The organism is Pseudomonas baetica (genome assembly GCF_051216495.1).
GTDB lineage: Bacteria > Pseudomonadota > Gammaproteobacteria > Pseudomonadales > Pseudomonadaceae > Aquipseudomonas > Aquipseudomonas baetica_B.
This window is the reverse complement of the sequence record NZ_JBPKAM010000026.1, coordinates 1-57671: the sequence shown is the minus strand read 5'-3', so window position 1 is coordinate 57671 and position 57671 is coordinate 1. Positions and strand designations below refer to the sequence as shown.

The following is a 57671-nucleotide window of genomic DNA, read 5'->3' as shown; positions in this document are numbered from 1 at the left end:
ACTACCACTTCTCGCACACCGCGATTCCATTCCTGCTGGATCCTGAAACCAGCAAGCCGCTGCCACGCCACGGTCGCCAGACGGGGCGCGCGGCGTTCTTCGACCTGGGGGCCGACATCCACTGGGGCGGTTTCATCACCGGTGACGAGGTCACCATCGAGTGGGATCAACCCTGTAGCTGTGGTCGGCCCAGCCGCTATGTGGTCGGCACGATCCAGCGCTACAGCGAGAAGAACGGCGGGGACGACAAGATTACCTGCGCCGCCTCCGAGCAATCCCATCGCGAGGCGATGGACTTCCTCAATACCCTGGAGGGCTGAGCCATGACCCATCCCATTGCACCGATGATCATTCGTGGTCAGGTGATCACCGACAACCTGATTGAAGTGGGTGGCCGCGGTGGCGATCTGAGCTTCCTGACCCCCGACGCGAACAAGTACATCGACCAGCTTCCGCTAGGCAATCCGGCCAGACTCGCCGATCTGTATACCTTGCGTTTCGACGATATTCTCGATTACGCCGTCGAACTCGGCGAGCGCCTGGACCTGTACAAGAACCCGTACCTGCAGGAAGCCTGTGAACTATCGTTCCTGACGGCGCCGACCACTCCGACCATCGTCAAGGGCTCCTACATGGGCCTCAAACACCTGCTGTCCCGAGAGTTCATCGCCGAAATGGCGGAAAGCACGGTGGGTATCAAGTATCTGGAAGGGTGGGTGCCGCAGACGCTGCTCGACGGCACCGAACTGCAAGTGCGTTGCTTCGGCGCGCGGACCTTGCACATCGTCGCCGGCAACGCAGTGTCCCTTTCGTTGTGGACCATCATCCGCAACATGGTGCTGCGTAGCGACGCAATCATCAAGGCGCCATCCAACGACCCGTTCACTGCGCTGGCCATCGCCCGCACCATGGTCGACATGGCGCCGGATCATCCGCTGACCAAACACCTTTCGGTGGCTTACTGGAAGGGCGGCGATGAGGCGTTCGAACAGCGCCTGTATCAACCGCAGAATCTGGAAAAAATTGTCGCTTGGGGAGGCTTCGCCTCGATGAAACACGTGACCAAGTATGTGCAGCCAGGGCTTGAGCTGATTTCCCTGGACCCCAAACGCAGCGCCAGCATCATCGGTCAGCAGACGTTCGACAGCGAAGCGAACATGCGCGAAGCGGCGGTGCGTCTGGCCGTGGATATCGGCGCAATCAACCAGAAAGGCTGTGTCTGCGCGCGGGTGGTTTACGTGCAGAGCGGCACGGATGAGCAAGGATTGGAACGGCTCAACACCTTTGGCCAATACGTTTATGAGGCCATGCTCGGTTTACCCAATACCGTCAGCACCACACCCAAACGCTATGACCCGGGCCTGAAGGCGCACGTCGACGCATTGCGCCTGGATGACGAGTGGTACAGGGTCATCGGCGGCAAGGCAGGCGAGGGCGCGATCATCTGCTCGCAACTGCCCGAGCCGGTGTCTTTTGCCGCCAGCCTGGACGACCGTACCGCCAACCTGGTGCCGGTCGATGACCTGAGCGAGATGATGGCGGCGGTCGATGCCTACACCCAGACCGTCGGCGTCTACCCCGAAAACATCAAGGATCAGCTCAAGGACGTGCTGCCGCTGTATGGCGCGCAACGGATCGTCTCGCTGGGCTACGCCGCATCGATGAAGTTTGCCGCGCCCCAGGATTCCATCGAACCGATGCGGCGCATGGGCAAGTGGATTTCCAACCAGGTCGCATCCCCCGAAACCAGCGCCGCACCGTGGCTGCGCCCGTCGATCTGACACCGTTCCCTGGACCAACACATCCCCTGTAGGAGCGAGCTTGCTCGCGATGGATTCGAAAACACCGCGTTGAACCCGCCTTTACGCGTCTTCGTTAACGACCATCGCGAGCAAGCTCGCTCCTACAAGGTGCTGTGTTGTCTGCCCAACTTTGGAGAAACCAGCATGACCACCTGCATCGGCTACGGCGTTCATGAAGCCAACGCCCCCCTCGAACCCCTGCGCTTCGAACGCCGAGCCCTGCGCGACGATGATGTCGCCATCGATATCGACTACTGCGGCGTCTGCCATTCGGACATGCATTACGTGCGCAACGACTGGAAAAGCACGCGTTTTCCTTGCGTACCGGGCCATGAAATCGTGGGACGGGTGACCGCAACGGGAGCGGCCGTCAGCCGTTACCGCGTAGGCGACCGGGTCGCCGTCGGTTGCCTGGTCGACAGTTGCCAGCAGTGCGAGGCCTGCGAACATCACCAGGAGCCGCATTGCACCCAGGGCATGACCCCGACCTACAACGGCCTGGACCGCCTCAGTGGCGAAGTGACCCGTGGTGGTTACGCCCAGCACATCGTGGTGCGCGAACGCTTCGTGCTGCGTGTTCCGCCCGCACTGGACCCGCGTTTCACGGGCCCCTTGCTGTGTGCGGGGATCACTGTCTGGACGCCAATGCGCGAGTACAACGTCAAGGCCGGCACCCGGTTGGCGGTCATCGGCCTTGGCGGCCTGGGCCACATGGCGGTGAAGCTGGGCGTGGCGTTGGGCGCCCAGGTCACCGTGATCACCACTTCACCGGGCAAGGCTGACGATGCCATGGCACTCGGTGCACATCATGTGCTGTTGTCCAGCGACCTTGCGGCCATGAACAGCGCCGCCAGCGGTTTTGATCTGATCCTCGATACCATCCCGCGCACTCATAACGTCAATCCTTACCTGATGCTGCTGGCGCGTAACGGTACGCTGGTGCTGGTTGGCGCACTGGAGCCCCTGGAGCCGATCCACGGCGCTTTGCTGGCCGTCAACAACCGTTCGATTGCCGGGACGTTGATCGGCGGGCTTGAACAGACCCAGGAACTGCTGGACTTCTGCGCCGAATACGAAGTACTGCCGAGTTGCGAAATGATCGATATCCAGCACATCAACGAAGCCTTTACGCGCATGCACAACAATGACGTGAAGTACCGCTTCGTGATCGACATGGCGTCGCTCAAGGAGGTCGACATCGCCTGACGGCGCGTGCGCGCGCCCCATACCCCCCAAAGCGGGAGGGGCGGTATGGGGCAGGCCAAGGCATAACGGTCCTTTATTTAAAAGGACGCCTACATGAACGAGTTGAAAGTACTGCTGGCCTCGTGCGCGCTGTTTGCTGCCTGCCTTTCCCCCGTGCATAGCCAGGCATTGCCGGGCTCGCCGGTTGTCGTGAACGTCGACAACTTTGTCCGTGCCGAGACTGACCGCTATTTCACCCTGACCGTCAAGCGGGCAGGGCTGGGCAACTTCTTTCATTGGCGCGAGCTGATTCCCGCCGGCGCCCAGACCGTCGTGCGACCCAACCGCGATACCTTGTATTCCAGTGTGGTGTTCGATCTGGATGCCGGGCCCGTCAACGTGAGCTTGCCCAACGCCGGCGATCGCTTCATGTCGCTGGCGCTGATCAATGAAGATCACAATGTGATCGATGTGCGCTACGCCCCCGGCACGTATACCGTCAGCAAGGCACAGGTGGGAACGCGCTACGTGATGCTTGGGGTGCGGATCCTGGTCGACCCCGCCGACCCGCAGGATCTGGACAAGGTCCACGGGATACAGGATGCCATTTCCGCTGTCCAGGCCAACGGGCCGGGAAGCTTCGATGTACCTGACTGGGACGAAGCGAGTCGGGCCAGGATGAGAAGCGCGCTGTCTGTCCTGGGACAATCACTCAGCGACTCCCGGGATATGTTCGGCAAGGCCGCTGACGTCAACCCGGTTCGCCATCTGATCGGCAGCGCGACGGCCTGGGGTGGCAATCCGCAAAAGGATGCGTTTTACCAGATTGTCACCCCCGAACGTAATGACGGGCAGACAACCTATCGGCTGGAGGTGGGCCAGGTGCCGGTTCGCGCCTTCTGGTCCATCAGTGTCTACGATGCCGAAGGCCACGTCCGACCCAATCCCCTTGGCGCCTATGCCATCAACAACCTGACCGCGAAGAAGGGCGAGGGCGGTCAGGTGTCCGTGCAGTTTGGCGACTGCTCGGCCAGCACGGTCAATTGTTTGCCGATCATGCCCGGCTGGAATTACATGGTGCGCTTCTACCTGCCTCAGCCATCGATCCTCGACGGGACCTGGAAGCTGCCCGAGGCGCGGCCGGCGTCCTGAAACGGATAGGCCCGTCAACACGCCGATGCGTTAGGATGCTGTCTAACGCATTGGAGCAGGCATGATGCACAAAGTCGTAATCGCCGGCGTCGGGATGATCCCGTTCGTCAAGCCGGGGCAGGGTGAGACCTATGTGGTCATGGGCGAGCAGGCCGTGCGGCTTGCATTGACCGACGCCGGTGTCGGCTACGCGTCGATCCAGCAGGCCTACGCCAGCTACATCTATGGCGACTCCTGTTGCGGTCAGCGCGTGCTCTACAACATCGGTATGTCCGGCATTCCGGTGATTAACGTCAACAACAATTGCTCCAGCGGTTCCACCGCGCTGTTCCTGGCCAACCAGGCCATCGCCGGTGGCATGGCCGAGGTTGTGTTGGCAGTCGGTTTCGAACAGATGAAGCCCGGCGCACTGGGCGACACTTTTCCCGACCGGCCATCGCCCGCGGAGTTGTTCCTTAGCCAGTGCGAGAGCAGTGAGCCCGGCAATACGCCGATGCCTGCCGCGCTGCGCCTGTTTGGCAGCGCCGGCCTTGAACACATGAACCGCTACGGCACGCCACTGGAGACCTTCGCCAAGATCCGCGCCAAGGCCAGCCGGCACGCGGCCAACAACCCGCAAGCGGTGTTTCGCAAAGTGGTCACCACCGAAGAAGTCATGACCGATCAAGGGCTTTGGCCTGGTGTCATGACCCGCTTGATGGCCTGCCCACCGACCTGCGGCGCGGCCGCGGTGGTGTTGTGCAGTGAGGCCTATGCCAAAACGCATGGCCTGGATCGCAGCGTGGCGATTGTCGGCCAGGCAATGACGACCGATGGCCCGCAAACCTTCCTGTCAGGCGACAGACGCGACGTTGCCGGTTATTCGATGTCCCGGGCGGCGGCGCAGAAGGCTTATGAAATGGCCGGTATCGGTGTCGAGGACGTGGACGTGGTGGAGCTGCATGACTGCTTCGCCCAGAACGAGCTGCTGAGCTACGAATCCCTGGGGCTGTGCCCGGAAGGTGGGGCGCAAAAGTTTGTCGATGATGGCGACAACACCTATGGCGGCCGGTATGTGGTCAACCCGTCAGGCGGGCTGCTGTCCAAGGGGCACCCCATCGGCGCGACGGGGCTGGCGCAATGCACCGAGCTGGTCCAGCAATTGCGAGGTCGCGCCGAGCGCCGCCAGGTGGAAGGCGCACGCATCGCCCTGCAGCACAACGTCGGTATCGGTGGCGCCTGCGTGGTGACCCTGTACCGCAAGGACTGAGGAAACGCCCCATGGATTTTCATTCCGACGCCGGGCTCGAGGCCTTCCGCGAGCAAGTTCGTCAGTTCCTCCGCGCACATGTACCTGGCGAACTCACTGGCCTGGCGCGTTGCACGCGTTCTCCGCGTGAGCAAGTGATGAGCTGGCAGAAGCTACTCAATGACCAGCGCTGGGGCGCGCCGTACTGGACCCGGGAACATGGCGGCAACGGCTGGACGGTCCAGCAGCAGCTCGTATTCGACGAGGAATGCGCCGCCCTCGGTACGCCGACCCAGGATGGTTTTGCGCACAAGCTACTGGGGCCGGTGCTCAACGCCTTCGCCACCGATGAACAAAAAGCCGAGCACCTGCCGCCGATCCTCAGCGGCGAGCGCCTGTGGTGCCAGGGGTTCTCCGAGCCGGGTGCCGGTTCGGACCTGGCCTCGCTGAAGACCCGCGCCGAACGCCACAGCGATCACTATGTCATCAACGGCCAGAAAACCTGGACCAGCTACGCCCATGAGTCCGACTGGATCTTCCTGCTGGTACGCACTGACACCGAAGTGCAGAAGCAGGCCGGCATCAGCTTCCTGCTGGTGGACATGAAGACACCTGGCATCACAGTGCGGCCGATCCGTACCATCGACGACGCGCACCATCTCAACGAGATTTTCTTCGACGACGTCCGGGTACCGGTGACGAATCGGGTGGGCGGTGAAGGGCAGGGGTGGACCATTACCAAGTTCCTGCTCAACAACGAGCACGCCACCACAGCCGAACTGCCAGCCCTCAAGCGCTACCTTCACGAGTTACGCCAGTTCGCGGTGACGGTCGAGGTTGAAGGTTCCGCGCTCATCGAGCGCCCTGAGTTCGCCCTGAAGCTGGCACGCCTGGAGGCCGAGCTGCAAGCCGTCGCCATGCTGGTACAGCGAGTCGCGCAGCTGGAACAGGCTCACGACCCCAAGGCAATGACACTGGGGTCGATGCTGAAAATCCGTGGTACGGAACTGCAGCAACGCATCACCGAAGCCCAGGTTGAGGCATTGGGCACCTACGGCGCGGTGACCTATGCACACCCGCACAATGCGCCGCCGGAAGCGGCGTATCCGTTACAGCAGCAAGCCCGAGGCATCGCCAACGATATGTTCTTCCGTCGCGCCTCGACCCTTTATGGCGGAACCAGCGAAGTGCAGCGCGGCATCATCGCCAAGCTGTTGTTCCAATTTTAAGGGCAGGGTTATGGATTTCGCATTGAGTTCGGAACAACGACTACTGCAGGACAGCGTTCGTCGTTACGTCGACAAGGCATACAGTTTTGAGGACCGCGCAGCGCTGCTGAAGGCGGGCGTGAACGGCAGCACCGCGAATTGGGATGTCTTTGCTGACAATGGCTGGCTGATGGCCGCGTTACCGCAAGCGTACGGCGGTTTGGGTGGTGCTCTGTTGGACAGTGTAATCATTGCCCAGGAACTGGGCCGTGGCCTGGTGCTGGAGCCGTTTATGGCCTGTGCCGTGCTGGCCGCCCAGACGCTGTTGGCGGCGGGCTCGGAGACGCAAAAGTCGTGGCTGCTGCCGCAGATTGCGAACGGTACATACCGGATCGCACTGGCTTACAGCGAGGCGGGTTCAAGAGGCATGCCGTTGCCGGTCACCCTGCAGGCCGAACGCCAAGAGAATGGTTTTCGCCTGACCGGACGCAAAAGTCTGGTGCTCGGTGCTGTCGGTGCGAACGCCTTCATTGTCTCCGCGCAGATACCGCAAACACCCGGCATCAGTCTGCTGCTGGTCGATGCCGATAGCCCGGGCCTGCAACGCCAGACACTGCCTTTGCACGACGGCACCTGGGCTCAGGACTTGCACTTTGACGCCGTGGAAGTCGGCGCCGAGGCGTTGCTGGGCAAAGCGGGGCAGGGTCTGCATGGTTTGCGCGAGGGCCTGGCCAACGGCATCGCCACCCTGTGCGCCGAGCTGATCGGCGTCATGGAAAAAACCATTGAGGTCACGGCCGACTACCTCAAGGTCCGCCAGCAATTCGGAGTGCCCATCGGTTCCTTCCAGGCCTTGCAGCACCGCCTGGCTGACATGGCGACGGAGATGGAACTGGCACGTTCCAGCCTGCATGTTGCCCTGGCGTCGATGGCCAATGATGACGAAGCCACCCGTTCCAAAGTACTGTCGGGCTGCAAAATGCTCATCTGCCGCGCGGCGAAGTACGTCTGTGGACAGGGCATCCAGTTGCATGGCGGTGTCGGCATGACCGAGCAATACCTGATCGGCCATTACTACAAGCGCGCTATTGTCGCTGACCTGCAATTGGGCAGCAGCGACTGCCACGAAGCCGCATATGCGGCCGCCCTGCAGGCAGAATTACGAGGGTAGGGGGCTGATCGAATTCAGTCGATGAAACTACTTCGGGTACATCCGGTTAATGGCCACTTCGGGAGTTTCATTGTTGATCCCCACGCGTATTGCCATTGGAAGTTTTCCCGTCAGCCCCTGAAAACGTGAGTCGTAGGCCAACGTCCAATCGAGGAGAGCCTTTCGTTCCAGTGGACTCAAATTGAAAGCGCTGCCGTCCGACAATTGATAACCCTCGTAAGCTATGCAGGCAGCAGACTTGCTCAGGCTTTTTTCGATAAGCCTTATTCCAAGGTTGTGTAGTTGTTCCTCAAGAACTGTGATCATCACGCTTTGCACTTCGGCATCATTGGTATCGGTGTCTGTATATTTTTCGGTAGCGATGAAGGCCCGCGCTGTAGTTTCCTTGGGAACAGCATCGGCAAGAATCTTGCCTACTTGCTCCACGACCTTATAAAGATTATTGGCTCGATGAATATGAGCCAACAATGCCGTGCTTCCTTTCTGAACGCCTAAAATGATGCAGGGCGACGCCCCGACCGTCCACAGCGCCGTCACGATCCCTCTGTTCTGGGGGTGCATCACGCCTATTTCACCCATGCCTACCATCATGCGTGCCATATCAATGTCGTCCTTTGCTTCGATTGATATCAGTTCACAACGTTCATACACCGTAGCCAATGTTTGTCAGAGCGTAGCTATTGATGAAAAGACAGCAAATCATGCTGAAGGAAAGGGCAAGCTAGCTAAATACAATTATAACTAAACTAAAGAGTCATTTAGATTAGTTATAATTTATGGTTATCAAAAATGAAAGAAGGGCTATTGGGTTAACCGAGGAATCTTAACGCTCAACGTTATTTCGCTAAGCGGCAAGAAATGATCCAAGCCAATGAAATGACGACTCGGACTTTATATGGTCAACCCATTGTGGCAAGGGGATTTATCCCCGTTGGGTCGTGAGCGGCCCCAAAAAATGGTTCATCACGGATTACCGGGAAACACAAAGACAAAAATCCACGCTGTTGTAGGAGCCGGCTTGCTGGCGATAGCGGTCGGACAAACAACATTAACGTCGACTGTTACACCGTTATCGCCAGCGAGCCGGCGCCTACAGGGATTGTTGGTAAACCATCACACAAAGAGACAACTCTGGATTGCCAATAGACGGTCGCCATACAGGCCCAGCCAAGCGAAGAAGTGAGTCCCGTTGTTGATCATGTGATGAGTGCCGAAACGAATGCGGATCAACAGGTGTATTCATTGTGAGCCGGACCGATGGCCAGCGAACAGGTGATCCTGAATAGACGGTGCCAGGTGCAAAATCTGACCACTCAGCGCCCCCAATGCATTATATGAGACTACACATAATGTATATTATGTTAAATGATGTGTCAGAACATCGCAGAACCGATCCTCACACATCGGGCTTTTGCTCCACCCGCAATTCGCGGCCTTGATTGAATCAAACCAGTAAATCCACAGTCTGCAACATCCGCCGATACGGCGAATGCGACTGCCCCATCTCCCGCTGAATGGTTTCGATCAAGCATTCCAGAAATCTCTCCGCAGCTGGCCTCAAGGGCTGCCCGCTACGACTGATGGCGCCTACCGACGCGCTGCCCACCGATTCGCGTAATGGCAAGGCGCACAAACCTTCGCGTTGAGCGCAAATTTCCACCAGCGGCCAGGGAAAGATGCTCAACATGTCTGTTTCACGCAGCAAACTCATGATGATCGAGATCGAATGGGCGAAATGCACATGGCCCCGAGTCGAAATCGCGCCATCTTGCTGTGAGGCCAGTATCCAGTCGGCTGATTCCAGCTCCTCCATGCTGTGGCAGTCGGACAACGGGTGTTGCTGGCGAGCAACTACCGCACAATCAGCCGTGAACAGCGGCTGATAGGTCAAGTCGGTGCTGGAAAAACGAGTATCGAGACGACCTATGAACAGATCGACTCTCGCCTCACGCAGCATTGGGCACGCCACAGATGAAAGCCCCTCGTACAATTCAAGTTGCACCTGCGGGAACAGTTGGCGAAAACGTACAACCGCCTTGGGCATAAGGGTCATCGCCAACCAAGGTGTGACGGCAACCGACAAACTTCCTGTCAGCTCTCCATTCTCTTCAGCCAATACCTGTTGCGCATTGCTCATTTGCGCGACCACCAGGCGTGCCTGAATCAACAGCTTCTTGCCAAGTTCAGTAAACACAATCCCTGTGGCGTTACGGATCAGCAGTTGCGTCGCGCTGTCTTGCTCCAGCTTCTGGATGGCCTTTGTGACCGCGGCCGGAGACGTGTCGAGGCTTTTGGCAGCACCGCGGATGCTGCCGGCGTCCGCCACCGCAACCAGTGCGTTGAGTTGATAAAACTTCATGGTATCCGCCACTGTTAACCTTGGGTTGTCGCGTTCACTTTCGATTGTCTGTCAGCCGTTGCCCTGGCCCTCTACTCTCGGACCCATACCGCCCAGGCTTCGGTTCTCAACAAAGGACCGTACCAGAGGTACCTCCAACTGGTCATCAAGGAAAACGCTGCCAATGACAGACTCCATCGCGCTGTTAAAGGAAATTGAGCAGGAAATGCGCGAACTGCGCCACCAGATCCATGCCAACCCTGAACTCGGTTACCAGGAGGTCGAAACCAGCGAACTGGTCGCCCGACGGTTGCTGGAATGGGGTTACGAGGTGAACCGCGGGATCGCCGAAACCGGAATTATTGCCACGCTGAAAAAGGGTACGAGCTCACGGGTGATCGGTATAAGGGCAGACATGGACGCCCTGCCGATCCTGGAAAAAACCGGTCTGCCCTATGCCAGCCGCATACCCGGCAAGATGCACGCCTGTGGCCATGACGGGCATACGGTGATGCTCCTGGCGGCCGCATACGCCCTCGCCCATGGCCACCCGTTCGACGGTACCGTGCGCCTGATTTTCCAGCCTGCCGAAGAAGGCCTGGCCGGTGCGCGACGCATGATCCAGGAGGGTGTGCTGCAACAGTTCCCTTGCGACGCGGTGTTCGCGGCACACAATATGCCTGGTTACCCTGTCGGCAAACTCGGCTTCCGGGCAGGCCCCTTCATGGCGTCCGCTGACCAGGTCAGCGTGACGATTCATGGCAAGGGTGGTCACGGCGCCATGCCGCACTTGAGCGTCGATCCAGTGGTGGTCTGCGCCAGTATCATCATGGCCTTGCAGACCATTGTCTCGCGCACCGTTTCGCCTCAGGAAATGAGCGTGATCACCGTCGGCTCAATCAATGCAGGCAAGGCTTCCAACGTGATCCCGGACAGCGCACACATGCTGATTTCCGTACGCTCGCTGAACAATGCGGTCAGGGACCACCTGGAGCAGCAGATCTGCAAGCTCATTCATGCCCAGGCCGAGGCGTTCGGTGCGACCGCCGACATCCAATACAGTGCCGATTACCCCTTGCTGGTCAACGATCAAGAAATGACCCAATTCGCCAGCCAGGTGGCCGTCGACTGGTTGGGTGAAGACGAAGTCATGAACGATATCGTGCCCTTCAATGGCAGCGAAGACTTTGCCTATTTCCTGCAGAAATGCCCCGGTTGTTACCTGATTATCGGCAATGGCGACGGCGAGAAGAGCTGCATGGCTCACGACCCGCGCTACGACTTCAACGATGACATCCTGATCCGGGGCGCGGGCTTCTGGGTCAAGCTGACCGAAGCTTTCCTACCGCTGAACGCTTGAGATACGACCTGTCCTACCGCTAAAACCAATAAAAAACGAGGTCATCATGCAGCTACTTAACCGTCATTACGCCGCCCTGCTCTTCGGATTGATCATGGCCCCGCTGTCGCAGGCGCAGCCGGTAATCAAATTCGGGGTGGACCCCAGCTACCCGCCATTCGAGACAAAGCAGCCGGATGGTTCATTGAGCGGTTTCGATATCGACCTGGGCAACGCCCTGTGCGCCGAGTTGCAGGTCAAGTGCATTTGGGTCGAGCAGAGTTTCGACGGCATGATCCCGGCGTTGAAGGCCAGGAAGTTCGACGCCATCCTTTCCGCATTCAGCGCCACCGAAGTGCGTCGCCAGCAGGTCGACTTCAGCAACAAAATCTACACCGCTCCCTCTTCGCTGGTGGCGAGGAAGAACTCGGGGCTGCTGCCGACGCCGCAGTCATTACAAGGCAAGTCGGTCGGGGTCGTTCAAGGCTCGTTGCACGAAAGTTACGCCAAGACGCAATGGGGTCGCCAGGGCGCCAACATCCTTTCCTACCAGACCCAGGACCAGGTGTTTTCAGACCTCATCAATGGACGCCTGGACGCTGCGTTCCAGGCGTCGGTTCAAGCCGACATCGGTTTACTGCAAAAGCCTCAAGGCCAGGACTTTGCCTTTGCAGGAGACCCCATCACCGACAAAAGCATCATCGGCGATGGCGTCGCCATCGGTATTCGGAAGAACCAGCCAGAACTCAGGGAACAACTCAACACAGCCATTGCCGGCATTCGCCAGTCGGGCCAGTACGACCAGATCGCGAAGCAGTACTTCAACTTCGATATTTACGGCGAATGAGGCAAACCCATGAATGATCTGACCCAACACATTCAATCACGCGCTTTGCCCGTCAGCGACGAAACGATTCGTGCTTTCCAGCAAGATGGTGCCGTGTGTATCCGCAACGCGTTTACGCCAGAGCTCATCAGCGAGCTGACCCGAGGCATCGAACGCAACCTGGCCCAACCCAGCCCCCGTGCCAAAGTGGCGAGCAGCCCTGACGACCCGGGCTGGTTCTTCGAAGACTTCTGCAACTGGCAAACGAATGCGCACTATCGCAACTTCATCTTCGATTCCGCCATCGCGCCCATTGCGGCGGCGTTGCTGGACAGCCAACAGGTGCGCCTGCATCACGACCACTTACTGGTCAAGGAGCCCAATACACGTCAGCGAACCCCCTGGCACCAGGACCAGCCGTACTACAACATCAGCGGCGCCGATACCGTCAGCTTTTGGATTCCCGTCGACCCCGTACCACGGGAATCAACCCTCGAATTCATTGCCGGATCACACAAGGGCCCCTGGTTGATGCCTCGATCTTTCATGGACAGCCAGGCCAAATGGTTTGCCGAAGGTACGCTCGACGAACTGCCGGATATTGAAAGTCATCGCGAGGATTTCCCCATATTGGGATGGGCGCTGTCACCCGGGGACATGGTGTGTTTCAACATGCTGACCTTGCATGCGTCGTCTGGGGTGGCGGGGCAAAACCGACGTCGTGCCTTCTCAGTGAGAGTCATCGGCGATGACGTTCGGCATGCGCCGAGAGCCTGGGCCACCTCCCCTCATTTCCCCGGTCTTGAAGACACCCTGGCAACTGGCGCCCCTTTGGAGCACGAGTTGTTTCCAACCCTCTGGCCCCGCTAACCGGATTGCGAGCAAACGGATTTTGCTCCCGAACGCCCCAAAATCGACCTTGAAGTTGATCGCCGGAACACTGGATGACAGTGTTCCGGCGCTTTACGATGCCTACCCTGCTCTACTCCCCATCCAAAAAGCATTTCAGCCATTGGGCTTCGGCACTTGCAGCCATCCCCCGTAACCTGTGACGATACGGTCCTTTTCTCCACACCTCGGCAACTATTCATGCCGCACCGCAATTACGGACCGACCCATGATTAAAAATGCACCGCAAGCGCTCTATCGGCGTGCGAAGGACTTCGTGCAGGACCAGCTTCGCGCGGGCGTCTGGAAAGCCGGTGACATGATTCCCTCGGAGCATCGGTTAGTCGAGGAACTGGGCATGTCGCGCATGACGATCAACCGTGCCTTGCGCGAGCTGACTGAGGAAGGTCATCTGGTACGGATTTCCGGCGTGGGCACTTTCGTCGCCGAAAGCAAGCCGCAATCGAACCTGCTGCGCATTACCAACATCGCCGACGAGATCATCGCTCGGGGTCACACTTACACGTGCAAGGTGCTGCACCTGGGGCGCGAAGTCGCCTCGATGCCGGTGGCTGCTGCGTTGTCGCTGCCGACCGGTGCTTCAGTTTTTCATGTGATCTGTGTGCACAGCGAAGAAGGCATTCCGGTGCAGCTCGAGGATCGCTACGTCAATCCCGAGATGATTCCGGAATTTCTCCAGCAGGATTTTGGCGAAAACCTGCAACCTGCCATGTATCTGTTGCAGGTACTGAGGCCCGATGAAATGGAGCATATTGTCGAGGCCAGCCACCCCAGCAGCGACGAAAGCAAATACCTGCAGATCGATATCAATGAACCCTGCCTGGTGCTCATGCGCCGGACCTGGAATCAGAGCAAGATCGTGACCTACGTGCGCTTGATCCACCCCTCTTCGCGCTATCGCCTGGGCAGTCGCCTGCCGGTCAATGCAGTGCACAGGGACAACTGACACCGGACAGTGCAATTTCATCAGGACTGGCGAGGGGACTTCTCCCCTCGCCGTTCGGCTTAACCGACAGAAGCCTCGCCCATCACCCGCACCGCCCGCCCTGCCGCTGGCTTGACCCATAGCAGGTAAGCAAGCACCAACAAGGCAATCCATGCGATGCCGACGATCAACGCCGCTTGGGTATCCGGGAAGTAACCCAACACACCGAAGATGAACGCCATGAAGGCAATCGCGGCCATGGGCGCATAGGGCCAGAACGGCACCGGAAACTTCAGCTGTGCGACTTGTTCAGCGCTCATGGAGCGACGCATGGCGACCTGAGTCAACAGAATCATCAACCAGACCCAGACGGTGGCGAAGGTCGCGATCGAAGCGATCAGGACGAACACGTTTTCCGGGATCAGGTAGTTCAGCAGTACGCCACCGAGCAACGCGGCGCTCATGACCACCACGGTCATCCATGGCACGCCATGACGCGATAACTGGCCGAAGGCCTTGGGCGCGTGACCTTGCTGGGACAAGCCGAACAGCATGCGCCCGGCACCGAAGATGTCGCTGTTGATCGCCGAGATCGCCGAGGAAATCACCACGATATTGAGGATGGTGGCCGCCGAGCTGATGCCCAGGTTGTCGAAAATCTGCACGAACGGGCTGCCGTTGCTGCCGATTTGCTGCCACGGGAAGATCGCCATCAACACAAACAGCGTCAGCACGTAGAACAGCAGAATACGCAGGGGAACCGCATTGATCGCCTTGGGCAGAACATGCTGCGGGTCCTTCGCTTCACCGGCGGTCACGCCGATGATCTCGATGCCGCCGAACGCAAACATGACCACCGCGAACGAAGCGATCAGGCCGCCCACACCGTTGGGCATGAAGCCGCCCTGGGTCCACAGGTTGCTGATACCCGTCACGTGCCCGGTCGTGGAACTGCCGATACCGAACGCCATGATGCCGAACCCGCCGAGGATCATCGCGATAATCGCGCCGACCTTGAGCAGCGACATCCAGAACTCCATTTCACCGAAGACTTTCACGGTGCACAGATTCAGGCCGCCGATCACGAAGACGATGCCGAGCACCCAGATCCAGCGCGCCACCTCCGGAAACCAGAAGCCCATATAGATGCCAAAGGCCGTTACGTCGGCAAGGCCCACGATGACCATCTCGAAGGCATAGGTCCAACCCAGGATAAAACCGGCCATCGGCCCCAGGTAGGTGCTGGCGTACTGGCCGAAAGAGCCAGCGACCGGGTTATGCACGGCCATTTCACCCAGGGCACGCATGACCATGTACACCGCCGCGCCACCGATCAGATAGGCCAGCAGCACCGCCGGACCCGCCATCTGGATGGCCGAGGCCGAACCGTAGAACAACCCGGTGCCGATGGCCGACCCCAGGGCCATGAAGCGGATATGTCGGGCCGATAGCCCGCGTTTCAAACCTGTTGCTTGCGCTTGCATTTCGCTTTCCTGATTATTTTTGTCGGGCGAAAAGCCATGCACGGCGAGGCAGGCAGGCCGTGCACGGAAATGGGAGATGCCGGGAGTCAGGCTCCCGGCCAAGGCGCCTGCTTAGAGGCTTGGCAACAACCGCGCCGGTACCAGCTGGTTCAGGCAGCGGGAAGCCAGCAACTCGCTCGCGGCGTTGATGTCCGGGGCGAAGAAGCGGTCTTTTTCGTAGTGAGCCACTTTGTCACGCAGGGTATTGCGCGCCAGTTCCAGCTTGGTCGAGGTCTTCAGGCCTTCGCGCAGGTCCAGGCCCTGGCAGGCCGCGAGCCACTCCACCGCGAGAATGCCACGGGTGTTCTCGGCCATTTCCCACAGGCGCTTGCCGGCAGCCGGGGCCATGGACACGTGGTCTTCCTGGTTGGCGGAGGTCGGCAGGCTATCGACCGAGTGCGGATGGGCCAATGCCTTGTTCTCGCTGGCCAGTGCCGCCGCCGTCACTTGGGCGATCATGAAACCGGAGTTCACGCCACCGTTGGCCACCAGGAACGGCGGCAGTTGCGACATGTGCTTGTCCATCATCAGCGAGATGCGACGTTCGCTCAGGGAACCAATTTCGGCGATGGCCAGCGCCATGTTGTCGGCGGCCATGGCCACTGGCTCGGCGTGGAAGTTACCGCCGGAAATCACATCGCCTTCGGCGGCGAACACCAGAGGGTTATCGGAAACCGCATTGGCCTCGATCACCAGCACTTCGGCGGCCTGGCGGAACTGGGTCAGGCAAGCGCCCATGACTTGCGGCTGGCAGCGCAGGGAATACGGATCCTGGACCTTCTCGCAGTTCTGGTGGGAGTCAGAGACTTCGCTGCGCTCGCCCAATAAATCGCGGTAAGCAGCAGCGGTGTCGATCTGGCCGCGCTGACCGCGAGCGGCGTGGATGCGCGCATCGAATGGTGAGCGCGAGCCGAGTACCGCTTCAACGGTCAGGCCACCCACGGCCAGGGCGCCGGCAAACAGGTCTTCGCCTTCAAACAGGCCGCGCAGGGCGAATGCGGTGGACACCTGGGTGCCGTTGAGCAGCGCCAAACCTTCCTTGGCCGCCAGGGTCAATGGCTCCAGACCGGCCACGGCCAGGGCTTCGGTAGCCGGCAGCCATTGGCCTTTGTAGCGCGCCTTGCCTTCGCCCAACAGCACCAGCGACATGTGCGCCAGTGGCGCCAGGTCACCGGAAGCACCGACCGAACCTTTCAATGGAATGTGCGGATACACCTCGGCGTTGATCAGGGTGATCAGCGCGTCAATGACTTTGCGGCGGATACCGGAAAAACCACGGCTCAGGCTGTTGACCTTGAGCACCATGATCAGGCGGCACAAGGCATCGCTGATCGGCTCGCCGACACCGGCGGCGTGGGACAGCACCAGCGAGCGCTGCAGGTTTTCCAGGTCCTGGCTTGCGATGCGGGTCGAGGCCAGCAGGCCGAAACCGGTGTTGATGCCGTAGGCGGTGCGGTTTTCCGCGAGGATTTGTTCAACGCAGGCGACGCTGGCTTCGATCTGTGCCGAGGCGCTGTTGTCGAGGGTCAGTTTCACTGGCTGTTGGTAGATGGCGCGCAGTTGGGCAAGGCTCAGTTGGCCGGGAATCAGGTTCAATGCAGTCATGTTCAATAGCTCTGAGAATTGTTATTGGAATTCACTGTATGGGTCGCTTTCTGTGGGAGCGGGCTTGCTCGCGAAAGCGATGTGTCAGCCAGCACAGATGTTGAATGTGCTGGCCTCATCGCGAGCAGGCTCGCTCCTACAGGGCAAGCATTACTTGCCGGTAATCATCGGCAGGTTCAGCCCTTGTTCCTTGGCGCAGTCGATGGCGATCTGGTAGCCGGCATCGGCGTGGCGCATCACGCCAGTGGCCGGGTCGTTGTGCAGCACGCGAGCGATACGCTCGGCCGCTTCGTCAGTACCGTCGCAGACGATCACCATGCCCGAGTGCTGGGAGAAGCCCATGCCGACGCCGCCGCCGTGGTGCAGGGAAACCCAGGTCGCGCCGCTCGCGGTGTTGAGCAGGGCATTGAGCAGTGGCCAGTCGGACACGGCGTCGGAACCATCCTGCATCGATTCGGTTTCACGGTTCGGGCTCGACACCGAGCCGGAGTCCAGGTGGTCGCGACCGATCACGATCGGCGCGGACAGCTCGCCGCTGCGGACCATTTCGTTGAATGCCAGGCCGAGTTTGGCGCGCAGGCCCAGGCCAACCCAGCAGATACGCGCCGGCAGACCCTGGAAGCTGATGCGCTCGCGGGCCATGTCCAGCCAGTTGTGCAGGTGGGCATCGTCCGGGATCAGTTCTTTGACCTTGGCGTCGGTCTTGTAGATGTCTTCAGCGTTGCCCGACAGTGCCGCCCAACGGAACGGGCCGATGCCACGGCAGAACAGCGGACGGATGTAGGCCGGTACGAAGCCAGGGAAGTCGAAAGCGTTTTCCACGCCTTCTTCCTGGGCCATCTGACGGATGTTGTTGCCGTAGTCGAAGGTCGGCACGCCCATTTTCTGGAAGTCCAACATGGCTTTGACGTGTACGGCCATCGATTGCTTGGCGGCTTTTACGACGGCGGCCGGCTCGGTCTTGGCGCGAGCGCGGTATTCGTCCCAGGTCCAACCGGCCGGCAGGTAGCCGTTGAGCGGGTCGTGGGCACTGGTCTGGTCGGTGACCATGTCCGGGCGCACACCGCGACGGACCAGTTCCGGGAGGATTTCAGCGGCGTTGCCGCACAGGGCGATGGAGATCGCCTTGCCTTCTTTGGTGTATTTGGCGATGCGCGCCAGGGCGTCGTCCAGATCCTTGGCTTGCTCGTCGACATAGCGGGTTTTCAGGCGGAAATCGATGCTGATCTGCTGGCATTCGATGTTCAGCGAGCAGGCACCGGCCAGCGTGGCGGCCAGAGGTTGCGCGCCACCCATGCCACCCAGACCTGCGGTCAGGACCCACTTGCCGGTCAGGTTGTCGTTGTAGTGCTGGCGACCGGCTTCGACGAAGGTTTCGTAGGTGCCCTGGACAATGCCTTGGCTACCGATGTAGATCCAGCTGCCGGCGGTCATCTGGCCGTACATGGCCAGGCCCTTGGCGTCCAGTTCGTTGAAGTGTTCCCAGGTGGCCCAGTGTGGCACCAGATTGGAGTTGGCAATCAGCACGCGTGGCGCGTTGCTGTGGGTCTTGAATACGCCGACCGGCTTGCCCGATTGCACCAGCAGGGTCTCGTCGTCGTTCAGGTTGGTCAGGCTCTCGACGATCTTGTCGTAGCACTCCCAGTTACGTGCCGCGCGACCGATACCACCGTAAACCACCAGCTCTTTAGGGTTCTCGGCAACTTCCGGGTCGAGGTTGTTCATCAGCATGCGCAGCGGCGCTTCGGTCAGCCAGCTTTTGGCGGTCAGCTTGTTGCCGCGTGGGGCACGGATTTCGACATCACGGAATTTAGTAGGCTTGCTCACCGGGAATCCTCTTGTTGTGGCCTGTTGCGTTGGTTTGTTGGTACAAGGCATGTATAAATACAATCATGTATATACAAGCTTAATCAAGTGAATTTTACATCGAGCTTGTTTTTAGCCCGTTGCGGGGAAAATGACTGGATTTACAGATGAATCTGAACGCCGAATAAACCTGTAGGAGCGAGCATGCTCGCTCCTACAGGGAATTGATGGCGCTTTTTGGGGTTACTTCAGGTTACCGCTGAGGAACTGCTGCAGACGCTCGCTCTTCGGGTTACCCAATACATCCTCGGGTACGCCCTGCTCTTCCACGCGCTCCTGGTGCAGGAACAGCACCTGGTTTGACACCTTGCGGGCAAAGCTCATTTCGTGGGTGACCATGATCATGGTGCGCCCTTCCTCAGCCAGACCCTGGATGACCTTGAGCACCTCGCCCACCAGCTCCGGGTCCAGCGCCGAGGTCGGTTCATCGAACAGCATGATCTCCGGCTCCATGCTCAGCGCCCGGGCAATGGCGACGCGCTGTTGCTGGCCGCCGGAAAGAAACGCCGGGTATTGATCGGCGACCCGTGCCGGCAAACCGACCTTGTCCAGATAGCGCCGGGCACGCTCCTCGGCGTCCTTCTTGCTGACCCCCAGCACCCGGCGCGGGGCCATGGTGATGTTCTCCAGCACAGTCATGTGGCTCCACAGGTTGAAGTGCTGGAACACCATGGCCAGACGGGTGCGCAGGCGTTGCAACTCATCGGCGTCGGCCACGCGCATGCCGTGCCGGTCATGGACCATGCGAATCGGCTGGTTGTCCAGGCTCATGGCGCCGTCGTTGGGCGTTTCCAGGAAGTTGATGCAGCGCAAAAAGGTGCTCTTGCCCGAACCACTGGCGCCGATCAGGCTGATCACATCGCCGGTCTTGGCCTTCAGCGAAACGCCCTTGAGTACTTCATGGTTGCCATAGCTTTTGTGCAGGTTTTCAACGGTCAGTTTGTACATGTGCGAGCCTCCTGAATTAATGAGCCGGGCCAAGGAAGGACAACCAGCGACGTTCAGCCAGGCGGAACAGGCTGACCAGAGAGAAAGTGACTGCCAGGTAGATGGCGGCGGCGATACCGAAGGACTGGAAGGTCAGGAAGGTCGCCGAGTTGGCATCCCTGGCGACCTTGAGGATGTCCGGCACGGTGGCAGTGAAGGCCACGGTGGTCGAGTGCAGCATCAGGATCACTTCGTTGCTGTAGTACGGCAACGAACGGCGCAGCGCCGACGGCATGATCACGTAGGCGTACAGCTTCCAGCCGCGCAGACCGTAGGCCTTGGCGGCCTCGACTTCACCGTGGTTCATGCTGCGGATCGCCCCGGCGAAAATCTCCGTGGTGTAGGCGCAAGTGTTCAGGGCGAAGGCCAGGATGGTGCAGTTCATGGCGTCGCGAAAGAACGCGTCGAGCATGGGCTGGGCACGTACCGCGGCGATGCTGTAGATCCCGGTGTAGCAGATCAGCAGCTGTATATACAGCGGCGTGCCGCGAAACAGGTAGGTGTAGAACTGCACCGGCCAGCGCACCCAGGCATTGCGTGAGACCCGGGCGATCGACAACGGCACCGACATCAGGAAGCCAATGAAGATCGAGGCGCTGAGCAACCAGAGGGTCATGGCCAGGCCGGTGATGTTCTGGCCGTCGTGAAAAAAGAAGGGTTTCCAGTATTCCTGCAATAGCTCGATCATCGTACGGCCTCACGGGTGCCTGCGGCGTAGAAGATTTCCAGCCGACGCAGGACGTAGTTCGAAACGGTGGTGACCACCAGATAGATCAGGGCTGCCAGCATCAGGAAGAAGAACAGTTGGTAGGAACTCTTGCCGGCGTCCTGGGCCACCTTGACCAGATCGGCCAGACCGATGATCGACACCAGCGCGGTGGCCTTGAGGATGACCATCCAGTTATTGCCGATGCCCGGCAGTGCGAAACGCATCATTTGCGGGAATACCACCAGGCGAAAGCGCTGGGCGCGGGTCAGTCCGTAGGCGGTAGCCGCTTCCATCTGTCCCCGTGACACGGCGAGGATGGCACCCCGGAAGGTTTCAGTGAAATACGCCCCGTAGATGAAGCCCAGGGTAATCACCCCGGCGCTGAAAGGGTCGATTTCGATGTACTCCCAGCCCATGGCTTCTGTCAGTTGGGTCAGCCAGGTTTGCAGGCTGTAGAAGATCAACAGCATCAGCACCAGGTCCGGCACCCCGCGAATCAGCGTGGTGTAAGCCTGCGCCGGCATGCGCAACAGCGCCGATCGCGACAGCTTGGCGCTGGCACCGATCAGGCCCAGGCCGACGCTGACCAGCAGGCACATTAAGGATAATTTGACCGTCATCCACGAGCCTTGCAGCAGCATTGGGCCAAAGCCCTTCAGGCTGAAGCCCGACAGCCCGAGAAGCTGGAGAAGATTATCTGGCATGGAACACCTCCATGACGCAGGAGGCAGACACGCAAGGAGCAGAAGCAAAGCGGATCAGAAAGGTTTTTTTCATTGTTGTTTTCCTGAAGACCAACATGAGCGCTTGTGGCGCGCGGGTATCGAACCTCGCCACACCTTGACCCAGGTCGTGAACAGACCCGTGAGTCGAGGTGGTACCGACTCTAATCCAGCCATCTCTACTTGTACAGACAGGCATAAGCATTTGGTCGGGCGGTACGCTCGAAGATGGGGGGACGGTGCCAGGCACCCTCCCCTCAACACCCGCACGCCGCTCGACTACCCGTTGTTGATATCGAAATCGAAGTACTTGGCCTGGATCTTTTCGTAGGTACCGTTGCGATGAATCTCAGCCAGGGCGTCGTTGATGGCCTGCTTCAATTCGGTATCTTCCTTGCGCAAGCCGATGGAGGCGCCGACCCCCAGGGTTTTGGTGTCATGCACGGCCTCGCCGGAAAAAGCGAAGTCACGACCTTGCTCGCTTTTGAGGAAGCTCATCTGCGCTTGCACCGTATCCTGCAGCGCGGCATCCAGTCGCCCCGACAGCAGGTCCTGATACACCAGATCCTGATTCTGGTACGACAGGACGGTGACCCCATTGGACGCCCAGTGGGTCTTGGCAAAGGCTTCCTGGGTCGAGCCCATCTCCACGCCGATGCGCCGGCCCTTGAGCGACTCGACCACTGGCAGGATGTCCGTGCCCTTCCTGGCGACCAGACTGGAGGGGGTATGGTAGATCTTGTCCGAGAAGTCGATCTGCTGCAGACGCTTTTCGGTCACGCTCATCGACGACAGAATGCCGTCGAACTTCTTCGCCTTGAGCCCCGGAATCACACTGTCCCAAGGACTTTCCACCCATACGCATTTGGCCTTGAGCTGGGCACAGATGGCGTTGCCGATATCGATGTCGAACCCCACCAGCGTACCGTCGGGCGCCTTTGATTCGAACGGCGCGTAACTGGGATCGACCCCGAAGCGAATGACGGTCCAGTCCTTGGCATGGGCGCCGCTGGCAGCCAGAAACAGGGCGAGCGAAATGACGAGTTTGTTCATGGGAAACTCCGAAAACAGGTTCATTCAAGGCCGCCAGCCGTGGTGTTGTGCTCGTTGAGTGAGGCTGGCAAAGGATGTGGTTTGGGCGAATCGCTCAGGGCTGCGCCAGGTAACGCTCAACCAGACGCGCCCAGTAGGCGGCACCGATCGGCAGGTTGCTGTCGTTGAAGTCATAGCCCGGGTTGTGGACCATGCAGCCGTCTTCACCGTCGCCATTGCCAAGGCGCAGGAAACAACCGGGGCGGGCCTGCAACATGTAGGCGAAGTCTTCACTACCCATCAGCAGATCGGTATGTGGCACCACCTTGTCGGCGCCGATCAGCTCTTGCGCCACCGCAATCGCAAATTCGGTCTCGCGGTCACTGTTGATGACCACCGGGTAGCCCATGAGGTAGTCGATGTCGACCTCGGCGCCATAGCTGGCGGCTTGCTGCCGGACCAGATCGGTGATGCGCGACTTGAGCAGCGCACGCACCTCGTTACTGAACGAACGCACGCTCAATTCAAGCCTGGCGCTACCGGGAATGACATTGTTGGCGGTACCGGCCTGCAGTACGCCGACCGTCACCACGGCGGCTTGCGTGGGTTCGACATTACGCGCCACGACGGTTTGCAACGCCATCACGATGCTCGCAGCCACCACCACCGGATCGACCGTCAGATGTGGCCGTGCGGCATGACCACCGTTGCCCTTGATGGTGATATAGACGTTATCGCCCGCCGCCTGCAGCGGCCCTCGGCGGAACAGCATTGTTCCAGCCGGTGCGCCCGGATGATTGTGCAGCCCGAATACCGCGTCACAGGGAAAGCGCTCGAACAAGCCGTCGTTGATCATGCTCAGCGCGCCGCTTTTGATCCCGTGTTCCTCCGCCGGCTGAAAGTAAAGATGCACCGTGCCGGAGAAATTGCGCGTCTGCGCCAGGTAACGGGCGGCGCCCAATAGCATGGTGGTGTGACCGTCATGACCGCAGGCGTGCATCTTGCCTGGGTGCCGGCTGGCGTACGGCAAGCCGGTTTGTTCAAGAATCGGCAAGGCATCCATGTCGGCGCGGATCCCGATGCTGCGCGGTCCATCACCTACGGTCAGCGAGCCAACCACCCCGGTTTGCCCGACAGCGGTGGTCACCGCATACCCCCACTCCTCCAGTTTCCTTGCCACCAGCGCGGCCGTTTCCAGCTCTTCATAAGCGAGCTCGGGATGCTGGTGCAGGTGGTGGCGGATCGCGCGCATCTCTTGGGTCGATTCGGCGAGGTCCGCGACCTCACAGTAATGTCGGGTAGTGTCCATATCACTTGGCTTCTCTTTGTTGGTGCTCTTTGTTGTAAGCCGCCGCCGGGCGGGGTGTGAAGCCACAGTAGAGATTGCCGAATGCTCTGAAAAGATCCTATTTTTTTGAGTATGATCAGTTTTTTTTATCACCTGGCAGCCATGAGAACGCCATGAAAATAAACCAGCTACAGGTATTCGTGACCGTCGCCGAAGAAAAGAGCCTGCGTGCCGCCGCCCGCTGTCTGAACCTGACACAGCCCGCCGTCACACGCAGCGTCCAGGAACTCGAGAGCGATCTTGGCGTTGTCCTGATGACCCGCAACGTGCAAGGCATCGAACTGACTGAATACGGCATCGCCCTGCAAACCCGTGCCCACCAGATACTCGAAGATCTACGCCGCGCACGGGAAGAACTCGATCAGATCAAAAACAATATGCGCGGCAACGTCAGGGTCAGCGCCACCTCGACCATCGCCTTGAGCTTGCTGCCAAAAGCGCTGGAACAATTCCAGAAAACCGCCCCGGATGCCGAAATGACCTTCATGGAGGTCAAATTCCCCCAAGCGGCCCAGCACCTGCGCGATGGCTCGCTGGATTTTGTCGTCTCCCACGTACTGCCCGACATGCTGGGGGACGACCTGATCAGCATGCCGCTGTTCTCGACGGACTTCGTGGTGATGGCGCGGGCAGGACATCCGCTGGCCACGGCTCGTCACCTTGCCGAACTCGCCGACGCACAGTGGCTGAGCACTGTTCCGTCGGGCGGTTTCCAGCACAGCGTGATGGAGGCGATGTTCGAACATGCCGGGCTGGCGCTGCCACGCCGAATCATTCAGTGCTCATCCTTCGCCATCGCCTTGGGCCTGGTGACCGGCACCGACTCCCTGGTGCTGTTCACGCGACTGCTGGCCGACAGCATCGCCAGCCTCGGGTTGCGGCAGATCCCGTTGGAGCAGGCACAACCTGCACTTGAAATGAGCATCATCATGCGCAAGGGCACGCTGCTCACGCCAGTTGCCCAGCGTTTTGTGGAGTGTTTGCAAGCAGCGGTCAAACGAGGTTGACGGCTTATCAGAGTTGTCAGGGCGGATTGTTTACAACCGCGCCTGTCGTCACCGTGAGCTCAAACTGTCGTCACTGACCACCCGGTTTCGACCATTCTGCTTGGCCGCATACAATCGGCGGTCAGCCTTTGCCACCAGTTCTTCCAATTGTTTGACTCGATCCTCAAGCAGCTCTGCCACACCAATCGATACCGTCAATCGAACCTCTCTTGAAGGCGCCGTCGACAGCATCATGACCGGGTCAGGCATGCACACCGATTGTTCGATACCGCTACGCAGTTTTTCGGCAATATCGCTCGCCTCAGCCAGCATCGTTGCCGGCAGGATCACACAAAACTCTTCCCCACCGTAGCGAGCCACCAGGTCTTGGGGGCGAACCAGAGCGCGGCACACGGTGGCCAAGTGCTTGAGGACTTCGTCGCCGGTAGAGTGTCCCCAGTTGTCATTGATGGCCTTGAATTTGTCGATGTCGATCATCAACAAGGCGATTGGGTGCTTGCCTTGAAATCGCCTGACCAACCCCTTGAAGTCTGCTTGCAAGCGCCGACGGTTAGCCAGTTGCGTCAAGTTATCGACCAAACCCAACTCCTTGAGCTGGGTATTCAAGGAAATCTGACTGAGCAGCAGATGATCAACAACGAACAGCGTCACGGCCAACAGCAGCCCCAGCGATAACCAGATAAAAATGAACAGCGTGCTAAATTGCGAAATGACGGACCAGCGCAGCGCATTGATCGGAATCCGGTTGACCAACATCAGCCCGGAGTCGGGTAACTGTTGATAGAGAAAATAGCCCTCGCTACCGTTCAATACACCCTTCTTGGTCTGGAGCATGGCTGGAATGGACAACCCTGAATCCCTTTCGGACAGGGTGTTGAGCCAGTTGCCTTTTAGGGCTTTGAAGGTCTCTTCGTTGGAAGCGATCAGTGAACCATGGGAGTCGAGCAGCACATGCAATTCATCGGGTGGTGTCGCCGTATACATATAGTCCTGCAGCTTTTGTTGCGGCACATCGAAGATGACAGCACCCCGAGTCGCGCCATTCAAAAGCACCGGTGCAGTGAACAGCAGGCGTTCGCCCGAAAAAACCAGCTTTGCCTGTATCGCCGTAAAAGACACAACACGGTCTTGCGGCGTGACAGTCGTACTTTGCATGAGTGGGGAAGCGGCGTACACCTGCAGCAATGAGGCCAGTTTGTCATCGGGTATCGGGGGATAAGACACCACGAGCCCGGAGGTCGAAATAAACAACACATGCTCAAAGGCGCTGTTGGAATGAAGCTGCACGGGCAACATCTGGCTGATGACACGGGACGATCTCAGGTCCTGAAGCAAGGTATCGGCATCCCGCGACAAACCTGGTATAGCCGCCAATTGCTGGTCGCTGATCGATCGCACCGGCGCATCGAATGCCGGCACGGATAATCCCCAAACTGGCTTCTGTCGGTCTTGCAGTGCCTGTTGCAAGGCAGCATCAATGGATGTTTCAACGTGTGCGTTTTGATCATTGAGCAGGAGTCGCTCGGCGACATCGCCCAACAAACGCAGTTGGTTCTTGCCGTTGTCGATGGCCTCATCAATGACGATGGCCTGCAATTGCAAGTGGTGCTCTCGGTCATTGAGTTGACGTTCGAAGCCCAGATAGTACTGTCTGCCAGCCAGGACAATAGTCACTGCAAAGACCAATGCAAAACACAGGAACACCGTCTGCCGTGGGTGGATATTGAATAACACCGAAAGAAGACGAATTCTTGAATTCGAACGATGAGGGGCCTCCATACGCAACTCTCTTCAGTAAGTCGCTGAAAAGTGTAGACCGTTGCCCTGAATCACTTGGCAACCACTCTCAAGTCTCTCTCCCCTACCCTCAACCCATATAAAAAACGCCACTGAATAGCCGCGACGTTAAAGGTTTTAAGAGTGTGCAAACGTAGACATTCAACGCAGCACAAGCCTCATACAAGTGGAGACTCCGTCATCCCCACGCCCCTTCGCCCAAGCTGCTTGACACCATACATGGCCTGATCCGCCGCCTTGAGCAATGTGTCGAGACTTTGGCCATGTATAGGACACAGCGAAACGCCGACACTGCACGAAACGGCTAGCTCCCCGGCACTTGTCACGACTGTCTGTGCAATGCTGTCGAATACCCTCGACGCTTGCGACTCGGCGCTTTCGGGGTCGGAAAGATTGGAGATCAGCATGACGAATTCGTCGCCGCCGTACCGGGCAACCGTGTCACAGGTGCGGCTGGTTTGAAGCATGCGGCGTGCAACCGCTTGCAGGACCTGATCGCCGACTTCATGACCGTATTTGTCGTTGATGTCCTTGAAATGATCCAGGTCGATCAACAGAACGGCAAATGGAATGCCCTTCTCTTCCCAATCCGAGAAGGCCTCAGCAAAACGCTCGGCGAACAGGTAACGGTTGGGCAACTGCGTAAGCACGTCATGGGTAGCGAGATAGGCAGAGCGTTCGTGCTCGACTTCAGCCCTTTCCATGGCTTTGAAATGCCTGATCAATACCATCGGCATCAGCACCAAGGCCCCGGCGAGAACCAACAGAATCATCAACATTTCTTCGGTAAGTACATCGCCGAAACGAAGCTGCCGTTCGAATACCAACGTCATGGGCTGCGATGAACTGCGGATCTCGACACGGTCGTTCAATTGCGGCAAAAACAGGCGATCAAGGAAGCCGGCTTGTTGAACCTGCGTTGAAAAAACATCGCTTTCAGATCCCGCGGCAGTCTTCAGCACGGCCGCTATGTGAACCAGCGGATCGACGTTAGCGTGATTGACGGCTTCAAGCAGGGAACCCGTCTTGATCAACAGCAAAGACACCATCGTGCTGCCAAAAAAATTGGGTCTGGCGCCCTCCCGTTCTTGCTCAGGCCGATTGACTGACTGCATCAGAATGTAAGCGCTACCGCCTTCATACATGGAAAACACGGGGGAAACCACGGGCTTCTGGCTGCTTTGGGTTCGAGCCAGCGCATAGGAAAGGTAAGCGACCGTTTCTAACCTGACACCGTAAATCGAGCTGGATTCAGGGAGTAACGGGTACATAAACAACACAGGCCAGGTCTCATTGAGAAAGACCTGGGATTGGGCTGGCTGTTGAGTGAGGCTTGGGAAATCCTTGAGTTCGAAGTCTGGCCGCCATGTACGCCGCAGCAGGTCTTCAAAGGCGGATTGCTCGGCGATCGGCACCGCGCGGGCGGCCTCGAGCATGTAGATATGCGGGTAGGCCGACAATACGACGGCCGCATATCGGGCCGTCGCTTCGGTATCACTCTGATCTACGGCTTGCAGGAATGCCGAGAACCCCGAGAGCACGGCTTCATTGGTATCAAGCTGATTGCGCACAATCCCGGAGATCGTTTGCACGTACTCGGAAAAATAGGTTTCCCTGCGTTGGGTCTCGGACTTCAGCAATAGCAAGGCCGAAAAAAGAACCAAGCCGACCGCTAAAAAAATAAAGCCCATCAGCGAACTGCGCCGTGTTGTCCATATCATCCTGATTTTCCGAATACGCAGAGCGTCCAAATTGCCTTCACTGTCCGTTCGATCACGTTGGCAAGCGCCTAACGCACTGACAATGATTCTCGTTCCGTCAGCATCTCCCGCAACTGTTCGTGGTTAAGTCGGTGACACTCGTCCTGGGCTTCTTTTCGAATCTGATAGGTCGTCTTCAAACGACATTTATCTTCGTTGTCATAGATGTTGAAACCTATGGGCGCGGTCTCGCAATAAAAGCGGGTTCCATCACGCATTGATCCAGTCTCCGTTGGGATTGCAGGGACAACAACAAATCTCGAAATCATTTTCTTCCCTCTCCATAACCCTCATCACTATTAGCGGCTATACGCCACTACAGCAAGTGATTGTGATCAGTTTCCGATGACCAGTACAACGCGCAGGAACGGTAAGCACCTCTCGTAGGCCCGCCAGCTACACTCATTCGATACATCGCGGCACAGAGATTTCGACCATGGCGACCAAAACCGCAATCGTATTCGCTGGCGGCGGCAGTTTGGGTGCGGTACAGGTGGGCATGTTGCGGGCCTTGGTCGAGGCCGATGTTCGATTCGACATGGTGGTAGGCGCTTCAGTCGGCGCTATCAATGGTGCCTACTTTGCCGCAAGGCCCGATGCCGATGGCGTCGAGGCGCTTGCCGGTTTCTGGCGCGGGCTGTGTAAGACTGACATCTTTCCCCTCTCCTGGCTCGACACCTGTAGAGGGCTGATCAAACGGCGTGGTTATCTGTTGCAACCGGCGGCCTTGAACCGATTGCTCGGACGGGCACTGCCCATTCATCGAATTGAGGATGCGGCGCTACCTCTGCATATCGTCACCACCGACCTGCTCAGTGGTGCCGAGACGGTTCTGTCCAGTGGCGAACTCGAGCAGGCGTTACTGGCCAGCGCGGCCATCCCGTTGGTGTTTCCCAGTGTGCAAATCGCCGATCGGTTCCTGGTGGATGGTGGCGTGGCCAGCAACACCCCCATTTCAACGGCCGTCTCCCTGGGAGCCACCAACGTCGTGGTCATCCCCACCGGAGTGAGTTGCGACCTGACACAACCGCCGCGAGGCCTGGTCGCCCTGGCCCTGCACACCGTCAATCTGATGAGCATGCGTCAACTGGTGAGCGACATCGAACACTTTCGCACGCTCACCAGCCTGCACATCGTCCCACCCTTGTGCCCCGTGGATGTCTCCGTGTTCAACTTTGACCAGACCGAGTCCTTGCTGCAGCGTGCCTATGAACAGACCCTCCGGTGGCTGGACCGTGGAGGGCTCGAACGCACCAAGGTGCCGGGTGCCCTGACGATCCATTCACATGCCCATGAGCATTAACAGGCTTAAAACCCGGGCACGAAAAGTCAGAAAAGTTTCAGAAAGGCTTCTGGAAACTTCGAGCCAGCCCAACGTTCAGGTCAAAGGACGGTGTCATCGCTTATTGCACAAAATAAACATGTCATTCCCATCATCGAACAGGTAACGCGTTTCGGACAGCGATCGCATCCAGAAACTCAAACTGCTGCCTGGTTTAAAAACAAACAGGCCCAACGTGCTCGCCAGCTCAGGGTCGGTGCTTTCGGCTTCACCCTTCACGGCACTCACCACATTGATCTGCAAGCGGTGTCCCTGCTGTTTCAATTCGAATGCACTGCTGCGGCGGATGGTTCCAATGCTGACGCCGGTGTCAGCGTCGATCAGCCGCGCCACCATGCGCATATGGTTGAGTTCATCGGGTTTCAAATCCAATCGGTAGCGTGTCGTGAGCCACGTGGGGCGCGTTGCCGACGACACCCGATGGGCACTTTCACCCTCGCACCAGAAGTCCGGGCCGCTGTTGTACCGACTGGACAGGACGCCCAGGACCAACCCCAACAGCCCCACGAGAACGAACGCCAGGCACCAGGCAAAGATCGTGGTGCGTCTAGTCATGTTGTTGTACACCGATGCAACGACTGCCGGCCGCTTCAAGCTCACCCTCACAGAGAATCTGGTCAGCCCCTCGACGTCCCGGCATCAGATAAAGGTGCAGGTCATCCGACGACATGCCCAGCCGCGCCGCCAGCTTCTGACTGTTCACGACCTTGGGTTGCAGAAGTGACGGCACCAGCGTTTGGGAGTCCGCAAGCAGCGGATGGACCTGCACGTCATTCATCGTTACGGGGGCTGCGAACATTGGAATGGATACATCGGAAGTGGGTGGCATCCAGAATTTCCCCAGCAAAAATGCAAGTGAGCCCCATAGAGGCAATGTCAGCCAGAGCCCCCAGCGCCTTGCTGATATGACTGGTGACATCGGCGATGGCTCTTTAGCCGTGTCGATCGAAGGCGATTGCGCGTCATCGCCCGCGATATCAACCCGGGTCGGCGGCGGTGAAGCAGGAATGGGGCCTTCGCTGCCAGCGGCGGACGCCGCGGTGATCGGCGATGCTTTCGATACGATTGGCAGCTCCTGGACTCGAACACTGTCCGCGATTTTGTAGCCGATGCGTGGCAACGTCTGGATGAACTCCCGATCGGGCTGCAGCTTCTCCAGTGCCAGGCGCAGCTGCCGAATGACCTGGGCCAGACTGTTGTCGGTGACTTCCAGGTCATACTGCCCCCATGCCCAGGCCATCAGTTCACGCTTGCGCACCACGGTACCGCCCGATCTCAAGAGAATCGCCAGGCATCGGCTCGCAATGGCGCCCAGGCGTAAGGGCTCCTCATCGGGGGTGTCTACTCGAAACAAGAGAAAGTTGTCTTCGTCGAACACCAGCTGTCCATCAATCAGCACTTGGCCCATGGCGACCGTCCACACGTGACAAGAAGGTGAGTCAGAAACATTTCGCTGTCGATCCCTAGAGTTAAGCTGTCAATCCGGGTATTGGACATCCCGGGTGCGATCAGTCGCCCGCCAAGCCGAGTAGCGTCTGCAAAAAACGGCGCAGTAACGCATGCCCTCTGCAAGTCCGCTCTGAAATGGCCTGAACCATCACTCCCGGAATGCTGAAAAAGGCTGAAAACCGATGAAATCTTCTGAACGACGCCCTGCCACCTGATCAGGAACGCTCCGCGTTCACTGTTCACCCGTCTGCAGAGAGCGCGAGGGTTTGGCTCTCAGCGGTCAACTGCTCACCCAATTGCCTCAGCAGCTCCTCCAGGGGGGCAGCCAAAGCCTTGAAATAGATTTGCAGTTCATCCTGGGGGCGCTTTGTACGCAGGGCTTGCTCCATCAAGTCGGCTGCCTGCGCAACAGTCTCTGCGCCGATATTGGCCGACACGCCCTTGCAGGTGTGCGCCAGGAACTGGGCCTGATCCAGCTCACCCGCCATTAATGTCTCGCTCAAACGCTTGAGCAAGGTGAGCTGTTCCTCCCTATATAGATGCAAGATCTTCAAATACAGGCTGCGTTTACCCAGCACGCGGTTCAACCCGGCCACCATGTCCACACCGTCCAGCTTCAAGCCCATTTCGCTTGACATCAGGTTCGGCACGCAGGCCGGTGCCAGCGTAAACGCGGGGATCGCCTCCACTTCTTCAAGCCATCGTCGCAACACCGAATAGAGCGCCTGTGGCTCAACAGGCTTGCTGACAAAGTCGTTCATGCCGGCGGCCAGGCAAGCGTCGTGATCGGCGTGCGTGGCATTGGCGGTCATCGCGACCACCGGCAGCGTGCTCAAACCCGGTATCAGTCGCAGCAGGCGCGTGGCGCCAAGCCCATCGAGCACCGGCATCTGCATATCCATGAACACCAGGTCATAGCGACCGTCCTTCAGTCGGTCCAGAGCCTGACTGCCATCCGTCGCGATGTCGACGCTACAGCCCACCGCCTGCAGCAATTCGGCGGCTACCTGGCGATTCAACTCGTTGTCTTCCACCAACAATATGCGCGTCCCTTGCGCAACCATCCAGCCACTGAAGCACTCCTCGGTGAACTGGCAATCCAGCACCTTGCATTGGGCCAATTGCAGACGGACCTCAAACCAGAAGCTACTGCCCTCCCCCAAAACGCTTTGCACGCCGACCTGACCGTCCATCTTTTCGACCAACTGTTTGGCGATCGCCAAGCCAAGGCCGGTGCCGCCAAAACGTCTTGTCGTGGAGGCATCGGCCTGCTGGAAACTCTGAAACATCTGCTTTAGCTGTGAAGGCGAAAGACCAATACCGGTGTCCGTCACGCTGAAGTGCAGCAGTGCATCATGCTCGTTCGCTTCGCGCAGGTTCACTTCGACCCGGATCTCCCCACGTTCAGTGAACTTGACCGCATTACTCAGGTAGTTGAGCAATATTTGCCGTAACCGCAGCGGATCCCCACATAAAAGCTCGGGCACCTCGGCGCCAACATTGAGCTGCAATCCAAGCTGTTTTTCGTCAATGCGCGCATGGACTTGATCAAGCGCTTCTTCGAGCAGTTGAGCCAAGCTGAAGTCTCGTGCCTCCAATTGCAGCTGGCCGGCTTCGATCTTGGAAAAGTCGAGGATATCGTCAAGGACACCCAGCAGGTGCCGACTGGACCTTTGTACTTTGGCCAGGTAATCACGCTGACGCTTGGTGAGCTTGGTTTCCAGGGCCAGATAGGTCATACCGATAATGGCGTTCATCGGCGTGCGGATTTCATGACTCATGTTGGCCAGAAACTCGGCCTTGATCCGTGAACTTTCCTCGGCCAATTGTCTGGCTTGAAGCATCTCGGTCGCGGCCGCGTACTGGGCGGAATTGTCTTCGATGATCCAGATAGAACCATGGGTCGACAGGTGGCCGGGCGCAACGGCCCGTGCACTGACGTTTGCCCAGAAGGTGCTGGAATCCTTGCGGCAAAGCTGCATCTGCTGTTGAAAGGTTTCACCGCGATCCAGTGTCTGGCGCACATTGGCTTCAAGTTCCACCAGTGACTCTGCCCACTTGACATGATCAATCCACATCAATGCGCAGCGCTGCAGCTGTTCGCCCGGCGCATAGCCCAACAGTTCATCCAGCCGTGCATTGGTCTGAACAATCAAGCCACCCTGTACGAGCGCGATGCCATAGGGCGCAGCGCTGATGATTGCCTGTTGTCGTTCGTGGGCTTCAAGCAAGTGCCGCTCACCCGCTTTGCGCTGGGTCAGATCGTGGACGGCTACACACAGGCACAGGCCTCGCTCTTCTCGCGGTGGCAACAAACACATATGTAATTCAGCAGGAAACTCGGTGCCATCGGCTCGATGAGCCATGATCTCGATGGTGTCCAGCATTTGACTGACGCGAACCCGCTCCAGCTCCGGCACCAGCGCTCGATAGGTCCGGCCAATCAGGGTGCCAGGTGCATAACCGAAGGTTGCCTCGCTCTGCTTGTTGGCCATGATCACACCGTGTTCGTCGAACACCAGCAAGGCTTTGGGCGCGAACTCCACAATGCCGCGATACCAGCTTTCAGTGGATTCCAGGGACTCCTGTCGCTGTTGCAATACCAGCGCCTGGTGTTCCAGTTGGTGGGTCTGGCGCCGGGCCTGATGCAATAACTGCTGATTATTCTCACGCTGCTGCAAAAGACTCAGCAAAGTGCCAAGTCGACTCGGCAAGCGGTCCAGCAACCTCATGCGGGCGGGGTCCGGGCGCTGAGCGAAATCCAGTTCGAGGCTGGCCAGTTGCTGCCCTTCTTGCAGCAGCGGCAAGCTGTAATGCACTTGCCCGGTACGCTCCAGGACGACATTCGTATCGAACAGCAACGTTGTCTTGCAACCCAGGCACTCGTTTAGCCACCGTTGCAGCGTCGCGGCGAACACCTCCCGATGGGTACAGGACTCCAACGCTTGCACCAGTTCGCCGAGGCGAGTCTTGACCCAATGCTGCCGACGCAGTTCCTCATTGATTTCCACGTAGGCATCGAAGGCCTCTCCCAGTGTGACCACTTCAGCCAATCCGCGAGATTTCGGCAATTTTTCGACGCACTCCCCCACATGCAGGCGTCGGATGCGTTCGGCGAGTGTCACCAGCGGCTTGACCAATTGGCGACGCAGGACGACCAGAAAGATCAATAAACTGATGCCCAATGTCATCAGCTGCATGAAGGCCCTGAAGCGGCTGGCCATCATGGCGTTGCTCCAGGCGTTCTCAAAATCGGTGATCACCCGTTGCCTGAGGGAATATTTCAGCTGACTGAGCGCCTCCGAAAAACTCCACTCGACATTGATGTAGGTAGTCTCGGCAAGCAACGACCCGTCCCTCGAGCGGCGGTACTGGTCCATTGACCGGCGCTCCATATCCGTTTGTGTCAGATCCAGGGCCTCGACCTTGGCCAGCAACCGGGATTCGGATTCGTTCAGGCCAATGGCTTGTAACTCCAGTTTCGCCTCCTGGAACGTGCGACCTTCTCGCCACTTTTGCAGATACTGGGTTTGAAACAGATGTTCACCCGTACTGCCATAGAGGCGAGCCAATTGGGTCAGTTCACGACTCAGTGTCTCGATCTGAGTGATCACCAGGGTCGTGCGATGACGTCGTTCAGTGGCATGGGCCAGCTGGGCGAGGTAGTACTCACTCAGCGTCAAGGTCACCACGCATGCAACCAACATCACGCTGAATCCTGCCGAAATGAGTTTGCTCAGACGTTCCAGGCTCATGGTATCTCCTGCGGACACTACCCCGACCCACGTCGGAGATTTGACCCGGCAGTAGACCCTTTCGAGAGCGCCGCTGCTGTGAAAAACCCTGACTCGGACGGCCCGCTCCGATGAAAAACGCTGAAAAATCATGAAGAAAGCGGGTTTGACCGCCAGGCCAGTGGCGATTAACGGTTTTTGAGAGTTATTGATTCGGATTTTCCGGCCCCGCCCAGCAGCATCCCCCCGAATTGACCGACGTGCAGGCTAATGCTTTGCGTAGCGCGGCCGGTACTGGGGGCCAGGTTGGAACCTGGACGACAACTTTCATTAATTGAGAACAGAAAAGATGAGCATGTCGAATAGATGGATTGCAGGGATTGCCTTGAGCTGTGTGTTTCAGGTCGGTTGTGTCTCGAAGGTGACGCAGCAAGACCAATACTCGGGCTATCTACCGAACTATCAGGGGCTTGAGGAGCAAACCACCAAGAGTGAACAAAAGGTGATGCGATGGGTCGCGCCAGGGTTTGACCCTCACGCCTATTCCACCGTCGTGTTCAACCAGGTTGAGTTGTATCCCGCGCCCATTCCGACTGCACGCGTCAATCTGAAAACCCTGGAGGACGTGCAGAACATGGCCAGCGACAGCGTTCGCACTGCCATGGCCCCCACCTATAAGATCGTCGAGAACGTGCAACAAGCGCCGGCCGGTTCACGGACATTGATCCTGCAGGCGGCGATCACCGATATCAGTGCCTCCAACGAGGGCATGCATTGGTATGAAGTCGTACCGGTCGCGGCGGTCGTCGGTGCCACACAAGCAGCCACCGGTCATCGCGACCAGACGGCCGAGTTGTATCTCGAAGCCGACCTGATCGATGCCAAAACCGGTTTGCCGGTCGCCAAAGTGGTACGCAAGGTGTTCGGCGAAACGTTGAACAACGCCAGTCAGCCAATCGCTGCCAATGACTTCAAGGCCGCCTTCAAAACCCTGACGACCGACATGCAGGCCATGCTTTCCAAGCAATAACCGACACCGGATGCCCCATGGCCAACGTTGATTGACGTGCTATCCATCGTCAGAGGATCGCATTGCGAGCAGACGGGCATGGGGTTTCGCAACGGCAGAGTCCAACCTTATGAAAGTATCGACCCTTACCCTGGCGGCCAGCGTTTTACTGGCAAGCTCCGCAACCCTGGCCGCAACGCTGGTCCCACTGAAAAACCAGACGTCCCAGACCATCCAGCAAGACGCCAACGCCTGCCAGGCACAGGCCAATGCTCAATTTCCGACCCAGAACACTGTGCCGACCGGTGGACGGGTGAAAGGCGCCACCATGGGCGCGGTCGCCGGTGCCACGGCTGCGCAGGTGCGCGGCCGGCAATATGACGACGTTTACGACCATATCGACGACGATGTCAAACAGGACTATCGCCAGAACCGTGCGCGCAGTGCCGCAGCGGCAGGCGCGGTGATCGGTGCATCACGACAACGTCAGGAACGCCGGGAGAACCTCGCCAACAACGAGCAAAACATCACCGCCAACAACTCCGCGTACACCAGTTGCCTGCAACAGCGTGGTTACAACGTTTTGCCTTGACCCCTGCGAAACCGATCGAGTTTCGCTAAACATACCGAACGTGAGCACTCTACCCATGCGTCCCTCGTATTTACCCATGGCGGCCTTTGCCACCTTGCTATTGACCGGTTGTACGTTCTCTGCGAATAACCCGACCTCAATCCTGCAAACAGACAAGTCGCCGGAACAATATGTCGATTGCGTTGAACCGAAGTTGAAAGACAGCAACCTCAACCCTGTCGTGTCCAACAGCAATCGCAGCTACAGGGTTGTGGTGTCGAGCAAAGTGGCCGTCGATAACGTGCTTGAGACGTACAAGTCAGGGAACGGTGCCAAGGTGTATGTCTATGAGCGCCAACTGCCAGCCTCAATCCTGATGACATCCCGCCTTGAGCGCGCTGCATTGGAATGTTTGTAGGTTCGCCCTCCCCTAAATCCAAACCTGCCTTCCCCTTATTCCACTGCCCCGGCCTAGGGGCGCATGCCCGGTAAGGCACATAGGCCGCTACCTTGCAGTTTTCGGATAGCGCAGGTTGTTTGTACAACGCATCATGCCCACCCCGATTGAAACCCCGTGGATACCCCTTGCTTGACTCCCGTGACATTTCCGATGGGCCATTCCAGCATTGTCTGGAAGGCCTGATCGCGCCTTCCACGCTTGCCCGCTCGTAGCCGTTCATCTTCCCGACCAGCCTGTATTGCTTCAATCCAGCCTTTTGAAACCGTCTGTATACTCAGCCAGAACCAACTGAACGGAGGACTCCCATGCGCTACGCCTTCAAGTTGAAAAATGGTGCCATGGCCCTTTTCGACCCGGATACCGCTTCGCTTTCCATCACGACATCCCATGGAGATGTACAAACCTCCACGTTAGGCAGAGCCGAATCGCGTCTACTGGACCTGCTGCTGATGGAGCCCGGCCAGACCAAAAGCCGTGAGGAAATCACCGATTACGCCTGGAATGACCGCGTCGTCGCCTCCGGCAGCTTGAACCAGGCCGTTTTCTCCCTCAGGAACATACTTAACGACAGCCGGGATCACGAAATCCTGATGACGGTTCCTCGAAGAGGATATTGCTTCAACCGTCAATATGTAGTCGATGCCCAGACCGAGTCGCCAATGCTTGAAGATGAAGCGTTGCCATCTCCCGTGCCTGTGGTTGAAGAACTGCTCCCTGTTGAAGGTAATGCGCTGCCGCCACTTCCAGTAAAACCCAAAAAAACCAGCTACATAACAAAAGCCCATGTCATCGGCTATGTCTTGACCTTGGGTGTATGTGCTTACACCGGTTTCCACTCTGGCTTCGACACGCCCAAAATCGAGATTTCCAGCGTAAAACAGAACGAACTGGAAATTCATGCTGTGGGCCACACGGTCGCTGAGGCTCAATCGCTGAGGGATTACTCGGTCAAACAGGTTCAACAGTTCTCACCCAACTTGAAGGGGCAAGTCTGGTTGAACCTCTACAAGACAAACTATTCCGTTTCGTGCGTCCGTCCGGACTCGAGCACCGCAAACTTACAATTGAACAGCGATCAAAAAGACCTCGCCCTGATGATCCGGCAATGTTTAGAGACGACCCTATGAAGCTGACAACACCTTCACTGACTCACTGGATTGTGCTTGGGATCATCAACGCCGCCTGTATTTTTTCTTTGTTTTATTCACCCTCTTATTACATGGAAAATACCAGTTATCAAACCATCACCCGCCAGTGGCTCGAAGATTCAAATCAGCTCAACACTGAAGAGTACCTGACCATCGGGCATGGCCGATTGACGCAAACCACCCTGGAAAACCTGAACGGGCAAATACGTAACGCGACTATCACGGCAAATGTCATTCGGGAAAGCAATCATCATGTCCAGATAAAAATCAATAATGTGAAACTCAGCCAGGACAATGAACTCTTCGCCATCGAAAAAACCCCGGATCTGTTTTTTCGACGCCAGTACGTTCTCCAGGAAGGCGCTGTCCTGAATTATGAACTCATACCTGTTTCAGATAAAAACGCCGTCTGCTTTTATGTGCATGAACTCGGCCGCTTGCGCTGCATGAATCACTGACAGCCATCTCACGCTAAATCAACCCGGCATCAAGGGTTGATACCGCTTCGTCCCCGATGTTTTTTTTGAATAATAAAAATAATAATTTCTGATTTGAATCAAAGCCCCTCCTTGCTTTAAAAATCACGTGCTTGCGGCTATCAAGGGCGCGCCCCCTGCCGCCCTGCACTAACCGATTGAAAGCCGACAAGGCAATCTCATCAACAGGTCACTTGATCATTGAAAATATGACTTTTTGACTTTAGCCAGCATCTCGGCAACGCGACTATTAGCGGGCTCCGTCTGTGACAGCAAGGCAACTGACATTCAGTTCAGACCGAAAAACACTTACAAGGAAAGCTCGTCATGCTGCTAAAAAAAATTGCAACCGTATCGATTGGTGTATTGCTCTCAGTTAAAGCCATGGCTGGATACAAGGAACTTTATAGCGTCGACCTGACGCAAATTGAAAGCAACAAGAAGAAGCTGGGCGGCGATCATTTCAGTTATAAAATTTGCACAAACTATCGTGTCAATGATTATTTTGCCTTTGACGCCGCCGCCATCGGTTGTCAAAAAACGGCAATCTTTGGATCGAAAATAGAACCGTGTAAACTTCAAAGCCTGTTGGATATACCCTTGAGCGATACCTACGTATTTACAGCGGCGCTGACGCTCACCCCCGATTCATCGACATAAACGCCAGAGAATTTCTTAGTACTGCCCATTAGCTGAAGAGCGTTCAAACCCCATGAGCCCCCTGATCCCTGACGAAGTCTTTCATGCCACGTCCATTCCCACGGACCAACCCGATAGAACCATCGGTCACTGGGAGATGAGCCTCATTCCGGCAGAGCGTGAAGCAAGGATTCGCCAGTATAAAATCATCCATACGCCCACACTCCAATGCAGCCGACTGGAGTTCGACTCAGCCGTCACCCTGACCAGTGCTGTCCCTGATGGTTTTGTAACCTTTGCCATTTCACAGGCGCCCATTGGACGCCCCACTGTCAATAATCATGAGTTACGCCCCAATGAAGTCATCGTGCTGTATAGCGGCGAACCGGTGCATTACACCTGCCAACCGAATGAAGTGTTGCTCACACTGACGACGACGTTGGAACGCTACGCTGAATGTCTTGATAGAAAATCAATGATCGATGTGCTTGCCCATCGAAACAAACACAGCTTTCAGGCTGCAAGCTTCAAACTGGTGCAATCGGCCACGCAAGTCATCAACGCCTACTTCATGAACATCAATGGCCGTACCGCTGAACAACACAGCCCGTCTCAAACCCTTGATATTGAAAGCGCACTGTTGATGTCACTCCTGCAGGCGCTGACACCGACGGGGCGCGCCAAACTTAAATCCCCGACAAGGAGAGTCGTCGCAGTAAAAGCAATCAATCACATCCATGAGAACACCAAAAAAGCGCTGAACATGAAGTCGCTGGTAAAACAGCTCGAGACCTCAGCCCGGAGTTTACATCTTGGCTTCGTCGAGACTTTCGGGATTTCACCCATCGCTTACATCAGAAACCTAAGACTCGCCAATGTCCGTCGGGACTTGATTCGCAACACCTGGCCTACGGTCACAGAAACCGCAATGTATTGGAATTTTCACCATTTGGGCCGGTTCTCCAAGGTGTATCAGGATGCCTATGGGGAAACGCCATCGGAAACCTCCAGGCGCAATTCGGAAAAACTGCTGGCGTCCAACCGCTGATTATTTCAGGCGACGGCCTATTGCTCACCCGACAACCTTAATGACCAACACCGTTTTTTTTAAGCCAAGGGAACCAACATGCGCCTTCGATTAAATTCACCGCCGCTCAAGCAGAAAATCTTCTTTTGTGTCGCCGCCTACTTGTGTGGTGTCGCGTTGGCCTGGTTGGTTAACAGTTAAAAATCCATATCAAGCCACTTCATCTTTGGGATTTTTTATGATTGCTGCATATAAGGCTTTGTTCAAAAGGCACGCGTTAGTGTTATGTGCAACGGCTAGTGTGGCTTTACTCGCATGGTTCACTGCCAACCGGCTCGTACAAAGACTTGTCGAGCGCAGCCTGAATAAAACGCTTCAGTTAAGTGACCTGACGGTCCTGAAATGGAAGCTATTCATGGCCCTGGCTTTCATATTGGCGGCACTGTTTTACATGGCCTGGAAAACACTACGGTATCACTCCTCTACCGTTCTCAGGCTTCGCAAGGCAATCAGAACCGACAAGCTGGACGTTCATTACCAACCGATTGTCGATTTGAGGAAGGGGCATCTGGTCGGCGCCGAATCACATTCCCGCTGGCGTTCCAAAGGCGTCGCCGTTCCGGCAAATGCATTTACCGCTCCCTTCGGGAACTCCGGATTGACCAACGAGCTGACGCGCTCAGTGATACGCCGAGTTGCAGAGGACTACAGCACCTATCTCTGGGCATGCAAGGACTTCTACATCACCGTCAATCTTAGCGCCCAGGATCTTCTCGACGAAACCTTTGCCGACTTTGTTGCCAGCATCATCGCCACGTACAACATACCGACCTCGGCCATCGTCTTTGAAATCGCTGAAAGTGCCCTGTTGGATCACAAAGGCGCAGCGACACAGTTCCAAAAGCTACGGTCGGCCGGACACCGTATTGATATTGGTACTTTTGGCACTGACAACTCCAGACGCTCATTCATCGAGCCGGCACTTCCTGTTCATGCCCTGGCCAGGCGGTACTTTCAATGCTCGGAAAACATTAATTCCGAATGGGTTTAACACCACTCATGAATATCAATTAATGACTTCCATCAATCTGCGCCATCACCCAAATTCCTGCCAGCACCTCACAATCGACAACCTGTAAAAAGGATTCCATTTCAAATGCTATTTCGAAAGCTTGGCTTTGTTTCTCTGCTGTCTTTGCTGTCTTTGCAGGCAATCGCGGATGACAGGGGTTTTTATCTGGGTGCCGGTGTCACCAACATCGAAACCGACAAATCCCATTTGAGCGATGAAGATAACAGTTACAAAGCTTACGCGGGCTATCGTCTCAACAGCTATCTGGCATTCGAGGGCGCCTTCGTTGATCTGGGCCAATTCGAAGACAAGAATCTTGATTTCGATGGTAAATCGGTTCAAGCCGCCGTCCATCTCGGCGTGCCATTGGGCGACCGGGTGCGGCTGTTCGGCAGCGTCGGTGGCCATGCCTGGGATGCCGACGGCAACGTCAACGATGATGACAGCGGCGTAGACCTGACTTACGGCGCCGGCATCGAAGTCGATGTGTTTCGCAACATCGGTGTCCGCGCTGAATATGAAGTACTGGAGGTCGGCAACATCGACCTGAATCAGACTACCGCCTCTGCCTATTTCCTCTTCTGACCCCTCCTTCAGCTGAGCGGCCCTGCCGGTCGCTCAGCGCTTCAACGCTATTTGACCGCTTACCGTAACGGTAGGAGCGAGCCTGCTCGCGATGAACTCAAGAGCGCCGCGCTGAGCCAGTCAACACGCGTCATCGTTAACGACCATCGCGAGCGAGCTCGCTCCTACACAAGACATCAGTCCGCAGGTCGGCAAGTTAAGTCCGGTACATCCCAAGTACGGTCGGCAGTCTCCGGTAGTACTAGTATGGTGAACAGGCGCCTTTCCATTCCCGCCAGGATGGAAGCCTGAAAGCTAGTGCACGGCCGTTCTTCAACGGTGATGTCTGGGTAAAACCCCAGGCACTTTGTCTGACACCCTGAATGGGAGATGCCAACGTGAACACCCTGAAGCTTCACCCCTCGCTGGATAATGGTATTGAACCCGCTGCAGCGAATTTCGCTGGCGGCACCCTGCAATGCTTGTGCGCAACCGACAAAGTCGAAGTCAAGATCGACGCACAAACCGCGTATAACCACGCGTGCGGCTGCAGCAAGTGCTGGAAACCCAAAGATGCATTATTCGCCGTCATCGCCGTGGTGCCCCGGGACAAGGTCAGCGTCACCGCCCACGGTGAAAAACTGGAAATCGTCGACAAAAACGCCACGGTCCAGCGCCACGCCTGCAAGCAATGCCACGCTCATCTTTTCGGGCGCATCGAGAACAAGGACCATGCATTTTATGGCCTGGACTTCGTCCACACCGAGCTTTCTCCCCAGCGTGGATGGTCAGCACCAGGCTTCGCGGCATTCGTCTCCTCGCTCATCGAAACCGGCACGCCACCAGGGCAAATGAAGGCAATCCGTGAGCGCCTGCGCTCGCTCGGCCTTGAGCCCTATGATTGCCTGTCTCCAGACCTGATGGATGCATTGGCAACCCATGTCGCCAAACAGAAAGGCCTGCTCCCCGCCGCCTGATTGATCGGTCGCCGCGGTTTCTTCGCCGGACCGCGGCCCCGGCTCACTGCTCAAATGGAGTCATCAGTGGACTCATCCCATATTGCGAGTGTTATCTCAACAGGGGCATGATCGTATTCATCCCCTTCATGATCCGCCCGCAACGGATTCAAGCGCCCTCGTCCATTGAACCGACGGTATCACTGACAGGCGTTCCGGCCATGATGTTTACCTCAAGTAAGAGGACACCCGCTCGTAAATGAAACGATTTAAAGATGCCACCACCAAGACTTGTAAAATAACTAAGAAGTGTGTTTCATCTATTTAACAAAAACACGTTCTTTTCTAACTTCCTTCCAATCATCATAGCCAGTTTAATTTTCCCGGTTATTTTTCCTTAACTTTTCGGAACGGCAACTACACTCTAATACTTGTCATCTTCTGATTTGATGCTACAAAACCATCCGACTGCTCAACATTTTAAAGGAACGAAAAAATGCTGACGTTCGATAGAAGCAAGGTGCCGCCACCGAGCGTATTTACCAGCAAAGAAGCCTCTCAGTATCGGCGTCTGCTCAGGGAGTACTTCAGTAAATCGTCAGAACAAATCTCGCAAACCCGAGTCTCCCGCAAACTGCTATCGCTAGATGAACCGAGCACGCACCGGGCTCTGAACCATTTGTTTCATGGCAAATGTGCATTTTGTGAAGCATCCACCAAGGTTCAACCCTACCGCTTTCGGCCTGCAGCGGAGGCAACCCCACCGACATCGGGTGAAAACGCGCACCTTTATTACACCTGGCTCGCGGACGCTTGGGACAACATTTACCCCATTTGCGTGAGCTGCGTGCCAAAGGAGCCCTTTTTCTTTCCGGTCAAGGGGCGGAGGGCAAGAATTCCGGATGAGGCGGACATCGACCAGTTCGTGAAACAGGGTAATGGTCTTTGGCTGAAGTATCCGCCTTCCGAAAAGCCTCTATTGCTTGATCCCTGCGCGCTGAAAGATTTCGCTCCGTTACTGCATGTTCAGCTAGATGGACGAATGGAGGGACTCACGGAAAGCGGTTCCATCACGATTGAGAATTACAACCTTAACGCGGAAAAACGCGTGAAGCAGCGCCGGCTGATCTATGAAAAACGCCTGGACGAACTAATCCGCAATTGTGGGCCGGGTGAAAAGACAGCGAAAACATGGAGGCAGGTGATCCCCTTGTTTGAATTTGAAAGGCTGGAGTTTGGCGGCACCTGGTATTTACTATTGCGGCGACTTGCGCTGGAAATAGGCTCACATGGTAGTTCCCACCTTGTCTTATCAAAAGCACGTATTCGCAGGTTCTATCATCGCCTTTGGGAGTCAGAGGGCGCAGTCGAGAAACTGGAACAAGCCAGAGCCACACTTATTCGAGACGATAAGGTCGGGCTGAAGGTGAAGATTGCCGTACCTAAACCTCGACAAGGTCGAGCACGATTGATCAGTGTTGAAATAAAAAACTTCAAGGCACTTGAAGACCTTAGTTTTCAACTCCCGCCCGCCGATCAAGGGCAGGCACAACTTGATAACCCCTCGCAAATCGCCACGCCTTCCCTGCTGATACTGGGTGAAAATGCGGCAGGAAAAAGTTCGATCCTTGAAGCCATCGCGCTCGCGATGTCACACGATGCTGCGCGAACCGAACTAGCGCTGGATCCTAAAAGCTTCATTCTCAGGCCTGAATTCATGGGCGGCAGCGAGCAGGACCGACGGGAGTCCGCGACCGTGTCGCTGAAGTTCGACGACGGCAGCTCCCATGTCCTCAGCATTGGCCAGAAAGGCTTTGTCGATAGCCGGCACACCAAAGGTTTCGAAATGCCTGGTGTCTTTGCGTATGGCGCCTTCCGGCAATACCTGACAAAACAACGAAGTTATAGTCCGGCTAAATACGTGAAGAATTTGCTGCGTTCCGATGTGGTGCTTTCCAACCCGGAAAAATGGCTACTGAGTCTCAACCCGCCAACCTTCTCGATGGTCGTGCGGGCGCTAAGGGATGTATTGAGTATCGAGGGCGATTTTGATGTGATCTGGCGCAATCCCGAAAGAACCAAATGCCATATCGTCACCTCGATCATGAGCAGTGACATCGAGGAAAAGTGGGGCAAAACCCCTTTGGATGTTGCATCGTCCGGATTCAGGACTGTGCTTGCTACGATCTGTGACATTTTCCAGGGTTTAATGGACCCCAGAGTCAATCAGGACTTCGAGAGCCTGAGTACTGCACGAGCGGTGGTGCTGATCGATGAGGTCGAGGCCCACCTCCATCCCCGCTGGAAAATGAACATCATGCGCGGCCTCAGAAATGCCTTGCCGAATGTCACGTTCATTGCAACAACCCATGACCCTCTTTGCCTGCGCGCCATGGCCGACAATGAAGTACTGGTATTGCAACGCGCGGCATCAAAACAACCACCCCAAACGGCAAGAAAATCGAAAAGAGCACCCATGCTGCCGATGAAAGTCGAGCGTCTGGAGCACCTGCCGGCCACCTCGAACCTGACAATCGAACAACTACTGACGTCTGACTTTTTTCAGCTTTTTTCAGCGGACGCACCGGAAATCGACCGACAGTTCGCCGGCATCGCTGCTCTTCTGGCGGCTCAACGCCTGGAGCCCATCACCGATCCAGAAAAAATCCAGTTGTTGCGTACCTTCGAGAGCAGCATCGCCTCCGTTCTGCCGATTGGAACGTCAGAAGGACAGCGCCTTGTACAAGAGGTAGTGGCCGAGTTCCTCAAGGAACGAAGGACTGCGTCGGATGAAACGCTTCAACGCATGAGAAACGAGTCGAAAGCCAGAATCATGAGTTTATTGCGAGGTATCAACCATGCGCAAAGTCGACCGCTCGACCGTGAGTCGCCCTGACATTCTTGAGTCACTGGATGGCGGAATAAGGGAACTCGACGAGGTTCGTGCCCATTGGGCCCAACAGAAGCCGGGCAGCTTTGCATTCAGCCTCTACAAACACGATGAGGTGAAACAGAAACTGCATCAGCTTTTCCATGGAAAATGCGCTTACTGCGAGACGTTTTACTCCGCAAACGGGCCTGTAGATGTCGAGCACTATCGCCCCAAAGGCGCGGTGGCTGAGGATCCTAAGCATCCAGGTTACTGGTGGCTGGCCATGAAGTGGGAAAACCTGCTGCCAAGCTGCATCGATTGCAATCGAAAACGCCGACAGAAACGGGTGGGCGATAGCACGACCCTTGAGCAACTGTGGGAAAGCACCACCAACGAAACACTGCTCACAGTGACTTCGGGCAAAAAGGACAGTTTTCCGGTAGCCGGCACTTACCTTGCACCTGAGAACTGCGACTTTACGGCAGAGCAGCCTCTGCTGTTGAACCCATGTGACGACGACCCATCACAGTTTCTGCGGTTCAATGTGGAGCAGCAATTGTTTCCGGCGCTCGTTGTGCCCAAAGACACTCCTGACGGGTTGCGACGTGGCGAGTGCTCGATTCGGACGTATGGACTTAACCGTCTTGGCCTTGTCCAGGACAGAACCCGGATCCTGCGGCAGCTGGAATTCATGGCGGACACGATCATTGAATTAACCGCCATTGCTGATGAACTCCAAGACATGCTGAACACTGCAGATTTTAACTGGCCCGAGCGGTTGAAAGTGTTGCCATCCAGAATTTGCGAATTGAGGGATCGGACAGTCGACGAAATCGGCGTAATGGCACAGCCGAATGCCCCCTACTCCACCATGGTGAGCGAATGGTTGCTTGCCTTTGAAAAACGGCTATCGGCCAATTAATTGATCTGCCAGAGCGGACCTCTAACAACGGCGCTCAAACCCTTAAGCCTCCACCCGGTTCCGTCCGCTTTTCTTGGCCTCGTAAAGACACTCGTCCGCCTGCTTCAGTACATCTGATACAGGCGGCCCCTCGGGTACCCACTGGGCCATGCCAATGGAAACGGTGACACTCCCGACCTTTTCGATCCTGGTGATTTCCACCCTGGCACGCAAGCGCTCGGCGACGTCGATTGCGTTGGCTATGGTTGTATTCGGTAACAGCACCGTAAACTCCTCCCCTCCGGTACGACAGGTCAGATCACCGTCTCGCGAGCACTGCTTGAGTACATCAGCCACCACTTCTAGCGCGACGTCACCGGAGTCATGACCAAAGGTGTCGTTGACCGTTTTGAAATGATCGATGTCCAGCGCCATCACGCAGAACGGCGTACGCGACCGCTCCAGCACGAGCAACGCCGCATCCATTGCCCGGCGATTCGCCAGGCCGGTCAACGGGTCGCTTTGCACTTGACGGTTGAGGTGGCCGAGTTTTTCCTGGACCAGCGCCACACCTGTCGATAGCGCACGACGCAGATGCGCAGCTTCGATGTACCAGGCACGCACCGATTTGATTCGCACGGGGCTATCGGTGGCATCCATTTGCCTCGCCACGTTCGCCAATTGCCGCAACGGCCGGGTCACCCACTTTGTCGCCCACCCGATGATCACGAAACCGAGCAGGCACACGGGAAGGATCAGGATGACGGTTTTTCCGATCAGGGCGTCGAGTGGTTCAAGAGTTGCCTCAAGCGATTTCGCGCAGATAACCCCCCAGCGACTGTCGGGCACCCAGGCATAACCCGATAGCATCGCATTACCCTTGTCGTCGACGCTTTCCATGGCTCCCCCGCCGCCGCCCAAAACCGCGTCTATCGCCGTGTCGCGCCCCAGCACCTGGCCAATGCGGTCCTGATTGGAGTGATAGAGCAACCGACGGTTGCTGTCCACCACGTACACCTGAACATCGACATTGTTGAAATGATTGCTGATCAGGGTATGCAGGATGCTTTGCTTTTGCAGGTAAACCGAGCCGCCCACCGCCCCCAGGTACTGCCCGTTCAAATCGAGAATGGGCTGGGATACGAAGATCACCAGATTGCCGATCTCGGAGACGAACGCCGAGCTGGTCATCGGTCGACGCCCATGCAGTGCCTGAACGATGCCTTCGGTGCGGAAGGTTCGCCCCTTGATATGCAGGCCTTGGGGTGAAGCCTCCAGGACTTTCCCGGTGGCATCGAATATCGCCACCGAGTTGAAGCTCGAATCCTGCCGTTGCAGGCGATCCGCCTCGCTCTTCAATAACGCTGCGTTGTGAAATTGACCGGCCAGCAGATCGGCACTGTAGGCCAGGTGCTCATGGCCGTTCCTGAGAAGTTCGTCGATGCTGGACGCCACTTTCGTCGCATAGGCACGATTGGTCTGCAGGGCCGAGTCGATCAACTCCTGTCTCTGGTCCTGATATACGACATAAAGGCTACTCACCAGCGTGATCAGCGCAGTCAGCAACGTAAACAACAGGATCAAGCGTCGCAGGTCGATCCTGGTCAATGACTTCACGCTCATGATTGGCGGGTCCGAAGTGCCACATCAGCACAGTGTAGTTGCACGGGTGCATTGCACAGCGTCGGGGAGCAACCGATTGCTGCCGCAATGACTATACTCCGCTCGCGTCTCGGTCCGAGGCGGCAGACAGCACGGAGGAGCACAGATGCCAAACGATGGAAGCCTGCTCCAGGCAACGGTTGTCTTCCTGCTGGCGGTGGTGCTGCTGGTACCGCTCGCCCAGCGCGTGAACCTGGGCGCCGTTCCCGGCTACCTGCTGGTCGGGGTGCTCATCGGTCCTTCGGTGCTGGGCTTGATCGGCAACTCCGAGAATGTCAGCCGGCTTTCGGAAATGGGTGTGGTGTTGCTGCTGTTCGTTATCGGACTTGAGCTTTCGCCGCGCAAGTTATGGATGATGAAGCGCTTGTTGTTCGGCGTAGGGCTGCTCCAGGTGGTGCTCACCGGGGCGATTTTCGCGGCGATTGCGTACTTCGCGTTTGCCCAGGCGCTCCAGGCATCCATCGTGCTCGGATTGGCCCTGGCCCTGTCGTCCACCGCCTTCGGCCTGCAAATCCTGGCCGAACGCAAGGAACTGGGCCGGCCCCACGGTCGCATGGCGGTGGCCATTCTGCTGTTTCAGGATATCGCTGCCATTCCCCTGATCGCCGTGATCCCGTTGCTGGGCAGTGTCGATGCCGACCAGGCGCAAGGCGGTGAGTTGCGTCAACTGCTGACGGTCCTGGGCGGCATTGGCGCGATCATTGTCGGTGGGCGTTTTCTGTTGCGACCGGTGTTCGGCTGGGCAGTGTCCCCGGGCCTGCGCGAGCTGTCCACGGCGGTTGCCTTGCTGTGCGTGCTGGGGACGGCCTGGGTGATGGAACATGCCGGCGTCTCCATGGCCTTGGGCGCCTTCCTTGCCGGGTTGCTGATGGCGGAATCGCCGTTTCGCCACGAGCTGGAGTCGCAAATCGAACCGTTCAAGGGACTGCTGCTCGGGCTGTTTTTCGTTGGCGTGGGCATGACCGCGGACTTGCGTTTGCTGTTTGGCGCGCCTTGGCTGGTCTTGGGGCTAACGGTATTGCTGGTGGTACTCAAATTGCCACTTTTGTACGGTCTGGGGCGGCTCACGGGCGGATTGAATCGGGCTGACGCGCTGCGTCTTGGCGTAGTCCTGGCCTCCGGCGGTGAATTTGCCTTCGTGGTGTTCAAACTGGCCCTGGGCCATCGTTTGCTGGATCAATCGGTCCACGATCTGCTGGTACTCGTTATCACACTGTCGATGGCCATGGTTCCCCTGCTGATGATTGCGTTGTCGCCGTTGATGCGCGAAGCGCCCACTGAATCGAACGGACCGCAAACCCCGCCAGACATTAGCGACGAGCCCAAAGTGGTGATTGCCGGCATGGGGCGAATGGGCCGCGTCATCGCGCGCATGCTGCAAGCCCGGGGCATCTCGATGGTTGCCCTGGACACCTCGATACAGGCACTCAAACAACAGGGCGCGTCAGGGCCTCTACCCGTTTATTACGGTGATCCCACCCGACCGGAAATTCTCCACGCCGCCAAGGTCGAAACGGCGCAACTGGTCATCGTCGCGACCGACGACCCGCAGATCAACCTCGAAACCGTCCGCACAATCGCCCGGCTCTACCCAGGGGTTAAGGTGATCGCGCGGGCCCGCGACCGGCAGGAGGCCCTGAAGTTGATGGCCGCGGGCGCGCGCCCGATACGCGAAACCTTTCATTCCAGCCTGGAAATTACCCGCCGCGCCTTGCTGATGCTGGGCGAAAGCGAGGACGAGGCCGATGTGTGGACCCGCGATTATCGAAAGCAGGACGAAGAAGAGCTGACCCATCGGCACCGCGATGAGGGTGATGCATCCCGTCAAAAATAGGGTTGGGTTGGATCAATCGGTGTTGTCCTGCCGGACGCTATCGGACGATCGCATCAGGGGTAAAAAAGAAGGCAAGCCCCAGAATCAGGTAGACAGCCAGCAGTTGTACGCCCTTGAGCCAATCCGATCGTCCATCGCCAGCGACCTGACCTGTAATCAGCACCGCGAGCAGCACACTGAGCACCAAACCGCCGGAAAAGGCCAGGTCCATGGGCGCGGGCCCGAGCGCCTGGCTGGCCAACACCAGAACCGGAGCCACCAGCAAGGCCACCTGGACGCTGGAGCCGATGGCGATCGACATCGCAAGATCCATGCGATCTTTCATGGCGGCCGAGATCGCCGACGCATGTTCGGCGGCATTGCCGAGGATCGCCACGACAAAAACACCGACGAACAGGTTGCTCAGACCCAGTTGACGTGCGCTCGGCTCGATGGCCCCCACCAGGATTTCGCTGACCCAGGCAATCAACACCGTCGCCGCACCCAGCACCAGCAACGCCTTGCCCACTGACCAGGGACGCGGTTGATCCAGGCTTTGTTCGAGAGCGGCGTGCCCGGAAAACAGGCTTTTGTGGGTCACCAGTGAATACAACAGGAACAAACCGTAGACCAGTAGCAGAGCCAGCGAAATGTACAGGCTCAACGCCTGCAGCCCCTGTGGATTGCGGGGAGCTATGACGGCGTTGTAGGCGGCCGGCAGGATGAGCGCGATGGCGGCCAGGGTCAGCAGGGTGGCCTGGGAGCGAGCCCCTGAAATGTTGTATTGCTGTTCGTGATGGCGAAGGCCGCCGGCCAACATGGCGGCGCCCAGTACCAGCAGCATATTGCCGACGATGGACCCGACGATGGACGCCTTGACCACATCGTAGAGCCCCGCTCGCAACGCACTCAGCGCAATGATCAGTTCGGTGGCGTTGCCGAATGTCGCGTTGAGCAATCCCCCTACCCCTTCCCCGGAGCGCTCCGCCAATTGCTCGGTTGCCCGACCGAGCCACCCAGCCAGCGGCACGATGGCCAAGGCCGCCGCCAGGAAAACCAATAGATGGAGTTCTTGCGCAACGTGTTCCAGGACAATGGCGATAGGGACAAAGACCAGCATCCAGTTGAGCATCGGTGTCGCTCCTAACACGGGTGCAAAATGAGAAAAGCCGTGGATGTCGGGTAAGAATGGACCAGCCCCGATGGCTCGTCCAACGACGCAATCAAACGAGTGCGCTGCGATGCCGCACCTGTTGGTTAGCGTTGCGGGGAGATCGTGTCTACGCTTCTGTTCGAGCCACTTTACGGAGCAAGGGCATGGGTGCGAACAGAAACGTTGTCAGAAGGCTCGTAGGCTTGCCAATTGCCTTTGTGCTGGGGGTTTCGAGTCTGCTAGGTGGCTGTGACAAAGAGCCTGTATCGCCTGCCCGTAAACCGCCTGATGTAACCGTCATGACCGTCACCGCCCGTGATACCCCGGTGACCTTCGAATTCGTCGCCCAGACCCAGAGCTCCCGCGAAGTGGAAATCCGCGCCCGTGTCGCTGGCTTCCTGGACAAGCGGCTCTACACCGAAGGCGAACTGGTGAAAGCCGGACAAACGTTGTTCCAGATGGATCGCAAACCCTTTGAAGCTGCACTCTTGTCCGCTCAGGGCCAACTGGCCCAGCAGCAGGCACGCTGGGAAGTGGCGAAGGCGGCGCTGGCCCGTGTCCGTCCACTGGCAGCGCAGAACGCGGTCAGCAAGATGGACCTGGATAATGCCGTCGGCGAAGAACGTGAAACCCGTGCCGCCGTGCTGGCGGCAGAGGGGGTGGTGCGCAATGCACAGCTCAATCTCAGCTACACCACCATCAGCTCGCCCCTCACCGGGCTCTCCAGCTACGCGAAAAAACAGGATGGCAGTTACGTCACACCGGGCGAATCGGGACTGCTGACGTCGGTGTCGCAGATGGATCCGATGTACGTCAACTTCAGTCTCTCGGAAAACGAAACGCTCAAATACCGGGACGAGGTCACTGCCGGGCGGCTCAAATTCCCACCCAGCAGCGATTTTATCGTCGAAGTAGTCTTGGCCGATGGCTCCGTGTTCCCTGAACACGGCAAGGTGAACTTCCTCGCACCGTCATTCAGCCAGGACACCGGGACCTTTCTGGTGCGGGCGGAGTTGGCCAACCCCAAAGGGCTGCTGCGTCCCGGCCAGTTCGTAAAGGCGCTGGCCAAGGGGGCTACCCGGCCGAATGCGATTCTGGTCCCGCAAAAAGCCGTGCTTGAGGGGGCCAAGAGCCATTTTGTCTGGGTGCTCAACGCCGAGGGCAAGCCCGAGCAACGGGTGGTCGACGTGGGTGAATGGCAAGGTGATAACTGGTTCATCAGCAAGGGCCTGAAAGCCGGTGAGCGCATCGTGGTGGATGGCGCCATCAGGGTTACGCCCGGAGGGCCACTGAACATCATCCAAGCGGCCGGCGCCACGCCGGCAGCCAGCCCGGCCGGCGAAACGGTCAAGGCAGGTTCAACCGGAGCAACGGAAGGGAAAGCGCCATGAGCATTTCCCACTATTGCATTGACCGGCCCATTTTCGCTTCGGTGATTTCCATCGTCATCACATTGGCCGGTGCCGTGGCCATGCTTTCACTGCCGGTAGCCCAATACCCGGACATCACGCCGCCGCAAATCACTGTCGCGGCGACGTACCCGGGCGCCGACGCGCAGGTAGTGGCCAATAACGTGGCGGCGCCCATCGAACAGCAGGTCAATGGCGCCGACAACATGATCTACATGAACTCGTCGAGTTCCGCGACGGGCAACATGACCCTCAACGTGTTCTTCGAAATTGGCACCGATCCGTCCCTGGCCCAGGTCGACGTGCAGAACCGCGTCAACCTGGCCTTGCCGCAACTGCCCTCCGCCGTGCAGAGCCAGGGCATTCAGGTGCAGAAGAAGTCCTCGGCGTTCATGATGGTCCTGGCGGTGTATTCCGCCGGTGATCGCTACGACAGCACCTACGTCGCCAACTACGCCAACCTCTACATTCTGGATGCGATCAAGCGCATTCCCGGTGCCAACCAGGCCAGTATCTTCGGCACGCCCGACTACGCCATGCGCATCTGGCTCAAGCCTGATCGCATGGCCCAACTGGGCATCACCGCCGCCGACGTGCAGAAGGCCGTGGCCAATCAAAACCAGCAGTTTGCGGTCGGTCGCGTCGGACAATCCCCCACCGGGCAAGCCGTTGAACAGTCGTTCGCCGTCACCACCAAGGGGCGTCTGACCGAGCCTGTTGAGTTCGACAACATCATCCTGCGGGCCAGCAACGACGGGGCCGCCATCGTGCGCCTCAAGGATGTCGGGCGCGCTGAGCTGGGGCAAAAGGACTACTCGCTGCGCAGCACCTATCAAGGCAAACCGGCGACCTTGATTGCGGTGTACCAACAACCCGGCGCCAACGCCCTCGACGTTTCCGCGGCGGTCACCAAGACCCTGTCCGACATGAAGGCGACCTTTCCCGAGGGCATCGAATACAAGATCGTGATGGACACGACCGCCTTTACCCGCGCGTCGATTTCCGAGGTGATCCATACCTTCTTCGAAGCCCTGGTGCTGGTGGTCATCGTGGTGTTCCTGTTCCTGCAGAGCCTGCGCGCCACGTTGATTCCAGTGATCGCGGTGCCGGTGTCCATCGTCGGCACCTTCATCGGCATGACGGCACTGGGTTTCTCGGTGAACATGCTGACGCTGTTCGGCATGGTGCTGGCCATTGGCATCGTGGTGGACGACGCGATCGTGGTGATCGAAAACGTCGAACGCAACATGCACGTGCACAAGATGAACCCCAAGGACGCGGCAAAGCGAGCCATGGATGAGGTGGCCGGGCCCGTGGTGGCCATCGTGCTGGTGCTGTGCGCGGTGTTCATCCCTGTGGCGTTCATGGGCGGCATCACCGGTCAGCTTTACAAACAGTTTGCGATCACCATCGCCATTTCCGTGGTCATCTCCGGCCTGGTGGCCCTGACCTTGTCCCCGGCACTGGCGGCCCTGCTGCTCAAGCCCCAGCACGGCGATAAAAACGCCTTTTTCCGCTGGTTCGAACGCAGTTTCGAGCGCATGACCGAGGGCTACTCCAACGCGGTGGCCTTGTTGATCAAGCGTTTTGTGGTGGCATTGCTGTTGTTTGGCGGGATGATCGTGCTGATCGTATTGATGGCGGGACGCATACCCAGTGCCTTCCTACCGCCGGAGGACCAGGGCTACCTGCTGGGGGCCATCATCATGCCCGATGCCGCGAGCCTGGATCGCACCGGCGAGGTCGGTGCCGTGGCCAGCGATTTCTTCATGAACGATCCGTCCGTGGAGGGCGTGGCGATCGTCAACGGCTATAGCCTGCTCGACAGCCAGAACAAGAACAACGCCGGCGCCTTTTTCGTCGGCTTCAAGGATTTCGAGGGGCGCTACAAGGACTCGGACACCATCAAGGAACAGAGCGCCCCGGCGGTCATCCAGAAAGCCGCTCATGCGTTTTCCACGGTCCAGGGCGGGGTCATTCTACCGGTGAACCCGCCCTCCATTCCCGGCCTGGGCACCACAGGCGGCATGGAGGTCTGGGTGCAGAGCAAGGGCGATGCGAGCATGGACCAACTGGGGGAAATGGTCGGCGCCCTGCTGGCCAAGGCCAAGGAGCGCCCGGAACTCGGTGCGATCACCTCGACCTTCAATGTGCATTCGCGCCAGTTGATGGTCGACGTGGACCGGGAAAAGGCCGAGACCCTGGGCGTGCCGGTAGAGGACGTCTATAGCGCCATGCAGACCATGTTCGGCTCGCTGTACGTCTCGCAATTCAACAAATTCAGTCGCCTGTGGCAGGTCATCCTGCAGGCTGAACCGTCCTATCGCCTGAAGGCCGAAGACCTGGAACAGATCTATGTGCGCAGCAGGAACCTGGGCATGGTGCCGCTCAAGGCGGTGCTGACCACCCGCTACGTCACCGGACCGGACCTGCTGACCCGTTTCAATAACTTCCCTGCGGTCAAGCTCACGGCCAACGCTGCACCCGGCTACAGTTCCGGCCAGGCGCTGGCGGCCCTGGAGGAAATCAGCGCTGAAATCATGACCAACGACTACGCGCTGGCCCTGAGCGGTGAAGCCTTCGAGGAGAAAAAGAGCGGCGGCGCCTCGTCACAGGTGTTCATCTTCGGCCTGGTGATGGTGTTCCTGATCCTCGCGGCCCAGTACGAGAAATGGTCGCTGCCCGTCGGCGTGCTGCTGGCAGTGCCCTTTGCGCTGTTCGGTGCCTTGCTCGCGGTCTTGCTGCGGGGCTTGAGCAATGACGTGTACTTCCAGATCGGCCTGACGATGCTGGTGGCACTGGCGGCCAAAAACGCCATTCTGATCTTCGAGTTCGCTGTTCTGAACCGGGAAAACGGCATGTCGGCCTACGATGCAGCGATGACGGCAGCCAAAGAGCGCTTGCGACCTATCGTGATGACCTCCCTGGCGTTCATCCTCGGTTGTGTGCCGCTGGCGATTGCAGTCGGCGCGTCCGAGAACAGTCGTCACTCCATCGGTACCGGGGTAATCGGCGGGATGCTGGCGGCCACCGTGATCGCCGTCTTCTTCATTCCCATGTTCTATTTTCTGATCGAGCGGATGTTTGGGGAAAAGGATGAAGCCCAACGGCCTGTTCAAACACCCTCGGCACAGATCCCCGACGGCGCGGCGCAAAACCGCCACGAGGGAGACTGAGATGCGTAAGTCCCCTCTTCCGCTGCTGTTGTGCCTGGGCTTGGTCGGTTGCATGGTGGGGCCGGATTACCAGCCCCCACAAATCGATACCCCCGCCGCTTATCGCTATGCCGACAAGGAAGCCAAGGACCTTTCCAACACGCTGTGGTGGGAGCAATTCCAGGACCCGGTGCTCAATGAGTTGATCCACATCGCGCTGCAAGAGAACAAGGACATCAAGATTGCCGCTGCCCGGGTGGAGCAATTCCAGGGTCGCTACGGCGAAACCCGTTCCCTGCTGTTTCCCCAGGTCGGGCTCAGTACGCAAGCTGGGCGCAGCCGCTCTCCACGGGACAACGGCCCGGTCCCCCTGGATTCGTCCGTCGATCCGGTGTTCAACAACTATCAGGCCTTGCTCAATGTGACCTGGGAGCTGGATATCTGGGGCCGCCTGCGCCGCCTCAACGAATCGGCCCGGGCCGATCTGCTGGCATCGGAGGAAGGTCGCCGCAGCGTCCTGTTGAGTCTGGTGTCCTCGGTGGCATCGAGTTACGTGACGCTGCGTGATCTTGACCGGGAGCTGGAAATTGCCCGCACCACCGCCAAGGTGCGCGGCGATTCCTACGAGATCTTCAAACTGCGCTACGGTGCCGGCACCATCTCCGAAATGGAATTGGCGCAAAACCAGTCCGAGTATGAACGAACCCTGGCGGCGGTTGCGCAATTCGAACCCTTGGTCGCGCAACAGGAAAACGCGCTGGCCGTCCTGCTGGGTCGCAATCCGGGGCCGATCATTCGTGGGCGTGACTTGGGCGAACTGGTGCTGCCAACGGTGCCCGCCGGCCTGCCTTCGGACTTGCTGGAACGGCGACCGGATCTGCGTCAAGCCGAGTTGAACCTGATTTCGGCCAACGCCCTGATCGGCGCCGCCAAGGCTCAATACTTCCCGACGATTTCCCTGACAGGGGTGCTGGGATCGGTGAGCAACCAACTTTCGGATCTGTTCACCGGCCCCGCTGCCACCTGGTCCTATGGCGTTGCCGGCAGCATGCCGATCTTCACGGCTGGCGGCATCGCCGGGCAAGTGCAACAGGCCGAAGCGTTCCAACAACAAACCTTGCTGATTTACCAGCAGGCGATTCAATCGGCCTTCAGGGATGTCGAAGATGCCCTGATCGCGTCAAGCAAATCCCGCGACCAGATGCTCTATCAAGGCAGGCAGGTCGAGGCGCTGAGCACTTATGCGCGATTCGCCCGGTTGCGGTATGACAATGGCTACACCGACTACATCGAGGTGCTGGATGCCGAACGCAGCCTTTTCGATGCCGAGCTGAATTACACCCGTACCCGCGCCCTGGTGTTCACGTCCATGATCAATCTGTACAAGGCAACGGGTGGTGGCTGGGTGAGCAAGGCGGATGAGTTGACGGTGTCTGGAAAATAGCTGTGTCGGTATTCGAGCCTGTGGTTTTGGTTCGCTGGCAGGTGTACATATCCGATTCTTCGGTAATGGCCACTGGCGGTTCCGCTCTTACAGCGGGTTACTTGGAAAAGCGCCAAGTAACCAAGCGCTCTTGCCCCACCACTCGGTGCCTCGCCTAGGCTCGGCATGCCCTCACTCCGGCATTGCTCCGTGGGCCGCCGCGACGGGCCATCGTGGTTTAACGGGGCGCCCAGATCCAAAACCAAAGAGAGGCGGCCTGAGCTGAAATGCACGCGTCCTCCTGTAGGGGGGGGGGGGGGGGGGGGGGGGGGGGGGGGGGGGGGGGGGTGGGGGGGGGGGGGGGGGGGGTGGGGGGTGTTCTTTGTCGTTGTGCCTT

48 protein-coding genes (1 of these 48 running past the window's edge) are annotated in these 57671 nt (G+C 57.9%); 30 read left to right on the top strand and 18 right to left on the bottom strand.

Annotation, left to right across the window (positions count from 1 at the left end; translation table 11 throughout):
- The 7 genes from ACSFE6_RS12140 to ACSFE6_RS12110 form a co-directional block, all read left to right on the top strand.
- A protein-coding gene (locus tag ACSFE6_RS12140; RefSeq protein WP_435427833.1) for a hypothetical protein crosses the window boundary here: on the top strand, positions 1–320 show its 3' end. Its footprint begins 1111 nt before the window's first position; 320 of the gene's 1431 nt are visible here — the last part of the coding sequence; the start codon falls outside the window, past its left edge; it ends in the stop codon at positions 318–320.
- 3 nt (positions 321–323) lie between these two features.
- Positions 324–1781, top strand: coding sequence for an acyl-CoA reductase (locus ACSFE6_RS12135; RefSeq protein ID WP_435427832.1), 1458 nt, complete (start codon positions 324–326; stop codon positions 1779–1781).
- 165 nt (positions 1782–1946) lie between these two features.
- Positions 1947–3008 carry an NAD(P)-dependent alcohol dehydrogenase gene (locus ACSFE6_RS12130; RefSeq protein ID WP_435427831.1) on the top strand — a complete coding sequence of 354 codons (1062 nt, stop codon included), beginning with the start codon at positions 1947–1949 and terminating at the stop codon, positions 3006–3008.
- A gap of 93 nt (positions 3009–3101) precedes the next feature.
- Positions 3102–4139, top strand: coding sequence for a DUF1254 domain-containing protein (locus ACSFE6_RS12125; RefSeq protein ID WP_435427830.1), 1038 nt, complete (start codon positions 3102–3104; stop codon positions 4137–4139).
- Positions 4140–4200: 61 nt separating this feature from the next.
- Positions 4201–5388 (top strand): lipid-transfer protein, encoded by a 1188-nt coding sequence (locus ACSFE6_RS12120; protein WP_435427829.1) that lies wholly within the window; start codon positions 4201–4203, stop codon positions 5386–5388.
- Between the two features lie 11 nt (positions 5389–5399).
- The gene (locus ACSFE6_RS12115; RefSeq protein ID WP_435427828.1) at positions 5400–6596 is read left to right on the top strand and encodes an acyl-CoA dehydrogenase family protein; all 1197 of its coding nucleotides are present in this window, start codon (positions 5400–5402) and stop codon (positions 6594–6596) included.
- A gap of 10 nt (positions 6597–6606) precedes the next feature.
- Entirely contained in the window at positions 6607–7746 is a 1140-nt protein-coding gene (locus tag ACSFE6_RS12110; protein ID WP_435427827.1) for an acyl-CoA dehydrogenase family protein, read from the top strand.
- A 27-nt stretch (positions 7747–7773) separates the two neighbouring features.
- On the opposite strand, the gene ACSFE6_RS12105 is transcribed toward ACSFE6_RS12110, so the two are convergent.
- Both ACSFE6_RS12105 and ACSFE6_RS12100 read right to left on the bottom strand, forming a co-directional pair.
- Entirely contained in the window at positions 7774–8346 is a 573-nt protein-coding gene (locus tag ACSFE6_RS12105) for a hypothetical protein (RefSeq protein ID WP_435427826.1), read from the bottom strand.
- Positions 8347–9190: 844 nt separating this feature from the next.
- Positions 9191–10117 carry a LysR family transcriptional regulator gene (locus ACSFE6_RS12100; RefSeq protein WP_435427825.1) on the bottom strand — a complete coding sequence of 309 codons (927 nt, stop codon included), beginning with the start codon at positions 10115–10117 and terminating at the stop codon, positions 9191–9193.
- A gap of 151 nt (positions 10118–10268) precedes the next feature.
- Between ACSFE6_RS12100 and ACSFE6_RS12095 the strand changes: the two genes are divergently transcribed.
- From ACSFE6_RS12095 to hutC, 4 genes are all read left to right on the top strand, one after another.
- Positions 10269–11444 (top strand): M20 aminoacylase family protein, encoded by a 1176-nt coding sequence (locus ACSFE6_RS12095; RefSeq protein ID WP_435427824.1) that lies wholly within the window; start codon positions 10269–10271, stop codon positions 11442–11444.
- A gap of 46 nt (positions 11445–11490) precedes the next feature.
- On the top strand, positions 11491–12270 hold the full coding sequence (locus ACSFE6_RS12090; protein ID WP_435427823.1) for an ABC transporter substrate-binding protein: 780 nt from the start codon (positions 11491–11493) through the stop codon (positions 12268–12270).
- A 9-nt stretch (positions 12271–12279) separates the two neighbouring features.
- A complete protein-coding gene (locus tag ACSFE6_RS12085; RefSeq protein WP_435427822.1) occupies positions 12280–13119 on the top strand; it encodes a phytanoyl-CoA dioxygenase family protein in 840 nt (279 codons plus the stop codon).
- 247 nt (positions 13120–13366) lie between these two features.
- Positions 13367–14104, top strand: coding sequence for a histidine utilization repressor (hutC, locus tag ACSFE6_RS12080; RefSeq protein ID WP_435427821.1), 738 nt, complete (start codon positions 13367–13369; stop codon positions 14102–14104).
- 59 nt (positions 14105–14163) lie between these two features.
- Here hutC and ACSFE6_RS12075 read toward each other — a convergent pair whose 3' ends face one another.
- The 6 genes from ACSFE6_RS12075 to ACSFE6_RS12050 form a co-directional block, all read right to left on the bottom strand.
- Positions 14164–15567 carry an amino acid permease gene (locus ACSFE6_RS12075; RefSeq protein ID WP_435427820.1) on the bottom strand — a complete coding sequence of 468 codons (1404 nt, stop codon included), beginning with the start codon at positions 15565–15567 and terminating at the stop codon, positions 14164–14166.
- 111 nt (positions 15568–15678) lie between these two features.
- Positions 15679–17211 (bottom strand): histidine ammonia-lyase, encoded by a 1533-nt coding sequence (gene hutH / locus ACSFE6_RS12070; protein WP_435427819.1) that lies wholly within the window; start codon positions 17209–17211, stop codon positions 15679–15681.
- Between the two features lie 150 nt (positions 17212–17361).
- On the bottom strand, positions 17362–19038 hold the full coding sequence (hutU, locus tag ACSFE6_RS12065) for a urocanate hydratase (RefSeq protein ID WP_435427818.1): 1677 nt from the start codon (positions 19036–19038) through the stop codon (positions 17362–17364).
- Positions 19039–19260: 222 nt separating this feature from the next.
- Positions 19261–20025, bottom strand: a complete 765-nt coding sequence (locus ACSFE6_RS12060; RefSeq protein WP_435427817.1) for an ABC transporter ATP-binding protein — start codon at positions 20023–20025, stop codon at positions 19261–19263.
- A gap of 16 nt (positions 20026–20041) precedes the next feature.
- On the bottom strand, positions 20042–20752 hold the full coding sequence (locus ACSFE6_RS12055) for an ABC transporter permease (RefSeq protein ID WP_435427816.1): 711 nt from the start codon (positions 20750–20752) through the stop codon (positions 20042–20044).
- On the bottom strand, positions 20749–21477 hold the full coding sequence (locus tag ACSFE6_RS12050; protein ID WP_435427815.1) for an ABC transporter permease: 729 nt from the start codon (positions 21475–21477) through the stop codon (positions 20749–20751). The genes ACSFE6_RS12055 and ACSFE6_RS12050 overlap by 4 nt, the downstream gene beginning before the upstream one ends.
- 11 nt (positions 21478–21488) lie before the next feature.
- Here ACSFE6_RS12050 and ACSFE6_RS12045 point away from each other — a divergent pair, with 11 nt between their 5' ends.
- Complete coding sequence (locus tag ACSFE6_RS12045) at positions 21489–21617, top strand: hypothetical protein (protein ID WP_435427814.1); 129 nt, start codon at positions 21489–21491, stop codon at positions 21615–21617.
- A 157-nt stretch (positions 21618–21774) separates the two neighbouring features.
- On the opposite strand, the gene ACSFE6_RS12040 is transcribed toward ACSFE6_RS12045, so the two are convergent.
- The gene (locus tag ACSFE6_RS12040; RefSeq protein ID WP_435427813.1) at positions 21775–22548 is read right to left on the bottom strand and encodes an ABC transporter substrate-binding protein; all 774 of its coding nucleotides are present in this window, start codon (positions 22546–22548) and stop codon (positions 21775–21777) included.
- Positions 22549–22642: 94 nt separating this feature from the next.
- Positions 22643–23836 carry a M20 aminoacylase family protein gene (locus tag ACSFE6_RS12035; RefSeq protein WP_435427812.1) on the bottom strand — a complete coding sequence of 398 codons (1194 nt, stop codon included), beginning with the start codon at positions 23834–23836 and terminating at the stop codon, positions 22643–22645.
- A gap of 152 nt (positions 23837–23988) precedes the next feature.
- On the opposite strand from ACSFE6_RS12035, the gene ACSFE6_RS12030 reads away from it, so the two are divergent.
- Positions 23989–24882, top strand: coding sequence for a LysR family transcriptional regulator (locus tag ACSFE6_RS12030; RefSeq protein WP_435427811.1), 894 nt, complete (start codon positions 23989–23991; stop codon positions 24880–24882).
- A 48-nt stretch (positions 24883–24930) separates the two neighbouring features.
- Here the strand turns inward: ACSFE6_RS12030 and ACSFE6_RS12025 are convergent, their stop codons facing one another.
- Both ACSFE6_RS12025 and ACSFE6_RS12020 read right to left on the bottom strand, forming a co-directional pair.
- Positions 24931–26661, bottom strand: a complete 1731-nt coding sequence (locus tag ACSFE6_RS12025; protein WP_435427810.1) for a diguanylate cyclase — start codon at positions 26659–26661, stop codon at positions 24931–24933.
- A 176-nt stretch (positions 26662–26837) separates the two neighbouring features.
- The gene (locus ACSFE6_RS12020; RefSeq protein WP_435427809.1) at positions 26838–28400 is read right to left on the bottom strand and encodes a diguanylate cyclase domain-containing protein; all 1563 of its coding nucleotides are present in this window, start codon (positions 28398–28400) and stop codon (positions 26838–26840) included.
- A gap of 475 nt (positions 28401–28875) precedes the next feature.
- Here ACSFE6_RS12020 and ACSFE6_RS12015 point away from each other — a divergent pair, with 475 nt between their 5' ends.
- Positions 28876–29742 (top strand): patatin-like phospholipase family protein, encoded by an 867-nt coding sequence (locus ACSFE6_RS12015; protein WP_435427808.1) that lies wholly within the window; start codon positions 28876–28878, stop codon positions 29740–29742.
- 93 nt (positions 29743–29835) lie between these two features.
- On the opposite strand, the gene ACSFE6_RS12010 is transcribed toward ACSFE6_RS12015, so the two are convergent.
- From ACSFE6_RS12010 to ACSFE6_RS12000, 3 genes are all read right to left on the bottom strand, one after another.
- Entirely contained in the window at positions 29836–30375 is a 540-nt protein-coding gene (locus ACSFE6_RS12010) for a hypothetical protein (RefSeq protein WP_435427807.1), read from the bottom strand.
- The gene (locus tag ACSFE6_RS12005) at positions 30329–31189 is read right to left on the bottom strand and encodes a winged helix-turn-helix domain-containing protein (RefSeq protein ID WP_435427806.1); all 861 of its coding nucleotides are present in this window, start codon (positions 31187–31189) and stop codon (positions 30329–30331) included. Before ACSFE6_RS12005 ends, ACSFE6_RS12010 begins: the two co-directional genes overlap by 47 nt.
- 280 nt (positions 31190–31469) lie before the next feature.
- Positions 31470–34985 carry an ATP-binding protein gene (locus ACSFE6_RS12000; protein WP_435427805.1) on the bottom strand — a complete coding sequence of 1172 codons (3516 nt, stop codon included), beginning with the start codon at positions 34983–34985 and terminating at the stop codon, positions 31470–31472.
- Between the two features lie 328 nt (positions 34986–35313).
- On the opposite strand from ACSFE6_RS12000, the gene ACSFE6_RS11995 reads away from it, so the two are divergent.
- The 5 genes from ACSFE6_RS11995 to ACSFE6_RS11975 all read left to right on the top strand — a co-directional run bounded on the left by ACSFE6_RS11995 (position 35314) and on the right by ACSFE6_RS11975 (position 38610).
- Positions 35314–35994, top strand: a complete 681-nt coding sequence (locus tag ACSFE6_RS11995; protein WP_435427804.1) for a DUF3313 domain-containing protein — start codon at positions 35314–35316, stop codon at positions 35992–35994.
- Between the two features lie 109 nt (positions 35995–36103).
- Positions 36104–36565: a hypothetical protein gene (locus ACSFE6_RS11990; protein WP_435427803.1), complete on the top strand. Its 462-nt coding sequence runs from the start codon at positions 36104–36106 to the stop codon at positions 36563–36565.
- 55 nt (positions 36566–36620) lie between these two features.
- Positions 36621–36962: a hypothetical protein gene (locus tag ACSFE6_RS11985; protein ID WP_435427802.1), complete on the top strand. Its 342-nt coding sequence runs from the start codon at positions 36621–36623 to the stop codon at positions 36960–36962.
- Positions 36963–37309: 347 nt separating this feature from the next.
- Positions 37310–38131 carry a winged helix-turn-helix domain-containing protein gene (locus ACSFE6_RS11980; RefSeq protein WP_435427801.1) on the top strand — a complete coding sequence of 274 codons (822 nt, stop codon included), beginning with the start codon at positions 37310–37312 and terminating at the stop codon, positions 38129–38131.
- Positions 38128–38610 (top strand): hypothetical protein, encoded by a 483-nt coding sequence (locus tag ACSFE6_RS11975; RefSeq protein ID WP_435427800.1) that lies wholly within the window; start codon positions 38128–38130, stop codon positions 38608–38610. Before ACSFE6_RS11980 ends, ACSFE6_RS11975 begins: the two co-directional genes overlap by 4 nt.
- 13 nt (positions 38611–38623) lie before the next feature.
- Here ACSFE6_RS11975 and ACSFE6_RS11970 read toward each other — a convergent pair whose 3' ends face one another.
- Positions 38624–38800 carry a hypothetical protein gene (locus ACSFE6_RS11970; protein ID WP_435427799.1) on the bottom strand — a complete coding sequence of 59 codons (177 nt, stop codon included), beginning with the start codon at positions 38798–38800 and terminating at the stop codon, positions 38624–38626.
- A 155-nt stretch (positions 38801–38955) separates the two neighbouring features.
- Here ACSFE6_RS11970 and ACSFE6_RS11965 point away from each other — a divergent pair, with 155 nt between their 5' ends.
- The 7 genes from ACSFE6_RS11965 (at position 38956) to ACSFE6_RS11935 (ending at position 46680) form a co-directional block, all read left to right on the top strand.
- Positions 38956–39288, top strand: a complete 333-nt coding sequence (locus ACSFE6_RS11965; RefSeq protein ID WP_435427798.1) for a hypothetical protein — start codon at positions 38956–38958, stop codon at positions 39286–39288.
- A 52-nt stretch (positions 39289–39340) separates the two neighbouring features.
- Positions 39341–40315 carry a helix-turn-helix domain-containing protein gene (locus ACSFE6_RS11960; protein WP_435427797.1) on the top strand — a complete coding sequence of 325 codons (975 nt, stop codon included), beginning with the start codon at positions 39341–39343 and terminating at the stop codon, positions 40313–40315.
- 217 nt (positions 40316–40532) lie between these two features.
- Entirely contained in the window at positions 40533–41345 is an 813-nt protein-coding gene (locus tag ACSFE6_RS11955; protein WP_435427796.1) for an EAL domain-containing protein, read from the top strand.
- Between the two features lie 105 nt (positions 41346–41450).
- The gene (locus tag ACSFE6_RS11950) at positions 41451–41951 is read left to right on the top strand and encodes an outer membrane beta-barrel protein (RefSeq protein ID WP_435427795.1); all 501 of its coding nucleotides are present in this window, start codon (positions 41451–41453) and stop codon (positions 41949–41951) included.
- A 377-nt stretch (positions 41952–42328) separates the two neighbouring features.
- Positions 42329–42907, top strand: a complete 579-nt coding sequence (gfa, locus tag ACSFE6_RS11945) for an S-(hydroxymethyl)glutathione synthase (protein WP_435427794.1) — start codon at positions 42329–42331, stop codon at positions 42905–42907.
- A 475-nt stretch (positions 42908–43382) separates the two neighbouring features.
- Entirely contained in the window at positions 43383–45782 is a 2400-nt protein-coding gene (locus ACSFE6_RS11940) for an AAA family ATPase (protein WP_435427793.1), read from the top strand.
- Positions 45745–46680 carry an HNH endonuclease gene (locus ACSFE6_RS11935; protein WP_435427792.1) on the top strand — a complete coding sequence of 312 codons (936 nt, stop codon included), beginning with the start codon at positions 45745–45747 and terminating at the stop codon, positions 46678–46680. Before ACSFE6_RS11940 ends, ACSFE6_RS11935 begins: the two co-directional genes overlap by 38 nt.
- A gap of 42 nt (positions 46681–46722) precedes the next feature.
- Here the strand turns inward: ACSFE6_RS11935 and ACSFE6_RS11930 are convergent, their stop codons facing one another.
- Positions 46723–48282 carry a diguanylate cyclase gene (locus tag ACSFE6_RS11930; protein ID WP_435427791.1) on the bottom strand — a complete coding sequence of 520 codons (1560 nt, stop codon included), beginning with the start codon at positions 48280–48282 and terminating at the stop codon, positions 46723–46725.
- A 145-nt stretch (positions 48283–48427) separates the two neighbouring features.
- Here ACSFE6_RS11930 and ACSFE6_RS11925 point away from each other — a divergent pair, with 145 nt between their 5' ends.
- Positions 48428–50155, top strand: coding sequence for a monovalent cation:proton antiporter-2 (CPA2) family protein (locus tag ACSFE6_RS11925; RefSeq protein ID WP_435427790.1), 1728 nt, complete (start codon positions 48428–48430; stop codon positions 50153–50155).
- A gap of 37 nt (positions 50156–50192) precedes the next feature.
- On the opposite strand, the gene cax is transcribed toward ACSFE6_RS11925, so the two are convergent.
- Positions 50193–51266, bottom strand: a complete 1074-nt coding sequence (gene cax / locus ACSFE6_RS11920) for a calcium/proton exchanger (RefSeq protein ID WP_435427789.1) — start codon at positions 51264–51266, stop codon at positions 50193–50195.
- A gap of 320 nt (positions 51267–51586) precedes the next feature.
- Here cax and ACSFE6_RS11915 point away from each other — a divergent pair, with 320 nt between their 5' ends.
- Genes ACSFE6_RS11915 through ACSFE6_RS11905 form a run of 3 tightly spaced genes read left to right on the top strand, consistent with a single transcriptional unit; the run spans position 51587 to position 57295 of the window.
- Positions 51587–52678: an efflux RND transporter periplasmic adaptor subunit gene (locus ACSFE6_RS11915; protein ID WP_435427788.1), complete on the top strand. Its 1092-nt coding sequence runs from the start codon at positions 51587–51589 to the stop codon at positions 52676–52678.
- Positions 52675–55872, top strand: coding sequence for an efflux RND transporter permease subunit (locus ACSFE6_RS11910; protein ID WP_435427787.1), 3198 nt, complete (start codon positions 52675–52677; stop codon positions 55870–55872). Before ACSFE6_RS11915 ends, ACSFE6_RS11910 begins: the two co-directional genes overlap by 4 nt.
- 1 nt (position 55873) lies before the next feature.
- A complete protein-coding gene (locus tag ACSFE6_RS11905; protein WP_435427786.1) occupies positions 55874–57295 on the top strand; it encodes an efflux transporter outer membrane subunit in 1422 nt (473 codons plus the stop codon).
- Positions 57296–57671 lie beyond the last annotated feature (376 nt).

What these genes read in the sequence shown, in the direction of transcription:
- ACSFE6_RS12090 (WP_435427823.1), top strand. Translation starts at nt 11,491, where the DNA reads ATGCAGCTACTTAACCGTCATTACGCCGCCCTGCTCTTCGGATTGATC.
- hutC (WP_435427821.1), top strand. Translation starts at nt 13,367, where the DNA reads ATGATTAAAAATGCACCGCAAGCGCTCTATCGGCGTGCGAAGGACTTC.
- ACSFE6_RS11985 (WP_435427802.1), top strand. Translation starts at nt 36,621, where the DNA reads ATGCGTCCCTCGTATTTACCCATGGCGGCCTTTGCCACCTTGCTATTG.
- ACSFE6_RS12135 (WP_435427832.1), top strand. Translation starts at nt 324, where the DNA reads ATGACCCATCCCATTGCACCGATGATCATTCGTGGTCAGGTGATCACC.
- ACSFE6_RS12050 (WP_435427815.1), bottom strand. Translation starts at nt 21,477, where the DNA reads ATGCCAGATAATCTTCTCCAGCTTCTCGGGCTGTCGGGCTTCAGCCTG.
- ACSFE6_RS11950 (WP_435427795.1), top strand. Translation starts at nt 41,451, where the DNA reads ATGCTATTTCGAAAGCTTGGCTTTGTTTCTCTGCTGTCTTTGCTGTCT.
- ACSFE6_RS11935 (WP_435427792.1), top strand. Translation starts at nt 45,745, where the DNA reads ATGCGCAAAGTCGACCGCTCGACCGTGAGTCGCCCTGACATTCTTGAG.
- ACSFE6_RS11905 (WP_435427786.1), top strand. Translation starts at nt 55,874, where the DNA reads ATGCGTAAGTCCCCTCTTCCGCTGCTGTTGTGCCTGGGCTTGGTCGGT.
- ACSFE6_RS12120 (WP_435427829.1), top strand. Translation starts at nt 4,201, where the DNA reads ATGATGCACAAAGTCGTAATCGCCGGCGTCGGGATGATCCCGTTCGTC.
- ACSFE6_RS11980 (WP_435427801.1), top strand. Translation starts at nt 37,310, where the DNA reads ATGCGCTACGCCTTCAAGTTGAAAAATGGTGCCATGGCCCTTTTCGAC.
- ACSFE6_RS12055 (WP_435427816.1), bottom strand. Translation starts at nt 20,752, where the DNA reads ATGATCGAGCTATTGCAGGAATACTGGAAACCCTTCTTTTTTCACGAC.
- hutH (WP_435427819.1), bottom strand. Translation starts at nt 17,211, where the DNA reads ATGACTGCATTGAACCTGATTCCCGGCCAACTGAGCCTTGCCCAACTG.
- ACSFE6_RS11940 (WP_435427793.1), top strand. Translation starts at nt 43,383, where the DNA reads ATGCTGACGTTCGATAGAAGCAAGGTGCCGCCACCGAGCGTATTTACC.
- ACSFE6_RS12040 (WP_435427813.1), bottom strand. Translation starts at nt 22,548, where the DNA reads ATGAACAAACTCGTCATTTCGCTCGCCCTGTTTCTGGCTGCCAGCGGC.
- ACSFE6_RS12020 (WP_435427809.1), bottom strand. Translation starts at nt 28,400, where the DNA reads ATGATATGGACAACACGGCGCAGTTCGCTGATGGGCTTTATTTTTTTA.
- ACSFE6_RS12025 (WP_435427810.1), bottom strand. Translation starts at nt 26,661, where the DNA reads ATGGAGGCCCCTCATCGTTCGAATTCAAGAATTCGTCTTCTTTCGGTG.
- ACSFE6_RS12075 (WP_435427820.1), bottom strand. Translation starts at nt 15,567, where the DNA reads ATGCAAGCGCAAGCAACAGGTTTGAAACGCGGGCTATCGGCCCGACAT.
- ACSFE6_RS11990 (WP_435427803.1), top strand. Translation starts at nt 36,104, where the DNA reads ATGAAAGTATCGACCCTTACCCTGGCGGCCAGCGTTTTACTGGCAAGC.
- ACSFE6_RS12105 (WP_435427826.1), bottom strand. Translation starts at nt 8,346, where the DNA reads ATGGCACGCATGATGGTAGGCATGGGTGAAATAGGCGTGATGCACCCC.
- ACSFE6_RS12060 (WP_435427817.1), bottom strand. Translation starts at nt 20,025, where the DNA reads ATGTACAAACTGACCGTTGAAAACCTGCACAAAAGCTATGGCAACCAT.
- ACSFE6_RS11995 (WP_435427804.1), top strand. Translation starts at nt 35,314, where the DNA reads ATGAGCATGTCGAATAGATGGATTGCAGGGATTGCCTTGAGCTGTGTG.
- ACSFE6_RS12035 (WP_435427812.1), bottom strand. Translation starts at nt 23,836, where the DNA reads ATGGACACTACCCGACATTACTGTGAGGTCGCGGACCTCGCCGAATCG.
- ACSFE6_RS12015 (WP_435427808.1), top strand. Translation starts at nt 28,876, where the DNA reads ATGGCGACCAAAACCGCAATCGTATTCGCTGGCGGCGGCAGTTTGGGT.
- ACSFE6_RS12000 (WP_435427805.1), bottom strand. Translation starts at nt 34,985, where the DNA reads ATGAGCCTGGAACGTCTGAGCAAACTCATTTCGGCAGGATTCAGCGTG.
- ACSFE6_RS12085 (WP_435427822.1), top strand. Translation starts at nt 12,280, where the DNA reads ATGAATGATCTGACCCAACACATTCAATCACGCGCTTTGCCCGTCAGC.
- ACSFE6_RS11960 (WP_435427797.1), top strand. Translation starts at nt 39,341, where the DNA reads ATGAGCCCCCTGATCCCTGACGAAGTCTTTCATGCCACGTCCATTCCC.
- ACSFE6_RS12130 (WP_435427831.1), top strand. Translation starts at nt 1,947, where the DNA reads ATGACCACCTGCATCGGCTACGGCGTTCATGAAGCCAACGCCCCCCTC.
- ACSFE6_RS11975 (WP_435427800.1), top strand. Translation starts at nt 38,128, where the DNA reads ATGAAGCTGACAACACCTTCACTGACTCACTGGATTGTGCTTGGGATC.
- ACSFE6_RS12095 (WP_435427824.1), top strand. Translation starts at nt 10,269, where the DNA reads ATGACAGACTCCATCGCGCTGTTAAAGGAAATTGAGCAGGAAATGCGC.
- ACSFE6_RS12030 (WP_435427811.1), top strand. Translation starts at nt 23,989, where the DNA reads ATGAAAATAAACCAGCTACAGGTATTCGTGACCGTCGCCGAAGAAAAG.
- cax (WP_435427789.1), bottom strand. Translation starts at nt 51,266, where the DNA reads ATGCTCAACTGGATGCTGGTCTTTGTCCCTATCGCCATTGTCCTGGAA.
- ACSFE6_RS11930 (WP_435427791.1), bottom strand. Translation starts at nt 48,282, where the DNA reads ATGAGCGTGAAGTCATTGACCAGGATCGACCTGCGACGCTTGATCCTG.
- ACSFE6_RS11915 (WP_435427788.1), top strand. Translation starts at nt 51,587, where the DNA reads ATGACCGTCACCGCCCGTGATACCCCGGTGACCTTCGAATTCGTCGCC.
- ACSFE6_RS11955 (WP_435427796.1), top strand. Translation starts at nt 40,533, where the DNA reads ATGATTGCTGCATATAAGGCTTTGTTCAAAAGGCACGCGTTAGTGTTA.
- ACSFE6_RS12005 (WP_435427806.1), bottom strand. Translation starts at nt 31,189, where the DNA reads ATGGGCCAAGTGCTGATTGATGGACAGCTGGTGTTCGACGAAGACAAC.
- ACSFE6_RS12125 (WP_435427830.1), top strand. Translation starts at nt 3,102, where the DNA reads ATGAACGAGTTGAAAGTACTGCTGGCCTCGTGCGCGCTGTTTGCTGCC.
- ACSFE6_RS12045 (WP_435427814.1), top strand. Translation starts at nt 21,489, where the DNA reads ATGACGCAGGAGGCAGACACGCAAGGAGCAGAAGCAAAGCGGATCAGA.
- ACSFE6_RS12110 (WP_435427827.1), top strand. Translation starts at nt 6,607, where the DNA reads ATGGATTTCGCATTGAGTTCGGAACAACGACTACTGCAGGACAGCGTT.
- ACSFE6_RS11965 (WP_435427798.1), top strand. Translation starts at nt 38,956, where the DNA reads ATGCTGCTAAAAAAAATTGCAACCGTATCGATTGGTGTATTGCTCTCA.
- ACSFE6_RS12115 (WP_435427828.1), top strand. Translation starts at nt 5,400, where the DNA reads ATGGATTTTCATTCCGACGCCGGGCTCGAGGCCTTCCGCGAGCAAGTT.
- ACSFE6_RS11925 (WP_435427790.1), top strand. Translation starts at nt 48,428, where the DNA reads ATGCCAAACGATGGAAGCCTGCTCCAGGCAACGGTTGTCTTCCTGCTG.
- ACSFE6_RS11910 (WP_435427787.1), top strand. Translation starts at nt 52,675, where the DNA reads ATGAGCATTTCCCACTATTGCATTGACCGGCCCATTTTCGCTTCGGTG.